The sequence below is a fragment of the Prauserella aidingensis genome (assembly GCF_024171865.1).
Classification (GTDB): Bacteria; Actinomycetota; Actinomycetes; order Mycobacteriales; family Pseudonocardiaceae; genus Prauserella; species Prauserella aidingensis.
Genome location: NZ_JAMTCN010000001.1, coordinates 1 through 57485 on the forward strand (window position 1 = coordinate 1; position 57485 = coordinate 57485).

Below are 57485 nucleotides of genomic sequence, written 5' to 3' on the forward strand. Positions count from 1 at the left end.
GCGGATGGCTGTGTTGGGGCGGCGTCGGGTGCGGCCGAGGTCTGTGGGTTGGCCGGTGGCGGGGTCGCAGAGGACGGTGCGCCAGGTGCTGTGGGTGTTGGTCATGATCTCGCGGGCGATGGCGGCGGGGATGGGGCCGTAGCCGTCGAGCTGGCAGCCGTGTTCGGAGATGGACAACGCGGTGTCGATGGGCAGGTGCAGATACACGGTGGCCGCGGCTTCGGGTATCTGCATGCCGGGGGTGTTGCCGAGGAGCAGGTCGGCGGTGATGTCGGCGCGGAGTTGGTCGAGGGTGCGGGTTTCGCCGTTGCGGCGTAGCGCTCGGGCCATGGCGTCCACCCGTGCGTAGCAGGCGGAGGCGACTTCCGCTGGTAGGTCGGCGGTGAGGCGGGATTGGACGTTCGGCCCGTGGTCCAACTCGAGCCGACGGCCGCGGCGGGCGATGCGGGCCCGGGCGGTTTGTCCGCCGGGGTCGACGTGTTCGACGAGGCGGGCGGCGTGCCGGGCGAGGTTGCGGGGTTGCCACGAGGTGGCCGGCGCGGTGGCGAGTTTGTCGGTCAGTAGTGCGTCGACCTGGCGGGCGTGCTGGTCGGACAGGGGTTCGGTGGCGGCCAGGACGCGGCGGGCTCCGTAGAGCTCGACCTGCCCGCGTTGCATGGCTGCCAGGACGTCGGGCATGCGCCGGGTCAGGTCGACGGCGTTGCGGATCCGCCGCTCGACCTCCACGGGCGAGACCCGCAGTTCGGGGGCCAGTTCGTCGGCGATCTCCCGCCATGCACGCTCACCGGCGCCGAGTGAGGCGAGCAGCACCATCTCCTCGGCATCGACCTGCGCGCGCCGTGCCCGCACCGACGCGGCCGCAGCAGCGATATCCCCAGAACCAGTCACGCCACCATACTAACGAACACATATTCGAATCACTATCGCTCAATGGTGTGCACCTTGTGGCGAGTGCCTTCCCGTCGACCTGCCACGGCCACCATCACGCCGCAGGCAGGGCGCAACCCAGAGCCCTACAGGAACACACGCGACCGACCTTGCGCCCTGAATGCGGCGTGATACCCACACACCGGTCGACGGGAGGGCGCGAGCGCGGTGCCCATCCCGGAGACCTGCCCAGCCGGCGAGGCGAAGAACCCCGGTAACCGCACCACGCCACGGCTCGCTGTCGCGACCCTGCCGTGGAGACGGAGAACCCGGCGCGAAGATCCCGCGATCCCTCGCTCGCGGCACCCGCAACACGGACGCAGTGCCCCGCCGTAGGTCGACGAATCTTGCGAAACAGGAAACCGTGACCCCCGAATTCCCGTCGCACGATGTCCCGTGAACCCCGTACCGTCCGTCCGGTGGCGAACCAGCGAATCGATCTCGTCGGCACGCGTGTCGGACTCCGTGAGTTCACGCGCGACGATCTCGACGGCGTGTACCGGATCGTCGGCGACGAACGCGTGACGTCCCACCTCGCCTTCGACGCGCGCACCCGAGACGAGGCCGGGTCCATGCTGGACGAGATCATGGAGCGTGCCCGGGCCGAACCGCGGTCGGAGTACCACCTCGCGGTCACCGCGAAGGGGGAGAGCACCTCGGACGAGGTCGTCGGCTTCGTCCGACTGGGCCTCACCGGCGTTCGGGCCGCGAAACTGGGCTACGCCGTCGCGGCCGACCACCACGGCCGGGGGTATGCGACCGACACCGTTCGCACCGTGTTGGGGCTGGCCTTCGGCCCACTGCAGCGACACCGGGTGTCCGCTGCCGTCGGGCCCGACAACGCGGCGAGTCGCGCCGTCGTCCAGCGCACCGGCTTCACCCGCGAAGGTGTATTGCGTGATCACGTCTTCACCAACGGAGCCTGGCGGGACTCGGTGCTCTACTCCCTGCTCGTCGACGAGTGGAACGCTCGCCGGGGGTGAACACGTGGTGTTCGACGCCTCCGTGTGCGACGCCGGGCGCCCGCATACGGTGACGTCCATGGCACGGGTGCGGCAGGTCAGCGGTGGTGGGAAGGCGGTCGAGGTGGAGCCGGAACGGCTCGCCGGCTGGTTCGACCGGTTCGCCGCGCGCAACGGTGGGGCCGCGTCGACGCGGGTGACGTCGACGCGGGTGGTCGTGACCGCCGGTGACGGCACGACGGCCGCCGTCGACGTGCCGTTCCCGCCGCTGGAGACCGGTCACGGCGACCGTGAGGGCCTCGCCCTGGGCGCGCTCGTCGACCACGCGGGCGTTCGCAGGCGGATCGGCCTGCTACTCGTGCGGCTCGGTGCGCACAGCGTCGGGATCGCCGAGGGGGCGGACGTCGTCGCCTCGCGGACCGACCGGCACCTGGTGCACGGGCGCAGCGCCGCGGGTGGCTGGTCGCAGCAACGCTTCGCCCGGCGCAGGGACGGCCAGGCCCGGCAGGCACTGCGCGCGGCGGCCGACGACGCGGCCGACGTCCTCGGCGCTGCGGCGTCCGAACTGGACGGTGTGGTGCTCGGCGGTGACCGGGCGGCCCTGGACGAGCTGCGCGACGACCCGCGCCTACGGCCGGTTTTCGCCATTGCCTCGTCCCGCGTGCTCGACGTGGCCGAGCCGCGCCGCGCCGTGCTGGACGAGGCGGCGCGGCGGGCGCGAGCCGTCGAGGTCGTCGTCCGGTGACGGCGGTCACCGGGGCCGAAACCCCGTTGCGGGCGCCCCGTACACTCGGATCCGTGGTCGTTCTGCTGGAGTAGCCCTCACGCCGTGCCCGTGCGCCTGCGCCCCGTGTGTGCGCCGCACGCGCAGCGGCCTGCACGGACGTCTCCACCTTCCGAACCGACGCCACGGAGTTTCCTGTGATCACGGCTACCGGCCTGCAACTGCGCGCGGGCTCGCGCATCCTGCTCGACGACACGACCCTGCGGATCCAGCCCGGCGACCGCATCGGCCTGGTCGGCCGCAACGGTGCGGGCAAGACCACCACGCTCAAGGTGCTCGCGGGCGAAGGGGAGCCGTACGCGGGCGAGGTCACGGTCGGCGGCGAGGTCGGCTACCTGCCGCAGGACCCGCGTGAGGGCGATCTGTCGGTGCTGGCGAAGAACCGCGTGCTGTCGGCCCGCGGGCTCGACAAGATCCTCCGCGACATGGAGAAGGCGCAGACGGCGATGGCCGAGCTCGTCGACGACGGCGAGCGGGACAAGGCCGTGCGCAAGTACGGCAGGCTCGAGGAACGGTTCTCCTCGCTCGGCGGCTACGCGGCCGAGAGCGAGGCCGCCCGCATCTGCGCCAACCTGGGCCTCGAGGAACGGATCCTCGACCAGCCGCTGCAGACCCTCTCCGGTGGACAGCGCAGGCGCGTGGAGCTCGCGCGGATCCTGTTCGCCGCCTCCGAATCCGGCGCCGGCGGCAAGTCCGGCACGATGCTGCTGCTCGACGAGCCGACCAACCACCTCGACGCCGACTCGATCAGCTGGCTGCGCGGCTTCCTCAAGGCCCACGAGGGCGGACTGGTCGTCATCAGCCACGACGTCGACCTGCTCGACGAGGTCGTCAACAAGGTGTGGTTCCTCGACGCCACCCGCGGCGAGCTCGACGCCTACAACATGAACTGGAAGCGCTACCAGGAGGCGCGCGCGACCGACGAGAAGCGCCGCCGTCGCGAACGCGCCAACGCCGAGAAGAAGGCGAGCGCGCTGCAGCAGCAGGCCGCCAAGCTCGGCGCGAAGGCGACCAAGGCCGTGGCCGCGAAGAACATGGCGCGACGCGCCGACGAGATGCTGTCGAACCTCGACGAGGAACGGCAGGCCGACAAGGTCGCGAAGATCAAGTTCCCGGCACCTGCCCCCTGTGGCAAGACCCCGCTCACCGCCGAGGGGCTGTCCAAGTCGTACGGTTCGCTCGAGATCTTCACCGGCGTCGACCTGGCGATCGACCGCGGCTCGAAGGTCGTCGTACTGGGCCTCAACGGCGCGGGCAAGACGACGCTGCTGCGCCTGCTCGGCGGCATGGAGAAGCCCGACACCGGCTCCATGGTCCCCGGCCACGGGCTGCGGCTCGGCTACTACGCGCAGGAGCACGAGACGCTGGACCACGACGCGTCGGTGTGGGAGAACATCCGCCACCTCGCCCCCGACACGGGGGCGCAGGAGTTGCGCACCCTGCTCGGGTCGTTCCTGTTCTCCGGTGAGCAGCTCGATCAGCCCGCGGGCACGCTGTCCGGCGGGGAGAAGACGCGGCTCGCGCTGGCCGGGCTCGTGTCCAGCGCGGCGAACGTGCTGCTGCTCGACGAGCCGACCAACAACCTCGACCCGGCGAGCCGCGAACAGGTCCTCGACGCGCTGCGCAGCTACACCGGGGCCGTCGTGCTCGTCACCCACGATCCGGGGGCGGTCGAAGCACTGGAACCGGAACGGGTGATCCTCCTGCCGGACGGCACGGAAGATCATTGGTCGGCCGATTATCTGGAACTGGTCCAACTCGCCTGACGACCGTCTTCCCGGAGCCGTTTCCGGTCCGTTTTCGTGGTCAGCGCTCCCTCGTTGACGGTCGGCCAAGAATTTCGGCCGATCATTAGTTGACGTGCACAAATACCGGATCGGCGCAACATTTCCGCGCTTCTACCGCGTTTTGGCGTTCTCGTCTGGCATTCCGGCCGCACGTGTTCGATCATTGCGACCACGGGGGTCGAATGTGGCCCAGAACACGAAGAGGCGGAAGGTGGATCGACGTGGTTGACCTCAAGAAGGGCGCGCGTATCACCGGAAACACGCGTGACAAGCTCGCCGCCGACCTGAAGAAGAAGTACGAGAAGGGTGCGAGCATCCGGTCGCTGGCCGAATCGACCGGCCGGTCCTACGGCTTCGTGCACCGCGTGCTGTCCGAATCGGGCGTGCAGCTTCGGGGTCGTGGCGGTGCCACGCGCGCCAAGAAGAAGTAGCGGACCCACCGCGGCCGCACAGCGGCCTCACGAGGTCGGCGCAGCAGGCCTCCGCGCCTCGTCGCCGTCGCCACGGTCGTCCCGTGCGGAGGTGGCGGCCGGACGCCCGCCCAGGTCGGCACGATCGGCGAGGCCGGGCCGGTGGGGACGGCGATGCTCGGGGAGTCGGTCGGCTTCGCGGAGTCGGTCGGCGTCGCGGAGGCACAGCATCGCGCCGAGCAGGACGGCAGGATACAGGAGGTAGCCGAAGCGCGTCGCCGGGGTGAGCAGCGTGAATGCGCCGAGCCCGACGGCGATGCGGAGCATGGCGTCCGCGCCGTCGACCGGCGGGCGGACCACCAGCCAGCACGTGATCGCCAGTGCTGCGAGGCCGAGCAGCACGAACGCGATCACCTTGCCCGCGGTGCCCGTGGCCGCGATGAGATGCCCCGGCAGCGGGCTGGCCGCCGGTGACGAGACAGCGCCGAGTCCGGTCGGGAACCACAGTACGTGCTCGGCCATGGCCTGTGCGTCGATGAGCAGGGCCGGGAGGTGCACCGCGGCGCAGGTGCCCGCGAACACGCCGCAGAACCGGGCCAGCGCGCCCGCGCCGAGGCGTGCGCACACGAGCGTGCCCCCGACGACCGCGGCGGGCAACACGATCAGCTTCGCGCTGGTGACCAGTGCCAGTACGAGCGCGGCCCACAGTGGACGGTCCACGGCGGCGAGGGTCGTCCCGAGGATCAGCAGGCCCGCGATCGCCAGGTCCGGACCCGCCGTGGCCCACGTCAGCGCCGTCAGGGGGAACACCGCGGCGAGCTGCGCCGCGCGGACGGGAATACGCGGACGGCCGAGCAGTCGCCACGCGCCCCAGGCGCACGCCACGGCGGTGAGCGCGAACAGCAGCCGGGCGTCGGTGAGCAGGTCGCCCGCTGGGCTGCCGCCGAACCATGCCCGGGGTAGGCCGAACAGCGGCATCACGGGGCCGTAGGGCGTGTAGTCGTCGACCACGGGCGGCCTGCCGAGTGCGGTGACGTCGACGTAGGGCGTGCCCGTCGCGGTCAGCAGCTCGGCCGACCGTTCGATCACCCACACCTCGGGCTGGGCCGACCAGCGCCCGGGATCGGGACTCCAGTCGCCGCCGGTGAGTCGTTGGGCGAGGAGCGTGCCCAGCGGGGCGAGCATGCCCAGGGCCCCGATGATGCCGACGCCGGTCCACCGGGACGCCCAGCGGCCGGTCGCGCGGGGGGAGAGGCGCAACCACAGCGTGTGGGCGAGGGCAAGGCCGTAGGCCGCGACGGCGAAGCCGGCCCACACCCGGAACCCGTAGTGCTTGTCGGTCAGGGCCAAGGCCAGCGCGTATCCGCTGCACAGTGCGTAGAGCACGAGGTCGAGCCGCAGTGGCCGACCGGACGGCCCCTCGTCCCAGCTCAAGCGTATCCAGTCTCCGGCGAGGCGCCTGCCCATGACGTGTCAGGTTAGGCGACGAGGTCACAGCGCAGGGGAGGCAGTCGGGAATCCGTGTCGCCGATCGGGAAGGATCATGTTCCCGGCAGTGTTGTGCAGGACATATGCCGACCATAGCTCGACCAATGTCGAGGGTTGGTGCGGATCGGAAGGGTGGACGGAGACGCGGTGATGGACGGCAGCTGGTCACTGATGAGCGGCGCGATGCGCGCGGCGGACGCCCCGAAAGGCCTGCGAGCGGGCACGGTGCGGCGGGTCGCGGCCTTCGCCCGGCCGCACTGGCGGCGACTGGCCGTCTTCCTCGCACTGACGGTCGTCGCCGCGGTCGTCGCCGTCTCGACGCCGCTGCTGGCCGGCCGGGTGGTCGACCAGATCGTCGGTGGCGGCACGACGAGTGCGGTCGTCTGGCTGGCACTCGCCATCGCGGGCCTCGCCGTCGCCGACGCCGCCGTCGGGCTCGCGGAACGGTGGCAGTCCGCCCACATCGGTGAAGGGCTGATCTTCGACCTGCGCCGTGCCGTGTTCGAACACGTTCAGCGCATGCCGATCGCGTTCTTCACGCGCACCCGCACCGGGGCACTGGTCAGCAGGCTCAACAACGACGTCATCGGCGCCCAGCGCACGTTCACCGCGACCCTGTCCGGACTGGTGACGAACGTGATCCAGCTGGTGCTGTCGGTCGCCGTGATGGTCACGCTCTCCTGGCAGGTGACCCTGCTGGCCCTCGTGTTGCTGCCCATCTTCGTGATCCCCGCCCGCCGGATCGCCCGGCGGATGGCGGACTTGCAGCGCGAGTCGGCGGAACAGAACGCCTCGATGACGACCCAGATGACCGAACGGTTCTCCGCACCCGGTGCGACCCTGGTCAAACTCTTCGGCAGACCCCGCGAGGAGGCCGGCGAGTTCGCCGAGCGCGCGGGGCGCGTGCGGGACCTCGGCGTGCGGACCGCGATGCTCACCCGCTGGTTCATGACGACCCTGACGCTCGTCTCGGCACTCGCGCTCGCCCTCGTGTACGGCCTGGGCGGCTGGCTCGCGCTCGACGGGCAGCTGGCCGCGGGTACGGTCGTGTCCCTCGCGCTGCTGCTCACCCGGCTGTACACGCCGCTGACCGCGTTGGCGAACGTGCGGGTGGACGTGATGACCGCGCTCGTGTCGTTCGAGCGCATCTTCGAGGTCCTCGACCTGGATCCGATGATCACCGAGAGCGAGCGGCCGCGGGAGTTGCCCGCCGGACCGGTGTCGGTCGAGTTCGACGCGGTGCGGTTCGCCTATCCGTCGCCGGACTCGTACTCGCTGGCCTCGCTCGAGGACGTCGCCGCGCTGGACCACCGGGGCGGCGAGGAGGTGCTGCACGGCGTGAGCTTCCGCGCCGAGGCGGGGGAGATGGTGGCGCTGGTCGGCCCCTCCGGCGCGGGCAAGTCGACGATCGCGAGTCTCGTACCGCGGCTCTACGACGTCGACGCCGGCGCGGTCCGATTGTCGGACGTCGACGTGCGTGACCTCGGTTTCGACGAGCTCAAGTCGACCGTCGGTGTCGTCACGCAGGACGGGCACCTGTTCCACGACACGATCCGTGCCAATTTGGCGTACGTGAGCCCGGGCGTCGCCGACGCGGACATCTGGCACGCCCTCGACCGCGCACGGCTGACCGACCTGGTGCGGTCGCTGCCCGACGGACTCGACACCGTCGTCGGGGAACGCGGCTACCGACTCTCCGGCGGTGAACGGCAGCGGCTGACGATCGCGCGGCTGCTGCTGGCCCAGCCGCACGTGGTCGTGCTCGACGAGGCGACCGCGCACCTGGACTCCGAATCCGAGGTGGCGGTGTCGGAGGCACTGGCCGAAGCCCTCGCCGGACGCACGTCGCTGGTGATCGCGCACCGCCTCTCGACGATCCGCGCGGCCGACCGCATCTGCGTCGTCGCGGAGGGACGCGTCGTCGAGCAGGGCACCCACGACGAGCTGCTGGCCGCGGAGGGCCGGTACGCCCAGCTGTACCGCACCCAGTTCCGCGACGCCTCCGACCCCGACGACGAACCGGCGGGCGGCGAACCCGCGGGCGACGAAGCGGCCGTGGCGTGACCGGCGCGGACGGCGTGGACCGCGGCGTGACGTCCGCGGAGTCTCCGGCGCTGACCGTGCGGCGCGGCCACGGCCCTGCCCGGGGTGTGGCGCTCGTCCTGCACGGAGGGGCCGAACACGGCACCGACCCCGTCCGGCCGTGGCGCGGCGCCTACCTCCGGATGGTGCCGTTCGCGCGTGCGCTGGCGGCGGTCTACGGCCGCTGCGGTGTCGACGTGTACCTGCTGCGGAACCGCGTCCGGGGGTGGAACGGGACGGCCCAGGATCCCGTGGTGGATGCGCGCCGGGCGCTGGACCGCATCCGGCGGGAGCGGCCCGGCGTCCCGGTCACGTTGACCGGCCATTCGATGGGCGGCAGGGTCGCGCTCCGCGTGGCCGACGACGCCGCTGTACGAGCCGTGTGCGCGCTCGCGCCCTGGACACCCGACGACGACCCGGTCGAGCCGGTGCGGGGCCGCCGTGTCCTCGTTGCGCACGGGACGGACGACGAGCGCACGGCCCCGGAGGCGTCGCACGCCTACGCCGAGCGTGCCGCGGCCGTGGCCGCGCACGCCGCGTGGGTCGGGCTCACCGGTGAGCGGCACGCCATGCTGCGCAGGCCGGGTGTGTGGCGGCGGCTCGTGCTCGACACGACGGCGCGTGGGCTGGACCTGCCGGTCGGGCCACGCGTGGCCGATCTCGACACGCAGCGGTGTGAGACTGCTCCCACATGCTTGTCGATCACGGTGTGACGTACTGTGACCTGCGGTCGAACCGCCCGTGGGCGGCAGCGAGCGGGCGGAACGGGCAACCGAATCGGGGACACGTGCGTCTCCGGCGGTGGGTGTGCGGTTTAGTGGGCCCGAGCGCCGTCGGTGTGACGGACGTGCCGCACGAGATGTGGCAGGCGAGACGCGACGGACGAGACGTGCCAGACGAGCAGTACCGAGACCGAGCGGTACCGAGGCGGACCGGGAGACGGCCATGACGCAGGGCGGGCAGTACGGCGGGGGATGGCCGGAAGGCCGGCCGCCGCACGGACACCGGCGACCGCCGCGCGGCCCTGCCGGTCCACCCGGAGGGCCCGGCGGTCCGGGGGCGCCGGGCGGACCGGCGCGGCCCGGTGGCGGGCCCCGGGACGGGCGTCCGGGGCCGCGTGGGCCGCGGGACCATCAGCGGGCCCAGATGATGCCGTTGCCGGGCAGCGACCAGGCCCGGCGCGTGCCGCCGCAGCAGGACACGCGGATCGCCCCGCCACCCGAGGAACCGCCGGCGGAGCGGCCTGCCGAGCCGCAGCGCCCGCAGGGCCGCCGGAAGCGCCGGTGGTCGTTCGGCAAGGTCGCCGGATCGCTGGCGATGGTGATCGTCCTGTTGCTGGCCGGGGTGTGGCTGTACCTGGAGTTCTCGATCAACCGCATCGACGCCATCCAGGACTACGAGGGCAGGCCCGCCGCCGGTGAGGGCACCAACTGGCTGATCGTCGGCTCGGACTCGCGGGAAGGTCTCGACCAGGACCAGAAGGATGCGCTGTCCACCGGTGACGCGGGTGGCAACCGCACCGACACGATGATGATCGCGCACCTGCCGGACAACGACACCAAGCCGACGTTGCTGAGCCTGCCGCGCGACTCGGTCGTCGAGATCCCCGGACACGGCAGTGGCAAGATCAACGCGGCGTTCTCGATCGGCGGAGCGCCGCTGCTGGCGAGGACCGTCGAACAGGCCACCGACCTGCGCATCGACCACTACGCCGAGATCGGGTTCGGCGGGTTCGCCGGCATGGTCGACGCGATGGGCGGCGTCGACATGAACATCGAGCAGAAGATGCACGACCCGAAGACGGGAATCACCATCCCGGCGGGTGAGCAGGAGCTCGACGGTGCACAGGCGCTCGGCTTCGTCCGGATGCGCTACAGCGCGGCGACGCCCCGCTCCGACCTGGACCGGGTGGTCAACCAGCGCCGCTTCATCGGCGAGATGGTGAGCCAGATGTCCAGTCCGGCCACACTGCTGAACCCGTTCGCCGTGGTGCCGTTGCTGGGCGAGGCGCCCGACGCACTCACGATGGACGACGACGACCACCTGCACCACCTCGTCGCACTGGCCTGGGCCATGCGCGGCATCTCCAGCGGCGGTGTGGTCAGCACGACGATGCCGACGGCGTCCGCGTCGGCCGAACAGTGGGACGAAGCGCGCTCGACCGCGTTGCTCGATGCGCTGCGCAACGACACCCCCGTGCCGGAGAACGCCATCGTGCAGTGACCCGACCCGGTGGCTCGCCGAACGCGGCGGGCCACCGGGGACCACGGGCAGCGCCGCCGTCCGGTTCGCGGCGGGGACGGACCTCGCTCAGCCGGCGTTGCGCAGGGCGTCCAGTGCCCGCTCGGCGTGCACCGCCATGCGCAGCTCACTCTTGACGACCCCGAGTACTCGGCGGTCGGTGCCGATCACGAACGTGTGCCGTTTGGTGGCGAGCGGTCCGAACGCGCGCCGTACCCCGAACTGCCGGGCGACCGCGCCGTCGGCGTCCGACAACAGTGGAAAACCCATGTCGTGCGTGGTGGCGAACGTCTGCTGCTTGTCCACCGGGTCCGGGCTGATGCCGACCCGGTGCGCTCCGAGCTCGGCGAACTCGGCCGCGTGGTCACGGAAGTGGCACGCCTCGGCGGTGCACCCGGGGGTCATCGCGGCGGGGTAGAAGAACAGCACGACCGGGCCGCTCTCGAGAAACCCGGTCAGGGACCGCGGGGTATCGCTCTGGTCGGGCAGGGTGAAGTCCGGGGCGTACTCGCCGTTGTTCATGCAGGGGAGTATCGCTGGTCGAGTACGGCCGCGATCTCGGGGCCCGAGGCGCTGCCGCCGTAATGGTCGCCGCGGCCCGCGAAGATACCGACGTCCCGGAGCCGCTGGGCGTGTGCGGCATCGCGGACGCCGTCCGCGCCCACCCGTTTGATGCCGAGCTCCCGGGCGCGTTCGAGCAGCGCGTACAGGTGCGCCCGCGCGTTGTCGGCCTCCGTGGTGCCCTCGGTGGCGAGGCCGTCCACCAGCGGACCGGACAGGATCGCGAACCCCACGGGCAGCCTGTGCGTGTGCACCAGTTCGAGGTCCGAGGCGCCGGACACGGCGAGCGTGATCTTCACGTCGAGATCGGACAGGACGGACAGCGTGTCCACCACTTCGCCACGCGGGTCGAAGAGCGCGAGGCTGTCGGTGCAGATCCGCAGCTTGTGGTGCGGCAGCCCGGTCCGCTCGAACTCGTCGCGGATGATCCGCACCAGGTTCGGGTCGACGGCCAGTCGGGTCGGCAGCCGCACGCACAGGTCGGGTGCGGTGGGGAAGTCGCGGTACCACGCCGCCGCGTCCGACATCGACTCGGTCAGCAGCAGGGTCCCGAGCCTCGGGGTCATGCCGGTGGTGTCGGCGAGCGGGAAGAAATCGGCACCGGTCAACGTGCCGTGCTCGGGGTGGTTCCAGCGCAGGACGGCGTTCACCACGGCGATCTCGTCGCTGCCGTCCAGTTTGACCGTGGGCTGGTACTCGACCTCGAACTCGCCGTTCTCGATCCCGCCGCCGATACCGGCCCCGATGCCGTAGCGCTTGCGGTCGCCCGAATCGAGCTCGGGCTCGAACAGCATCCACTGCGCACGCCCGGCCTCCTTGGCGCGGTGCAGCGTGATCTCCGCGGCTCGCTGGACGTCCTCGGTCGTGCCGGTGCCCGCGTCCTGGACGACGATGCCCGCGCTGATGCTCACCGCCACGCCCCGGTCGCCGATGTAGACCGGTTCGGCCAGCTCGGCCATGGCGGATTCGACCAGCTCGATCACCGCGGTGGCGGTGACGCCACCGCGCTGGAGCACGCCGAAGCCGTCGCCGGAGAGCCGGGCGACGACGGTGTCCGGTCCGCGGAAGACGTCCTCCAGCTTGCGCGCGGCGTAGCGCAGCACCTCGTCCGCGGCGCCGGGGCCGAGTCCGTCGTTGACGACCTTGAAGCCGTCGACGTCCAGGAAGACGATCGCGATGCGGTCGGAGTCCGGCGAGCCGAGCCACGTCTCGAGTGTCGTGTGGAAGCTGCGTGCGTTGGGCAGGCCGGTCAGCTGATCGTGGGTGTTCTGCTTGCGCAGCGCCTCGCGCAGCAACTGCAGTTCGTTGATGTTCTCGGCGAGCAACACCGGGTGCAGCCGCTCGCCCTCGCCGCTCGGCAGTGCCGTGACGGTCACGTTCGTCAGCGCGGAGCTCTCCTCGGCAGGCCCGAGGTTCACCTGCTCGCGCTGGCGGGGACGGCCGTCCTCGGCGAGGTCGGACAGTGCGGTGCGCAGGGCGGCCACGTCACGCTCGCCGGTGCCGAGGCCGGTCAACGTCAGGCCGACGAGCTCGTCGAGTGTCGTGTCGAGCAGGTCGAGCATGGCCGGGTTCGCGTCGAGGACGGCGCCGTCGGGATCGGCGAGCACGACACCGCACGGTGAGGCGGCGTAGAGGGCGGCGAACCGCTCCACCGCGGAGTCGTGCCGGGTGTGGCAGTGGGCCGTCGCGGCATCGGCGGCCTCCCGGACCGCCGACGCGACGGCGCGCTCGAGCTCGGCCGTGGGCACGTCGGACCCGGCCGCGTCGGCGATCTCGGCGGCCCATCGGCGGGCGATGTGGGACAACCCTGGTGCGTCACCAGGCTCGGGCACCGTGCACCTCTCTCGACGGATGGCACAGCCGTGCGGTTCAGCTGCCCCGACTGAGCTGGGGCACGGCTTCGACAAGTCGAAGGCCGGCTCGCCCGTCAGCCACCCAGTGGAGCTTCCGGAATACGGAGCACCGCAGAGTGTGCGTCGGCGGTCGAGTCGGCCGTCGGATATGCAACATCATCATGCCAACCACGCTCTGTCCACCGACTGTACGGGTGGTTCTACGGGGAGTAGGCGTCACGCTGTGTAGTTAGACCGGCTGGAGGTGCACGGGGAGGCCGTCGACCGGTACGGGCAGCGAGACGTAGTCCCATCGGGCCTCGTAGTCGCTCGGCACCGTGATCCGGTAGGCGCGGACGAGTTCGTGCAGCAGCGCCTTCGTCTCGTACATGCCGAAGTGCAGTCCGATGCACTTGTGCGCGCCGCCGCCGAAGGGCATCCACGCGAACCGGTGCGACTTGTCCTCGCGGCGGTCGGCGGCGAACCGCTCGGGGTCGAACCGGTGCGGATCGGTCCAGCACGTCGGGTCGAAGTGGTTCACCGCGGGTGCGACGCCGACCAGTGTGCCCTCCGGGATGTAGTGCCCGAGCACCTCGGTGTCCTTGACGGTGGCACGGGACAGGCTCGGGACCGGCGCCACGAGCCGCAGCGCCTCCTTGACGACGAGCTCCAGCGACGTCAGCGAGTCGAGGGCCGCCATGTCCGGTGGGTCGTCGCCGAGAGCGAGCGACTCGGCGCGGACGCGCTCCTGCCACTCGGGGTGCTTCGCGAGGTAGCACGCCGCGGCCGTCGAGGTGATCGTCGTCGTGTCGTGCGCCGCCATCATGAGGAACACCATGTGGTTGACGACGTCGGTGTCGGTGAACCGTTCGCCGTCCGGTGTCGTGGCGTGGCAGAGTGCGGAGAACAGGTCGTCACCGTCGCTCACGCGCTTGGCGGGAAGGTTGTCGGCGAAGTAGCGCTCGAGCCGCTTCCTGCCTTCGAGGCCGGCGCGCCATCGGCCGCCCGGGACCGGGTAGCGCACCAGCGCCGTGCCCGCACGCACGCACGCCACGAAGGCGCGGTTGGTCTCGCGGGCCTCGTCGTCGCTGCGCATGTCCATGAAGACGCGGGTCGCGACGTCCAGGGTGAGCTGCTTGAGCGCCCAGTACAGCCGCGGCGACGACGGCCACGCGCGGACCCCCTCGCGGAGGGCAGGCCCCATGCTCGCGACGTAGCCTGCGAGCCGGTCGCGGGTGAAGGCCTCCTGCATGATCCGCCGGTGCATGCGGTGCTCGTCGAAGTCGAGCAGCATGAGTCCACGGTGGAAGAACTTGTCGATGAAGAAGCGCCAACCCTCCTGGGAGAACGCCTTGTCGCGGTTGACGAGCGCGGCCTGTGTCGCGTCGGCGCCTGTGAGGGTGACGATCCGCCTGCCGAACGCGCCGGTCCACGACACGGGCCCGTAGCGTTCGAACCGGTGGAGTCCGAACCGGACGCCGAACCGCATCTGTGTGAGCGCGTTGCCCACGAGCGGCGGTCCCGCGTCGCCGAGCACGGGTGCGAGTCCGCTGCCCTCGGGTGGCTCGGCGAGCTCCCGTGCCGGCCACCGCTGCTGCAGCAGGCGGTCGTCGACGCGCCCGGGCAGCGGCCACGCGGTGAGCGGCGGCATGCGTTCCCGGAGGAGCGTGCTGACTCGGTCGATCGCGGCGCTGGTCGCGCCGCGGGCGGCGTTGACTGGCGTGACGGCCATGGCGGCACCATCTCCTCGTCGAGACCCGCATCCACGGTGCCGCACCTGTTGGCACTGCGACAAGGGCGTTCCCCCGGTCGCAGGGACAGCCCCCTGGGGCATGGTCGGTGGGGCGTGGCGGTGTCGGTCCGCCGCGGGGTCACTCGGCCGTGGCCGAGCCGATGCGGAAGTCGGCGAGCTTCACCCGGCGGGTCCGCCTGCGGTACTCCCGGGTACGTCCGGGCCAGTTCGACACGACACGGCCTCCCGCGGCCCGGTACCAGCTCCGGCAGCGGGTCCACACCGACCGCGCGAGCCTGCCCTGCACCATGGCGTCCCAGGCGCGCTCGGCCTCCGGCTTCACGTCGAGGTAGCGGCCGGGGCGCGCGCGGAGCCTGCTCACGGCGTCGCGGATGTAGCGCGCCTGGCTCTCCAGCATGTGGACGATCGAGCCGCCGCCGAGGTTCGTGTTCGGGCCGTACATGAGAAACATGTTGGGAAAGCCGGGCACCGTGATACCGAGGTGCGCGCGGGCGCCGTCGCTCCAGACGTCGGTGAGGGGGCGGTGGCCGAGCCCGTGGATCTTCATCGGGGCGAGCAGGTCCTGTGCGGCGAACCCGGTGCCGTAGATGAGGACGTCGGCCTCGTGGAGCGTGCCGTCGGCCGTGCGCACGCCCTCGGGCACGATCTCGGCGACCTCGTCGGTCACGAGGTCCACGGTCGAGTCCGTGAGCGCGGGCAGGTAGTCGTTGCTGAACAGGATCCGTTTGCAGCCGAGCGCGTAATCCGGTGTGAGCTGCTCGCGCAGCCGCGGGTCGGCGACCGTCTCCCGCAGATGTCTGGCCGCCTGCGCGGCGAACAGCGGGGTGAAGATGCGCCACCGTGACAGGCACTCCTGCGCGAACTCGGCGTAGAGCCAGAACCCGAGCCGGTCGAGCTTCTGCAGCGCGGGGACGGCCCGCAGCGGCAAGTGGTACCAGCGGTCGTAGGCGTGATCGCGTTTGGGCAGGATGTACTGCGCGGAACGCTGGAACACGGTCAGCCGTCCCACCTGCGGCCGGATCTCCGGCACGAACTGGATCGCACTCGCGCCGGTGCCGATCACGGCGACGCGCTTGCCGGTCAGGTCGCAGTCGTGGTCCCACTCGGCGGAATGGAACGCCGTTCCCCGGAACGTCTCCCTGCCGGGGATGTCCGGGTAGGACGGCCGGGACAGTTGGCCGACGGCCGGGATGAACGCGGTGGTCTCGTACTCCTCGCCGCCGGTGGTGCGCACCAGCCAGCGCGCGTTCGTCTCGTCGAACTCGGCCGAGGCGACCTCCCTGCCGAAGCGGATCCGGTCGGTCACGCCGTACTCGCGGGCCACCCGCTGCAAGTAGGCCAGGATGTCGGGCTGGCGGGCGTAGCGGCGCGGCCACCGGGTGACGCCGGCGAACGAGAACGAGTAGAGCGGCGAGGGCACGTCGCAGCCCGCGCCCGGGTAGCTGTTCTCCCGCCACACCCCGCCGACGTCGGCCGCCCGCTCCAACACGACGACGTCGTCGATGCCGTGGCGCCGCAGTTCGATCGCCATGGCGATGCCGCCGAAACCGGCTCCGACGATCAGCGCGGTGCTGCGCATGGTCGGGGCCGGCGCCGTTCCGGTGGGCGCTGTTCGGGTGGACATCGTCCGGGCGGGAGTGGTCATGGCTGCAGCGTAGGAAGCCGTCCCGGGCCCGCCCACCGCCGCGGCGGACACAATGTTGATATTTTCGGACACGTGGCCGCCTGGGATTTTCCTCGCGGCGTGGCGAGCGCCGCGCTGCTGGCCGGGTTTGCGGAGGAACTCGGCCAGTCGACCGGTGACGTCCTGACGGGGACGAACCTGGCCCCGGAGACGCTGCGCGACGCGCAGGCGAGCGTCACGGCGGAGCAGGAACTGGCCGTGGTGCGCAACCTGGTCCGCCGGCATCCGGACCGCGATCCCGGCGTGCTGGGAGTGCAGGTGGGCACGCGGTACCACGCGACGTCGTACGGCATCTGGGGCTACGCGGTGACGAGCTGCGCGACCGTGCGGGACGCGGTCGAGCTGGCCCTGCGGTATGTCGAGCTGACGTACGTCTTCTGCCTGCCGCAGCTGCACACCGCCGGGCCGCTCGCCGAGCTGCGCTGCCGCGACGACGACGTGCCCGCGGACGTGCGCGCCTTCCTGGTGGCGCGCGACGTGGCCGCGATCGTGACGCTCGTCCGCGAGCAGGCGGGGTCGGAGCTGCACCCGACGGCGTTGTCGCTGCGCGTGCCGGATCCCGGGGACAGGGCACCGTACCGCGCGGCGCTGGGGGTCGATCCGGAGTTCGGCGACCGCACCCGGATCACCTTCCCGCATGCGGTGCTGGACCGGCCGATGCCACAGGCCAGCGAACACACCCTGGCGTGGTGCGAGCGGCAGTGCCGCGAGGTGCTCGACGCGCAGCGCCGCGGCACCGGGGTGGTCACCCGGGTGCGCCGCGCGCTCGCCGACACCGGTCCCGGTGCGGGTATGACGCGGATCGCCGCCGCGCTGTCGATGACCGAGCGCACGCTGCGCCGCAGGCTCGCCGCGGAAGGCGTGAACTACCGCGACCTGGTCGACGAGGTGCGGCGCGGGCAGGCCGAGGAGCTGCTCGCTGACGAGACGCTGACGGTCGAGCAGATCGCGCACCGGCTCGGTTACAGCGAGCCGTCGAGCTTCCTCCACGCGTTCGCGCGGTGGCACGGCATGCCGCCACGCGAGTTCAGGCGCCGAACCGGATCCGCGCGTCCGACAGGTGCGCGCTGAACACCGGGGTGCGGCCCGCGAGGTAGCCGAGCGGGCCACGCGGGTTGACGTTCCAGGCCGCCGCGGCGGCGCCCGGTGCCGCCGTCGACCGTACGGCGCTGGTCAGCGGGCCGCCGGTCGACTCCTGGCGGATCGCGAACGACGCGGGCAGTCGGGCGGGCAGGCTCGGGCGCGGGGTGAAGGCGGCCGTGGCGATCCAGTCTCCGCCGCCCGGTGCGTCCTCACCGCCGGTGCTCGCGGTGGCGGTGAAGCTGCGGCCCCCGGTGAAGCGCAGGTCGGCGAGCTCCTTCGGGATCGCCCACAGCGCGCGGCCACCCGCCAGCGACGCGGGGCTGTCCACCCAGATCTCGGTGATGGTGGCGGTCGGGGTGAGGCCGCCGCGGACGACGACGGCGCTGAGCAGCTCGTGGTACGACAGCTGCCCGGACGGCAGGTAGTCGAACCACGCGGTGGCCACCAGTGCCGCGCCGCCGAGCGTGACGGGGCGTTCCGTGGCGGGCAGTCGCGGCAGGTCGGCGACCGGGACCGACCACAACGACAGGTAGGCGTTCGCCGTGAGGCGCCACGGTGGGGGCGGGTACTCGGCCGCGGCGTCCGGCGCCGTGTCCGGAGTGGCTGCCGGGGTGGGGGAGTGGGAGGGCTGCGGCGAGGTCATCAGCGGCTCCAGGGGAGGAAGTCGGGCAGGTCGTGTTCGGGGTCGAGGGTGAACTGCGGCGGGCGTTTCTGCAGGAACGACAGCACACCTTCGACGGCGTCGGGGTTGTCACCGATGCTTGCGATGAGTGTCGAATCGACCTCGTGCACCGGTGTCGGCGAGTCGAGGGCCGCCATGCGGTACAGCAGTTGCCGGGTCACCGCGACCGAGACGGGCGCGGTGTCGGCGACGAGGTCGGCCGCGAGCGCGTACGCGGCGTCGAGCAGGTCGGCGGGTTCGTGCACGCTGTGGACGAGGCCTGCGCGCTCGGCCTCCGCGGCGTCGAACAGCCTGCCGCTGATCATCCAGTCCGTGGCCCGGCCCATGCCGACCAGCCGCGGCAGGAACCACGCCGAGGCGCCCTCCGGGTAGATGCCGCGGCGGGTGAAGACGAAGCCGAAGCGGGAGTCGGTGGCGGCGAGCCGGTAGTCGGCCGACAACGTGATCGTGAGACCGCCGCCGATGGCGTTGCCGTGCAGCGCGGCGATCACCGGCTTGTTCATCGTGAAGATGCGTTTCGAGCAGCGCCCCGCGGGTTCCTGCCAGGCGGCGTCCGGCCCGGTGTCGGGGTCGAAGTCGAACCCGCCCTGGGAGAGGTCGGCGCCGACGGAGAAGTCCTTTCCCTCGCCGGTCAGGACGACGACGCGGACCTCGGGATCGCGGTCGGCGTGGTCGAACGCGGCGGCCAGCTCGTCGGCCATCCGGACCGTGTAGCCGTTGCGTGCCTCGGGGCGGTTCAGCGTGACCGTGGCGATCCTGTCCGCCACGCGGTAGCCGATCTCGGTGAAGTCGGTCGTCGTGTCACCCACGAGGTGTCTCCCGGTGTCGTCGTCGAAGCTCCGGCGGGCGTGGCGGCGTTCTCCCGCGGTGGTGAGCGGGCGCCGACGTGCCGAAACCTGCCTACGGGGCTTGCTGGCATCTTGTCAACAAGGTAAAACAATCACGCGTGCTTGATTCTGCGTGTGACACCGGCTTACGGTGCCGTGCGCGACGGCGCGGACGACGCGGCCCGCAGCCGGTGCGGGAACTGGGACAAGGAGGTACCCGGGTGGCCGATCTCGAGGCGATCCTCGACGACCTCGACGCGGAGAGCGCCGAACTCGACGAGCTGGTCGCACGATTGCCCGACACGGGCTGGCAACGGCCCACGCCCGCCGAAGGCTGGACGATCGCGCATCAGATCGCCCACCTGACGTGGACCGACGACAAGGCCCTGCTCGCCGCGCGCGAGCCCGACGACTTCGGCACCGAGCTCCTCCGCGCCCTCGACGGCGGCGAAGGCTACGTGGACGCCGGCGCGTGCGAGATCGCGGAGACCACGTCGTCCGCCGAGCTGCTGCGTCGGTGGCGCGCCGGCCGGACAGCGCTGCGAGCGGCTCTGGCCGCCGTGCCCGACGGGCAGAAGCTGCCCTGGTACGGGCCGCCGATGAGCACGGCGTCCATGGCGACCGCGCGGCTGATGGAGACGTGGGCACACGGTCAGGACGTCGCCGACGCGCTCGAGGTGGTGCGGCCGCCGACCGCCCGGCTGTGGCACGTCGCCCGCATCGGCGTCCGCACCCGCGACTTCGCCTTCCTCACCCGGGACCGGACCCCGCCCGACGCGCCGTTCCGCGTCGAGCTCACCGCACCCGGTGGCGAGCTGTGGACGTTCGGCCCCGACGATGCCGCCGACCGGGTCACCGGCAGCGCCCTCGACTTCTGCCTGCTCGCCACCCAGCGCCGCCACCGAGACGACACCGACCTGCGGGCGACACCCGGCGCCGAGGAGTGGCTCCGGATCGCCCAGGCGTTCGCCGGACCGCCCGGCGGCGGCCGGGCCCCGGGACAGTTCGCCACCGATCCACCGTCCGGCGCGGACGGCACGCCCGCCGCGGAGTCGAAGGAGTGACCGTGACCGACCCCCTGCGGACGCCGGAACGCCTCGCCCTGCGTGCCACCGTGCGCGAGTTCATGGACCGCGACGTGCTGCCGCACCTCGACGACTGGGAGGCCGAGGGCGAGCTGCCGCGGTGGCTGCACAAGAAGGCGGGCGAGGCCGGGCTGCTCGGTGCCGCACTGCCGGAAGAGGCGGGAGGCGGAGGCGGGGACTTCCTCGACGCACTCGTCGTGACCGAGGAGATCCACGACGCGGGCGGCTCCGGCGGTCTCGTGGCGTCGCTGCTCACGTGCGGCATCGCGGTGCCGCACATGGCGGCCGTGGGCGATGCGGCCCAGCTCGAGAAGTGGGTGAAACCGGCACTCGCGGGTGACAAGGTGTGTTCCCTGGCGATCACCGAACCCGACGGCGGCTCCGACGTGGCAGGCATCCGCACCACGGCACGGCGCGACGGCGACGAGTACGTCATCAACGGCGCCAAGACGTTCATCACGTCCGGCTGCCGCGCCGACTTCGTCACCACCGCCGTGCGCACCGGCGGCGAGGGTGCCCACGGGCTCTCGCTCGTCGTCGTGGAGAAGCCGACGCCGGGACTCACGGTCGGCCGCAAACTCGACAAGATGGGCTGGCGCTGCTCCGACACGGCCGAACTGTTCTACGACGACGTGCGGGTTCCCGCGGCGAACCTGATCGGCCCGGAAGGCAGTGGGTTCTTCCAGATCGCCACGCAGTTCGTGAGCGAACGGTTGTCCCTGGCGATCCAGGCGTACGCGACGGCGCAGCGCGCACTCGACGTCACCGCCGAGTGGTGCCGCACGCGCGAGACGTTCGGCCGTCCGCTGATCTCCCGCCAGCTGGTGCAGCACAAGCTCACCGACATGGCGCGGAAGGTCGACGTGGCACGCACCTACACCCGCGAGATCGCGAAACGGCACGCCGCGGGCGAGGACGTCGTCACCGAGGCGTGTTTCGCCAAGAACACCGCCGTCGAGACGGGTGAGTGGGTCGTGAACGAGGCGGTGCAGCTGCACGGCGGGCTCGGCTACATGAGCGAGTCCGAAGTGGAACGCCATTACCGCGACGTTCGCATCCTCGGCATCGGCGGCGGCACCACCGAGGTCCTCACCGGACTGGCGGCCAAGCGGCTCGGCTACACGAGCTGACCGCCCACTCCACCCAGCACGTCCCGTCCGCCGGGCCACGCCCGGCACGGCCCCGTCCCGCACGCAGGAAGGAAACCGCACATGGTGGGCTTCACCGAGTCCGAGGAACGGCAGGCGCTCCGGCAGGCCGTCTCGGAGTTGGCGCACAAGTACGGCCACGAGTACTACACGGAGAAGGCGCGCGGCGGCGGGAAGACCGGCGAGCTGTGGGACGAGGCGGGCGGCCTCGGCTACCTCGGCGTGGCCGTCCCCGAGGAGTACGGCGGTGGCGGCGGTGGCATCGGCGACCTCGCCGCGGTGTGCGAGGAGTTCTGCGCCGCGGGCACGCCGATGCTGCTGATGGTCGTGTCACCGGCGATCTGCGCGACGGTGATCGCCCGCTACGGCACCGACGACCAGCGTGCGCGGTGGCTGCCCGGATTCGCCGACGGCAGCGTCCGCATGGCGTTCGGCATCACCGAACCGGACGCGGGCTCGAACTCCCACCGCATCACGACGACGGCCGCACGTGACGGCGAGGACTGGATCCTCAACGGCCGCAAGGTGTTCGTGTCCGGTGTGGACGAAGCCGATGCGGTGCTGATCGTCGGCAGGACCACGGACGCCAGGACCGGCAAGCTCAAGCCGGCGCTGTTCGTTGTGCCCACCGACACGCCGGGATTCGAGTACAAGGAGATCCCGATGGATCTCGTGTCGGCGGACAAGCAGTTCGGACTGTTCCTCGACGACGTGCGGTTGCCCTCCGACGCGCTCGTCGGCTCGGAGGACGCGGCGCTGGCGCAGCTGTTCGCCGGGCTCAACCCGGAACGCATCATGAGCGCGGCGTTCTCCGTCGGCATCGCCCGGTACGCCCTCGACAAGGCCGCGGCCTACGCCAAGGACCGCAACGTCTGGGGCGCCCCGATCGGCTCGCACCAGGGCATCGCGCACCCGCTCGCCGAGGTCAAGATCGAGACCGAGCTGGCCAAACTCATGGGGCAGAAGGCCGCGGCGCTGTACGACGCGGGCGACGACCACGGCGCGGGTGAGGCGGCGAACATGGCCAAGTACGCCGCCGCCGAGGCCGCGACCCGCACCGTCGACCAGGCGGTCCAGACCCACGGCGGCAACGGCCTGGCCTCCGAGTACGGTCTCGGCACGCTGCTCGGTGCCGTGCGGGTGGGCAGGATCGCGCCGGTCAGCCGTGAGATGGTGCTCAACTTCGTCGCCCAGCACAGTCTGGGCCTGCCGAAGTCGTACTGATGCCGCGCTCGGCGGCGGGACACGAGGAGCGGATACCGATGAACGCGCCCACCGGCGACGTCCCGACCGGTGACACCCCGCCCGCCCCGGCGGGCGAGGAACCCGCCGGAGCGGGCGGGCGCAGGCCGCGGCAGGCCCGCAGTCGCACGACCCGCCGGAAACTGCTCGGCGCGGCGGTGGACGCGCTCGCCGACCGCGGCTGGCACGCCACGACGATGCTCGAGGTCGCCGCGCGGGCCGGGGTGTCCCGCGGCGCGGCGCAACATCACTTCCCGACGCGGGAGGCGCTCGTCGTGGCCGCCGTGGAACAGCTCGCCGAGGAACAGATCACCGAACTGCGCCGACGTGCCGACGCGTTGCCGTCCGGCCGCGGGCGCACGGCGGCGGTGGCCGAGATGCTGCTCGACCTCTACACCGGCGTGAAGTTCCGCGCCGCGCTGGACCTGTGGGTGGCCGCCTCGCACGACGAGGGGCTGCGGGACGTGCTGGTGCCGCTGCAGGCTCGCGTCGGCCGGGAAGCGCACCGCGTCGCCGTGGAACTGCTCGGTGCGGACGAGACCCGGCCCGGTGCGAGGGAGGCCGTGCAGGCCACGCTCGACCTGGCGCGCGGACTGGGGCTCGCCAACCTGCTCACCGATGACGGGCCGCGCCGCGCACAGATCGTCCGGCAGTGGGCCCACATGCTGGATGCGGCCGTCTGACCCGGCTCACGCCCGGATCAGCTCTCGTCGGTCGGGGTGCCGATGTCCTCGAACCACAGGGAGGGCCGCTCGCGGATGAACGTCTCCATGAGGGCGATGCAGTCCGGGTCGTCGAGGACCGTGACGTCGACGCCGTGCTCGGCGAGCCAGTCGTGACCGCCCGAGAACGTGGCCGCCTCGCCGATGACGAGCGCGCCGATGCCGAACTGGCGGACGAGACCGCTGCAGTACCAGCAGGGCGAGAGCGTGGTGACCATGATCGTGTCGCGGTAGTGGGGCCGCCTGCCCGCGTTCCGGAACGCCGCCGTCTCGGCGTGCATGATCGGGTCGTCGTCCTGGACCCTGCGGTTGCGGCCGCGGCCGAGCAGCGTGCCGTCGAGGGCGAACAGGGCGGCGCCGATCGGCACGCCGCCCTCGTCGGCGCCCGCGCGGGCCTCGGCCTTCGCCGGGGCGAGCAGCGTGTGCGGGTCGATGGGCGGGGTCATGGACTTCTCCTCGGTGTCGGTGGCGTGCGAGTGGTGCCGTGTCGGCGTCGTGCCCGGTGTCCATTCGGGACGGCGACGGTCGTCCGGTGATCGGATCGAGCCGCGCCGGGCCCTGGTGCATCAGGTGAGCGGTTGCTTAGTATGGGGTAGCGAGGACAACGTTGTCGCGGAGCCCGGAGGTGAGTCGTCGTGACGTGCGCGCGTGCGAGCGGCCACCGCGGTCAGGCCCCGTCCCCGGTCGTGGCGCCGAGCATGCGCAGGACGAGTTCGCCGTACTCGCGGGCGAGCTCCTCCGGGCCGAGGCGCGTCCGGTCGGTGTACCACCGCGCGACGTCCACACCCAGCGACAGCACCGCGCGTGCCGCCGTGTGCGGGTCGCCGACGGTGAACAGCCCGGCCGCGACGCCGCGTTCGACCACGTCGCGCACCAGTCGTTCGATGTCCCGGCGCAGGCTCGCCACGACGGCGTACTCCTGTTCCGGTAGCGCCTCCAGCTCGTACTGCACCACGCGCGCGATCGTGTGCCGCCGCGCGTGCCACGCCGTGAACCGCTCGACGAGATCGCGGATCGCCGCAGCCGGGTCCTCGGCCTCGGCGACGGCCTGCTGCGTCAACGACAGCACCTGCTCGTGGCCGCTCCGGCTGATCGCGAACAACAGCGCCGCCTTCGACGGGAAGTGGACGTACAGCGCCGCGGGGCTCATCCCCGCCGTCGCCGCGATGTCCCGCGTCGTGGTGGCGTGGTATCCGCGCTGTGCGAACGACTCGACACCGGCGAGCATCAGCCGGCGCGCCGCGTCCGGTTGCACTTCCGGCCACAGGTCGGCCGGCTGCGGGCCGGCGGACGGGATCCCAGACATGTCAGCAGTGTAAGCGAGCGCTCAGCGCGGATTGGAGTACGACGACATGACGAGCACCGCAGGGGCCGGCGATCTCACCGGAACCGTCGCCGTGGTGACGGGTGCGAGCAGGGGCATCGGCCTCGGCATCGCACAGGATCTGGTCGGCCGCGGCGCGAAGGTGTGCATCACCGCGCGCAAACCCGACCCGCTGGCCGAGGCGGTGACGCAGCTCGGCGGTGACGACGTCGCGCTCGGCGTGCCGGGCAGGGCCGACGACCCCGAGCACCGCCAGGACACGGTGGACCGGACCATGGAGAAGTTCGGCCGCATCGACTACCTGGTCAACAACACGGGCATCAACCCGCACTTCGGCTCGCTGCTGGACTGCGACGACGAGGCCGCGGCGAAGATCTTCCAGGTCAACGTCCTCTCCCCACTGGCGTGGACCCGCGCGGTGCGGGACGCATGGATGGGCGAACACGGCGGCTCGATCGTCAACGTCGCCTCGGTGGCGGGCATCCGCAACTCGCCGGGCATCGGCATGTACGGCGTGAGCAAGGCCGCGGTCATCCGCGCGACCTCCGAACTCGCCGGGGAACTGGGCCCCAAGATCCGCGTCAACTGCGTGGCCCCCGCGATCGTGAAGACCCAGTTCGCCACCCAGCTCTACGAGGGCAGGGAGGCCGAGGTCGCCTCGTCGTACCCGCTCAAGCGCCTCGGAGTGCCGTCCGACATCGCCGGCGCGGTGACGTTCCTGCTGTCCGACCAGGCCGCATGGCTGACCGGCCAGACGCTCGTGCTGGACGGCGGCGTCACGCTCGGCGGTGGCCTGTGAGCGTCGTGCTGGACGGCGCGGGCGTCGTGATCACCGGCGCAGGCCGGGGGATCGGCGCCGCGCTCGCCCGGAGTGTCGCCGCCGAGGGCGCACGCCTCGTGCTGGCCGACACCGACGGCCCGGCCGTCGAGGCGGTCGCGGCCGAACTCGGGGCCGTGCCGGTGCCGGGCGACGCGGCCACCGAGGACGGTGTGCACGCCCTGGTCGCGCGCGCTCGGGACGAACTCGGCGAGGTGGACCTCTACTGCGCGAACGCGGGTGTCGCCGAGCACGGCGGACCCGAGGCACCCGAAGAGGCGTGGGCGCGTTCGTGGGAGGTCAACGTGATGGCCCACGTGCGGGCGGCCAGGGAGCTCGTCCCGCACTGGTTGGAGCGGGGGAGCGGCCACCTGCTCGTGACCGCCTCCGCGGCGGGACTGCTCACGAACCTGGGCTCCGCGCCGTACTCGGTCACCAAACACGGCGCGGTCGGCTTCGCCGAATGGCTCGCGGCGACCTACCGGCACCGGGGCATCGGGGTGCAGGTCGTCTGTCCGCAGGGAGTGCGCACCGCGTTGCTCGACGACGCGGGCGCGGCAGGGCAGGCGCTGCTCGGCGCCGACGCGATCGAACCGGAGGACGTCGCCGCCGCCGCGCTCGACGGTCTCCGGGACGGCCGGTTCCTCATCCTGCCGCACCCCGAGGTCGCCGAGTACTACACGAAACGTGCCACCGAGACCGATCGCTGGCTCGGCGGCATGAACAAGCTGCAGCGGCGCCTCGAGGACGCCGTCGGCGGAGCCGCGACGTGACACGGTGCCCCGCCCGGGCACGGCCGCCGGGCGGGGCACCCGCCGGTGCCCCGCGACCGGGTCGTGCCCGGGGAGCTGCGGGGATTCCGGGCACCGCCTTCTAGGGTGGGCGCATGAGCCACGAACACGTCGTCGTCGTGACCACCACCGATTCGGAGGACGCGGCCCGCACTCTGGCCGCCGCGGCCGTCGAGGAGCGACTCGGCGCCTGCGCGCAGATCGTCGGCCCCATCACGAGCGTGTACCGCTGGGAGGGCGCCATCGAGACCGACACCGAATGGCGCGTCGAGGTCAAGACCGCCGCCGACCGCGCCGACAGCCTCGTCGCACTGCTCACCGAACGGCACACCTACGACGTGCCCGAGGTGATCGTCACGCCCGTCACCGGCGGACACGCGGACTACCTGTCCTGGCTGGTCGACGAGACCCGCTGACGAGCCCCACCCCGCCGACGACCGCCACCGCGGGTGGGAGGCGCCCCACCTCCCGCCCCACCTCCCACCCGCGGCGGTCACAGGGTCACGCGGGCAGGTCCACGAGCTCGCCCAGCGCCGCCCGGTGCCTGCCCGGAGCGCCGAACGCGACCTGACTCGCCTTGGCCCGCTTGAGGTACAGGTGCGCCGGGTGCTCCCACGTCATGCCGATGCCGCCGTGGAGCTGGACACACTCCTCGGCCGCGTGCACGGCCGTCTCCGCGCAGTACGACTGGGCCAGCGCCACCGCGACCGGAGCGTCGGCGTCGCCGCGTGCGAGGGTGTCCGCGGCGTACCGGGCGGCCGCCCGCGCGCCGACCAGTTCGAGCCACAGGTCGGACAGCCGGTGTTTGAGTGCCTGGAACGAGCCGACCGGCCTGCCGAACTGGTACCGGTTCTTCAGGTACTCCACCGTCTCGTCGAGACACCACTGCGCGAGGCCGAGCTGTTCCGACGCGAGCAGTCCGGCCCCGGTCAGCAGGGCGCCCTCCAGAGCGCCGGGGGCTCGGTCCGGACCGGCCAGCCGGGTGGCGGCGGCACCGCGGAACGACACGTCGGCGATGCGGCGGGTCAGGTCGAACGACACCGGTGCGGACACCTCGGCGGCGGACGCGTCGACGGCGTACAGCCCGGGGCCGTCCGGGCCCGTGGCCGGGACGACGAACACGTCCGCCACCGTGCCGTCGGCGACGGACGTGACCGTGCCGTCGAGCGTGCCGTCGGCCGTGGCCGTGACGTCGCGGGGGAACGCGGCGTCGGTCATGGTCGACAGCGGGACGGCGAGCGCGCCGACGGCCTCACCGCCGGCGAGCCTGCGCAACGGATCCGCGACCTCGGCCGCTGCCGTGTCGCAGCCGAGCAGCGCCGACGTGGCCAGCACGGCACTGCCGAGGAACGGCACCGGTGCGACCGCGCGGCCGAGTTCTTCGAGGACGAGGGCCACCTCACGGGCCGAGGCGCCCTGTCCGCCGAGCTCCTCCGGCACCGCGAGCCCGGCCGTGCCGAGGTCGCGGGCGAGGGTGCGCCACAGCTCCCGGTCGCAGGGCTCGTCGCTCTCCACTCGGGCCAGCAGGGTCTCGGGTGCGCACCGGTCGGTGAGCAGGTCGCGCACGCTGGCGCGCAGATCGGTCTCGACGTCCGAGTAGAGCAGGTCCGCGTTGGTCATCGGGGCAGGTCCTTCCAGGCGACGTCCTTGTCCGTGCGCGGTTCCGACGGCAGTCCCAGCACGCGCTCGGCGATGATGTTGCGGAGCACCTCGGAGGTGCCGCCCTCGATCGAATTGCCCTTGCTGCGCAGGTACCGGTAGCCGGCCTCACGTCCGGTGAAGTCGACGAGCTCCGGCCTGCGCATCGACCAGTCGTCGTAGCGCAGCGCGTCCTCGTCGAGGATCTCCAGCTCGAGCGCGGCGAGGCGTTGCGCCACGGTCGCGAACGCCAGCTTCATGCCCGACCCCTCCGGCCCGGGCTGGCCCACGGCCAGCTGCTGGCGCAGCCTGCTGCCCGCGAGCCGGAACGCCTCCGCCTCGGCCCACAGTTGCAGTAGCCGGTCGCGCAACTCCGGTGTGCGCAGTTCGGGCCGGTTGCGCCAGGTCTCGGCGACCTTGCCGACCATGCCGCCTTCCCGGGGCTGGGCGTTGCCGCCGATCGCGACGCGTTCGTTCATCAGCGTCGTCTGCGCGACCTGCCAGCCCGCGCCGACCTCGCCGAGCCGCTGGGCGTCCGGAATCCGCGCGTCGGTCAGGAACACCTCGTTGAACTCGGCCTCGCCGGTGATCTGCCGGAGTGGTCGCACCTCGACACCGGGCTGGGTCATGTCCAGCACGAAGTAGGTCATGCCCCGGTGTTTCGGCACGTCCGGATCGGTGCGCGTGACGAGGATGGCCCACTGGGCGGTGTGCGCACTGGAGGTCCACACCTTCTGCCCGTTGACGACCCAGCTGTCCCCGTCCCGGACGGCCCGCGTGGCCAGTGCGGCGAGGTCGGAGCCGGCACCCGGTTCGGAGAACAGCTGGCACCACACCTCCTCGCCGGTCCACAACGGACGGAGCAGGCGCTTCTTCAGCTCCTCGCTGCCGAACTTCAGGATCGTGGGCGCGGCCATGCCGAGTCCGATCCCGATGCGGCGCGGGTTGTTGTCCGGCGCACCGGCGGCGGCGAACTCGGCGTCCACGACGGACTGCAGCTCCCGGGGCGCGTCGAGCCCGCCGAGGCCGACGGGGAAGTGCACCCAGGCCAGGCCCGCGTCGAACCGGGCACGCAGGAAGTCGAGCCGGTCGGTCGTGTCCGGGTCGTGGGCGGCGAGGACGTCGGCGACGCGGGCGCGCAGGCCCTCGGCGTCGAGCCCCTTGTCGGACGTCGTCGTCATCACAGGTACCTCTTCAGTTCTCTGCGGGCGAGGGATCGTTTGTGCGCTTCGTCGGGGCCGTCGGCCAGCCGGAGCGTGCGGGCCGAGGCCCACAACCCGGCGAGCGGGAAGTCCTGGCTCACGCCGCCCGCTCCGTGCAACTGGATCGCCTTGTCCAGAATGGATTCGACGGCCCGTGGTGTGGCGATCTTGATGGCCTGGATCTCCGTGTGGGCACCCTTGTTGCCCGCCGTGTCCATGAGCCACGCCGTCTTCAGCACCAGCAGGCGCAGCGACTCGATGGTGACGCGGGACTCGGCGATCCACTCCTGCACGACACCCTGGTTCGCCAGCGGGGAGCCGAACGCCTCACGGCCGACCGCGCGGGTGCACATGAGTTCCACAGCGCGTTCGGCCATGCCGAGCAGCCGCATGCAGTGGTGGATGCGTCCCGGACCCAGGCGTGCTTGGGCGATGGCGAACCCGCCGCCCTCCTCGCCGATGAGGTTCTCCGCCGGCACGCGCACGTCCTCGAAGACCACCTCGGCGTGCCCGCCGCTGGCGCTGTCGTCGTAGCCGAACACCTGCATGCCGCGCTTGACGTGCACTCCCGGGGTGTCGCGCGGGACGAGGATCATGCTCTGCTGGCGGTGCGGCTCGGCGTCCGGATCGATCTTGCCCATCACGATGAAGACGCGGCAGTTCGGATTCATCGCCCCGGAGATGAACCACTTCCGTCCGTTGAGGACGTAGGTGTCGCCGTCCCGCTCGATGCGGGTGGCGATGTTGCGGGCGTCGGAGGAGGCCACGTCCGGTTCGGTCATCGCGAACGCCGACCGGATCGACCCGTCCAGCAACGGCTCCAGCCACGTGCGCTGCTGCTCGGCGGAGCCGAACATGTGCAGGACTTCCATGTTGCCGGTGTCGGGGGCCGCGCAGTTCAGCGCGGCCGGAGCCAGTTCGGGACTGCGGCCGGTGATCTCCGCGAGCGGCGCGTACTGCAGATTCGTCAGGCCGCCGCCGTCCGAACCGGGGAGGAAGAAGTTCCACAGGCCGCGGTTGCGTGCCTCGGCCTTAAGCTCCTCGACGACGGGTGGTACCGACCACGGATCGCTGCGCTCGGCGAGCTGCTCGTGGAACACCGGCTCGGCCGGGTACACGTGGGAGTCCATGAACTCCCGCAGCCGCCCGCTGAGCTCCTCGGTGGTGCTGTCGACGGCGAAGTCCATCAGTTCCCTTTCAGTGCGGAGTTGCCGAGCGCGACGAGCGGGGCGACACCGGCGCCGATGCGGTCGAATCCCTCGCCGACGGTCTGTCCGTGGCTGTAGCGGTAGTAGATGCCCTCGAGGATCACCGCGAGCTTGAACAGCGCGAATCCCAGGTACCAGCCCAGGTCGGAGACGTCGCGTCCGGACGCGCGTGCGTAGGCGTCGGCGATCTCGTCGGGCGACGGGTGCCCCGGTGCCGCACCGACATCGCTGACCGTGTCGAGGTCGAGCGTGTGCAGCTGCGAGTACGCCAGCAACAGCGCCAGGTCGGTGAGCGGGTCGCCGAGCGTCGACATCTCCCAGTCGAGCACCGCGTTGATGCGGTCGTCGGCTCCCACCAGCACGTTGTCCAGGCGGTAGTCGCCGTGCACGATCGACGGCGCGGGCGAGGTGGGAATCCGGGCCGCGAGGCGTTCGTGGAGCTCGTCAATGCCCGGCACGTCCCGGCTGCGCGACGCGGCCAGCTGTTTCGACCACCGCCGGAGCTGGCGTTCCAGGAACCCGTCGGGTTTGCCGAAATCGCCGAGGCCGACGGACTGCGGGTCGACGGCGTGCAGCTCCACGAGGGTGTCGACCAGCCGGTCGGTGATCGCCCGCGTGCGCTCCTCACCCCGTGGCCGCAGCTGCTCGGCGGTCCGCAACGGGGAGCCCTCGACGAAGTCCATGACGTAGAACTGTGCGCCGAGGACGTCGTCGTCGCTGCACAGCACGCGGGCTCGGGGGACCGGCACCGGGGTGCCGTGCAGCCCGCTGATGACCCGGTACTCGCGGGTCATGTCGTGCGCCGTCGGCAGCACGTGCCCGAGCGGCGGGCGCCGCAGCACCAGTCGCTGCGCGCCGTCGTCGACGATGTAGGTGAGATTCGACCGGCCGCCTTCGACCAGTCGGGCCGTCAGCGGACCGGTGACCGCACCGGGCAGCTCCCGGTCCAGGTACGTGCGCAGGCGCGCCAGGTCCACGCCGGGGGGATCTGCGTCGCTCACTCCGACCTCCTTGTCCTGAGCGGGTGTCGGTCCGGGGCGTCCGGTGGGCGCTCGCTCCGGACCGGTCACGGGACCAGCACGGTGACCATCTCGGCGATGCAGGCGGGCTTGGCCTCACCCTCGATCTCGAGGGTCCACCGGACGACCGCCTGCGTCCCTTGCTTGCCGGGGGCGGCCTCGGCAAGCTCGGCGCTCCCGCGGATCCGCTGGCCGACCTTCACCGGTTGCGGGAACCGCACCTTGTTCAGCCCGTAGTTGATCCCCATGCTCAGCCCGTCCACCCGGTAGACGTCCTTGGCCAGTCGTGGGATCAGCGACAGCGTGAGGAAACCGTGGGCGATCGGCGCGCCGAACGGGCCCGTCGCGGCACGGTCGGGGTCGACGTGGATCCACTGGTGGTCGAGCGTCGCGTCGGCGAACAGGTCGATCTGGTCCTGGGTGACGGTGTGCCACGCGCTGCTGCCGAGCTGCTCCCCGACGGCGGCGGTGAAGCTGTCCAGGTCGGGGAAGACGCGGGCAGGTTCGGACTCGGTCGTACTCACGCCTTCGGCCCTCCCGCGACGTAGATGACCTGACCGGACACGAATCCGGCACCGTCGCTGACGAGGAACGACACCGTGTGGGCGATGTCCTCCGGCTCGCCGACCCGGCGCACCGGGATCTCCTTCGCCGCCGCGTCCTTGAAGTCCTCGAACCCCATACCCACCCGCTCGGCGGTCGCCGCGGTCATGTCGGTCGCGATGAAACCGGGCGCGATGGCGTTGGCGGTGACGCCGAACTTGCCGAGTTCGACGGCCAGCGTCTTGGTGAAGCCCTGCAACCCGGCCTTCGCCGTCGAGTAGTTCGCCTGGCCGCGGTTGCCGAGCGCGGAGGTGCTCGACAGGCTGACGATCCGGCCCCAGCCCTGCTCGGTCATGTGCTTCTGCACCGCACGTGACATCAGGAACGCACCGCGCAGGTGGACGCCCATGACCGCATCCCAATCGGACTCGGACATCTTGAACAGCAGGTTGTCGCGCGTGATGCCGGCGTTGTTCACGAGCACGGTCGGCGGCCCGAGTGCGTCGGCCACCTCGCCGACCACGCGCTCCACCTCCTCGGCGTCGCTGATGTCCGCGGCCAGGCCGACCGCCGTACCGCCGGTCGCGGTGATCGCGTCAGCGCCCGCCTTGGCGCCCGCTTCGTCGAGATCGATCAGCCCGACGGCGAATCCGTCCTCGGCGAGTCGCCGGGCGACGGCGGCGCCGATACCGCGGCCCGCGCCGGTGACGACGGCGACGCGGGACGGTGACTCCGGAACAGGGTTGTCCACCGACACGAAGGTCCTCCTCATCGAGTAAGCGTGCGCTTAGGAAGCTACCAGTCCGAGCGCCCGCGTGGGAGAGGCCGGAGAACCCGAGGTCGGTCGGGTCGCGTGTCGGGGTACGGCGTCGGGGGTCGGTGTCGGCGGTTCGGGGCCCGTCGACACCGGGCCCGCGGCGGGCGGGGCGTGTCCGAGCGGTGTCAGCTCACGACGCGGGCGAGCACGGTGCGGAACGCCGGGACGTCCACAGTGGAGGGATCCTCGGCCAGCCACGCCCCTGCGGTGTGCACGAACTCCTCCGGAGTCAGCACGGCGACGTCGGTTCCGGCGGGGGTGAACGCGTCGGTGGGGGCGACCGTGATCGTGCCCGCACGGCTCGGGTACAGCACGAGGGCCCCGCGGACGTCGACGTCGGGAAGCAGCTCGTCGAACACGTCGAGTGCCTCGGCGAGGCGGCTCCCGCCGCCGCCGAACCGGCGACCGTTGCGCTGCAGCACGTCGTCGGCACTCGTGCTGTAGTGCCCGGGCAGCCACCGCTTCGACTCCACGAGCAGCAGCCGCCTGCCGCACAGCACGGCGTGGTCGATGTCGGCGAACACCGAACCGGGCCAGGACAGTCCGTGGAAGATCCGTGCGCCCGGCAGGCGGGTGAGGTAGCGGTCGAGCAGGTCCGCGGTGCGGCGTTCGGCGATCTGGTCGTCGTCGGTGCCGGGCCTGCCGAACACGACCTCCCGCACCTCGGCGCGTGCGGCCCGCAGCGCCACGTGGCGCCTGCGGACCCCCGCGACCACCGCGGCCGCCGCCGCGACGGCCGCGGCCAGCACGGCGACCAGCACGGGCGCAGGCGCCCCCGCGAGGACGACGAGGGCGGCGACCGCTGCGGTGACCGCCGGGACGAGCACCGGAACCGCGTGCCCCGGTGCGCGGCCGGGGGACAGGTGAGTCCGCGGTTCCGCGGCCGCGCACTCCCACCAGGGGATCGTCACGGGGTCGAGGCGCACGCGCGGTGGCCGGAACGACGGATCGTCCCCGAAGACCCGGCCGCGCGGCCTGCGCGGCGGCGGGACCGCACCGGGATCGGGAACCGGCAGCGGCTCGTCGGCCGGGCCTGCGGTGTCGTCGTCCGTACCGTCGTAGACCGCGCGCCGTTCGGGATCGGTGAGCGTGTCGTAGGCCTCGCGCAGCAGCGCGAACCGGTGCGCGTCGCCGCCCGCGTCGGGATGCCACGAGCGCGCACGAGCACGGAACGCCGATTTGATCTGCGAGGTCGTCGCGTCGTCGGGGACACCGAGCAGGTCGTAGAAGTCGACCTCGTCGGCCGCGTCGTCGCCGGTCACAGCGCCGGGCGACGGGCCGCGCCGGTCGTCGTCGCGCACGCGCGCTGCACCTCCTCCGTCGCCTGCTCGGGTGCCGTGCCCGATCGCGGTCGGGCACGGCAGGGGTCGGCGCCATACTGTAGGCCGTCGGACGCGGTGCGTGACGCCGTCCCCGCGTGCGGTCGGGTCACGACGGAGTCCCCGGGCGTCGGCACCGTAATCTGGACCGCATGGACGAGACCGGCGCGGGCTCCGAGCCCGTCGTGGTGCTGGACGGCGGACTGGCGACGGAACTCGAGGCGCGCGGCAACGACCTGTCGAGCTCGCTGTGGTCGGCGCGGCTGCTGGCCGACGCCCCGGAGGAGATCGTCGCCGCACACGAGGCGTTCTTCCGCGCCGGAGCGGACGTGGCGATCACGGCGAGCTACCAGGCCAGCGCGGCCGGGTTCGCCGAGCACGGCCTGTCGGAGGACGAGACGCGGCGACTGCTGCGGCGCAGTGTCGACCTCGCGAGGCAAGCCGCTGAGCGGGCGGGCGGCGGCCTGGTGGCGGCGTCCGTCGGCCCCTACGGTGCCTATCTGGCCGACGGATCGGAATACCGCGGTCGCTACGGGCTGACCGTGCGCGAGCTGACGGCGTTCCACCGGCCCCGGCTGGAGACGCTGGCCGAGGCGGGCCCGGACCTGATCGCGCTGGAGACCGTGCCGGACGTCGACGAGGCCGTCGCGTTGCTGGCCGCGCTCGACGCGGTGGACGTGCCCGCATGGCTGTCCTACACCGTGGCCGACGGCCGTACGCGGGCCGGGCAGTCGTTCGAGGACGCGTTCGCGGTCGCGGCCGGTGACGACCGCGTGGTAGGCGTGGGGGTGAACTGCTGTGCGCCCGATGAGGTGATATCCGCCGTCGACGCGGTGCAGGTGGGATCGCCGGAAAGCCCGCCGTGGCGTATCCGAACAGTGGTCACGGCTGGGATGCCACAGCGCGTCAATGGACCGGGCGAGCGACTTTCTCCCCCGCGCAGGTGAGCGACTGGATTCGCGCCGGTGCGCGGTTCGTCGGCGGGTGTTGCCGGGTGTGTCCTGCACAAACGGCGGAGATCGCGAAAACGGTTCGGAATTACGGAACCTCACCCGATCGGGGTCATTAGTCGATCTCGAAAGGCGCCCCGCTCGGGCGCGTGTGAGCCTCTTTTTCCGGGTAGTCCGCAACCACCCGGAAAGGATGGTACCGGCGATGAATATTGGTGATTCATTCCGCAACGTCTTGGACACGGTGATCAATTTCCTGCCCAATCTCGCCGTGTTCTTGGTCATTCTCGTCGTCGGCTGGATCGTGGCGAAGGCGCTGCGCAAGGTCGTCGACATGGTGCTCGAGCGGCTGCATTTCGATCGCGCGGTGGAACGTGGTGGTATCAAGCGGGCGCTCGAACGCTCGAAGTACGACGCCAGTGATCTGATCGCGGCGATCGTCTACTACGCCGTCCTACTGATCACGCTGCAGATGGGCTTCGCGGTCTTCGGCCCGAACCCGGTGAGCACGCTGCTCGCCGACGTCGTGGCCTGGCTGCCGATGGCCGTGGTCGCGATCGTCATCGTCGTGGTGGCGGCCGCGATCGGCAATGCCGTGAAGGACATCGTGAGCGCCACGCTCGGTGCGTTCAGCTGGGGCAACGTCGTGGCCCGGGTGGCGCAGGTCTTCATCGTGGCGCTCGGTGTGATCGCCGCGCTGAACCAGATGGGCGTGGCCACCACGGTGACGACGCCGGTGCTGGTCACCGTGCTCGCCACGGTCGGCGGCGTGATCGTCGTGGGTGTCGGCGGCGGCATGGTGCGCCCGATGCAGCAGCGGTGGGAGCGCTGGCTCGGCCGGGCCGAGGAGGAGCTGCCCGCGGCGACCGGTTCGGACGAAGCGTACCAGCGTGGTCGTGAGGACACGATGCGCGCCCAGTCCGGCGCTCCCGCGAGCACGCAGCAGGAGCCCGCGACGGGTCCGATCCCGACGGCGCCGGGTGCCTCGGGCATGCAGTCCGAGCAGCCCCGGCCCGACACGGGCGACTACCCCAGGTGAACGCCGACGAGTAGTTCCCTCGCCACGGCGGGCACGTATCCGACAGCTGTCGGATACGTGCCCGCCGTCGTGTGTGCGCTCGCCGAGGACAGGGCTCAGGAGAAGAGTGCGGGGTCCAGCTCGGCACCCGCCGCGGCGCCCGCTGTCGCGAGCAGGCAGACGGCGGCCAGGCGGAGGACGACCCAGTCGGTCGTCGCGCCCTCCGCCGACGGTGGTGTCCAGCCTGCGTCCCGGGCGGCGTCGCGCACCCCGCGGGCGTAATAGGCGAGCTGCGCCTGGGAGACGCCGCCCGCGCCGAGGGTCAGGATGTCGCGGATCGCCGCCGCGTGCTGATCGACGGCCGCCAGCCTGCCCACCGGCAGGAGAGCGGGTGCGGCGCCGATCCGGCCGAGCCGGTCGGTGAGTGCGGCGAGTTCCCGCCCGGCGGCAGACTCCCGCCACGTGTTCATCAACCAACCCATGGCCCCATAGTCTATCCACCCGTTCGGGTGGATCTTCAGGTGCTTCGTGACTCGCGGTTGTCGACGGTGTGGGCGGGCGTTCGGCGTCGCCCCTGGTGTCGTGTGGGATCGCATGTGATGTTCGGCCTGCCTGGACGGTTGTGGAGTGCACGGCGTCACGGACATCTACGCTGTCCGGACCATGCAGTCCTGCCCGCTCGCCGGAACCCGAGGAGCCGCCGTTGAGTGACGACGAAGGCCGTCTGATCGCGGAGCGTTATCGCCTGCGTTCGCGCATCGGTACCGGAGCGATGGGCGTGGTCTGGCGTGCGGTCGACGAGGTGCTCGACCGCACGGTGGCGGTCAAACAGCTGCTGTTGCCGCCCGGCCTGAACCAGCGCGAAGCGGAGACCGCGCGGCAGCGTGCGTTCCGCGAGGGACGCATGGCGGCCCGGCTGCAGCACCCCAACGCGATCACCGTCTACAACGTCGCCGAGGACGAGGGCCAGCCCGTACTCGTGATGGAGTTCCTTCCGTCCCGGAGCATGGCGGATCTGCTGGGCGAGGGACGCGTGCTGCCGCCCGCCGAGGTGGCACGACTCGGTGCGCAGGTCGCCTCGGCGCTGGGCGCGGCCCACGCCGCCGGTGTCGTGCACCGGGACGTCAAGCCGGGCAACGTGCTCATCGCGGAGGACGGAACGGCGAAGATCACCGACTTCGGCATCTCGCGGGCCGCCGGGGACGTCACGCTGACCAGCACCGGCCTGTTCGCGGGCACACCCGCGTACCTGTCGCCGGAGGCGGCGCGCGGGTCCGACCCGGGCCCCGAGTCCGACGTGTTCTCCCTCGGAGCGACGCTGTACTCGATGGTCGAGGGCGGTTCGCCGTTCGGCACGCTCGACAACGAGATCGCATTGCTGCACAAGGTGGCCACATCCGCGGCCACGCCGCCGCGGCAGGCCGGCCCGCTCGCCGGCCCGTTGCAGGCGATGCTGCACCAGGAGCCCGCGCAGCGCCCGTCGATGGCGCAGGCCGAGGAGGCACTGCGGGCCGTAGCCGCCGGGGCTGCGCCGCAGCTCGAACCCGCGACGGTGCCCGCAGCCGCTCCGGTCACCGCACCGATGCCCGCCGTGGCGGCGACGCCTGCGGCGGGAGCGGCGTCCGGGCAGCGGCCTGCGACCAGGGTGGGGTTACCCGCGGTCGAGGCGCAGCAGCCGACGGACCGCCGGAAGCGGATCGCGGTCGTCGCGGCCGCGGTGGTGGCCGCCGTCGCCGTGGGAGTCCTCGTGTCCGAGATCCTGGTGCGGACCGTCGGCGCCTCCGGCTCGGAGGCCGGGGCGGCCCCGGCCTCCACGTCCGGCTCGGCCCCGTCGTCCTCGCGGGAACCGGAGACGAGCACACCGCCGCAGCCGTCGCGCGCGGAGTTGGAGGCGGCGGTGGCCCACTACTACGCGCTGGTCCCGGACGACGCCGACACCGCGTGGAGCTCGCTCGGCCCTACGCTGCAGGCCCAGGGCCGGGAGCAGTACGAGAAGTTCTGGGACGGCATCGAGAAGGTCCGGGTCAGCGGCGGGCCCCGCGCCGTCGACGACGAGACCGTCAAGGTTCGCCTCGACTTCACGACCACCGACGGTGAACGCACCCGTGAGATGCACCGTCTGGCCATGACCGTGTCGGCATCGGGTGACCCGTTGATCGACTCCGACGAGGTCGTCGGCACCCGCGAGCTCGGCGGCAAGGGCGAGGACGAGAAGAAGGACGACAAGGGCGACAAGGACGACGAGAAGAAGAAGGAGGACAAGGACGAGAAGAACGAGGGTGAGGGCGAGAAGGACGAGAAGAAGGGCGACGGGGACGACGACGAGGAGTAGGGCGACGCGGGGTGCCCGGAGGGCGCCGACCACGGCCCGAGGCGACGTTCCGTCGACCCGCCGGGCCGGCCCGGCTGCGCTCGGGTGAGGTCCCTGCGACCGATGTCACGCACTGCGGTAATTTTGCGATGATTGCCGTAGCTGAACGCCTCAGAGGAATACCTTGGCCCAGGACGACGACTCCGTGACGCCCGACCCTGCGACGCCAGGCTCCGGTGACGTACCGGATCCGACCGCGGGAACCACGTCGGCGTCCGGCGGGCCCACCGGAACCGACGAGGCCTCCACGCCCGACTCCGGCGATATCGCACAGACCGATATCGCACAGGCGGAGGGCGCCACGCGGCGCAGTGATGCTGTGGAGTCCGCCGAGTCTCACGAGGCCGTGGAGTCCGAGGCCCCGAACTCCGAGGCCGTGTACTCCGACGATGCGAAATCCGACGATGCGAAATCCGAGGATGCGGGGTCCGGGGATACCGAGTCCGAGGATGCCGCGTCGGTGGGCGCTGGGGAGGACGTCGGCGAGCTCGACTTCGAGCCGGACACGGGCGAGGTGACGCCGGCGGCGCCCACCGGTACGAGCGCGTCCGCGCCGCAGCCCGACGGCGACCCGTCGGAGACGGCCGGTGCGGACCAGCCGGCGTGGCCGTCGGAGACCGATGCGGCCGCCCTCGGCGCGGACCACGGCGCGGCCGCCACCACCGAGGCGGATGGGACCGGCGCCGCCGCGGAGCAGGGCAGCGCCGCCGCGGACGACACAGCCGTCCTCGAGCCCGTCGACGGGACCGAATCCCGCGACAGCGAATCCCCCGACACCGCGACCCAGGACACCGGATCTCCCGACACCGAATCGGACGAGTCCCGGAAGTCCGCCGGCGCCGGGCTGCTGGCCGCGGACGTGCCGTGGCGCCGGGTCGGCGTGATCGCGGCGGCCGTCGTGGGGGTCCTCGTCGTGCTGTACGGCCTCGACCTGCTGATCAACCAGGGAGACGTGGCACGCGGCCGCACCGTCGCGGGGGTCGACGTCGCCGGGCAGAGCCGTGAGGACGCCGAACGGACGCTGCGCCGCGAACTCGACGAGTCCTCGCCGGTCACCCTCACCGGGGGTGGCGAGCACACGCTCGCTCCCGAATCGGCAGGCCTGGCCGTGGACTGGCAGGCGACCCTCGACGCCGCGACCGACCAGCCGCTGAACCCGTTCGCGCGTGTGGCGTCGCTGTTCACGACCGAGGACATCGGACTCGTCTCGACCGCGGACTCGGCACAACTCGACGCCGAACTCGAGCGGCTCCGCGACGACATCGACCGGGAGGCCTCGGAAGGCACCATCCGGTTCGACGGCACGACGCCGGTGCCGGTCGACCCGGTGAAGGGCCGGGAGCTCGACGTGGCCGGGGCGAAGTCGGCGATCCTGGCCCGCTGGGCCACCCCGGACGGGGTGGAACTGCCCGTGCGCATTCTGGAGGTGCGGTCGACGCCCGACACCGTCCGCGACGCGGTGGCCGACCTGGCCGAACCGGCCGTCTCCGCGCCGGTGACGATCCGCGGGGAAGGGGCGGAAGCCACCGTGCGGCCGCGCGGCATCGCACGGTCGCTGACGTTCGACGTCCGCGACGACGGCACGTTGACCGCCGGGATCGACGAGGAGGTGCTGCGCGAGGTCGCGGGGCCGCAGCTGGCCTCGACCGAGGACCCGGGCCGCGACGCCCGCTTCACGTTCGAGGGCGGCAGCCCGACGATCCGGCCGTCCACGGACGGCTACGGCGTGGACTGGGCCACGGTCGCGAAGAAGCTCCCCGGTGTGCTCACCGGCGACGGCGAGCGCTCGGTGACAGCACCCTACGGCGAGCAGCCCGCCGAGCTGACCACGAAGGAAGCGCAGGCCCTCGGCATCGAGGAGGTCGTCGGCGAGTTCACCACCAGCGGCTTCGCCTACGACTCGGGGCTGAACATCAAGCAGGTCGCGCGCGAGGTCAACGGCGCGATCGTCGAACCGGGGGAGACGTTCAGCCTGAACGAGTACACCGGGCCACGAGGGGTCGAGCAGGGCTACGTGTCCGCCGGCATCATCTCGGGCGGTCAGGCCTCGCGGGCCGTCGGCGGCGGCATCTCGCAGTTCGCGACGACGCTCTACAACGCGTACTACTTCGCGGGCCTGAAAGACGTGGACCACCAGGAGCACAGCTACTACATCAGCCGTTATCCGGTGGGGCGCGAGGCCACGGTGTTCCAGAACCCGGACGGGTCGAGTGTCATCGACCTGAAGTTCAAGAACGACTCGCCGAACGGCATCGTCATCCAGACGATCTGGACCCCGAGCGACATCACGGTGAAGCTGTGGGGCACCAAGCGCTACGAGATCGAATCGGTCAACGGCGGCAGGTACAACTACACCGCGCCACCGACCGAGGTCCTGCCGGCGAGCGAGTCCTGCGTGCCGAGCAGCGGTTCCAGCGGCTTCAGCACCAACGACACACGCGTGTTCAAGGACCCGGAGACCGGTGAGGTGATCCGCCGCGAGAAGCGTGACGTCGTCTACCGGGGCCAGACCGCGGTCGTGTGCCTGGAACCGGAGCCCGAACCCGAGCCGCCGGACGGTGGCGGCGACGGTGACTCCGGTGACGGCAACGGCGACGGCGGAAACGGGGGCGACGGCGAGGCGCCGGGCAACGGCGAATCCGGCGGCGGCAACGGTGACGGCAACGGCGGCGGCAATGGCGAGAACGGCGCCGGCAACGGGGACAGCGGAAGCAACGGCGGCGGTAACGCCGCCGGCCGAGGGCCGGCCGGCGGCGCGGGCGGACCCGCCGGCGCCCGCTGACCCGTCCGTGCGTCCCGCCCGGTGACGCACGGACGGGTCAGCGCACGATCACGGTCCGGTCGCCCTGTGCCCGGAGCTCACCGATGACCGATGCTCCCGGGATCTCGCCCGCGACGACCAGGCCTCCCGAGGTCTGTGCGTCGGCCAGCAGCAGCGCCGTGTCGCCGTCCACCGCCGAGACGTCGACGTGCGGGCGCACCCAGTCGAGGTTGCGCGCGCTGCCACCGGGGACGAACCCGTCGGCCAGCGCCTGCCGTGCACCGTCCACGTAGGGCACCGCCGCGGCGTCGATCACCGCGGTGACACCGCTCGCCCGCGCCAGCTTGTGCACGTGCCCGAGCAGTCCGAATCCCGTCACGTCGGTGGCACACGTGATGCCCGCGGCGACGGCGGCGCGGGAGGCGGCGTCGTTGCGCGTGGTCATGACGTCGATCGCCGCCGCGTGGCGCTGTCCGGTCGCCTTGTGGTGGGCGTTGAGCACGCCCAGGCCGAGCGGCTTCGTCAGGGACAACGGCGTGCCGGGCGAGCCCGTGTCGTTGCGGAGCAGCCGGTCCGGGTGGGCCAGGCCCGTGACGGCGAGACCGTACTTCGGCTCGGGGTCGTCGACGCTGTGGCCGCCCGCGAGGTGGCAGCCCGCGGCGGCGCAGACGTCCGCCCCGCCGCGCAGGACCTCGGTCGCCAGATCCGGCGGCAGTTGGTCCCGGGGCCAGCACAGCAGGTTCAGCGCGAGGAGCGGCGCGGCGCCCATGGCGTAGATGTCGGAGAGGGCGTTGGTGGCCGCGATCCGGCCCCAGTCGTAGGCGTCGTCGACCACGGGGGTGAAGAAGTCGGTCGTGGCGACGACGGCCTGGTCGCCGGTGATCCGCACGGCGGCCGCGTCGTCGCCGGTCTCGAGGCCGACGAGCAGGTCGCCCGGCGCGCCCGGTGGCGTGACGGCGCCGAGGCCGCGCACCATCTCCTCGAGTTCGCCGGCGGGGATCTTGCAGGCACAGCCGCCGCCGTGGGCGTACTGGGTCAGTCGGGGGGTCATAACCCGATCCTGCCTGTGCGGGCCGTGATCGGCCTTGCGAGGATGACGGCATGTCGGCGATCGCGGCATTGCTGCAGGGAGGCGCTTCCGGCCTGGTGACCGGCCCGGTCTTCAACACCGTGGAACGGCAGACACTGTCGTTGGCGGGTTCGATTCCCGTTCGCCTCCGCGAGGACCGGTGCGGGGGTGCGTCGTGACCGACCCACGGCGGCGCATCCCCCGCACCGACGCCCTCCTCGCCGAACCACGACTCGCGAAGGCCGCCGACGAGCTCGGCCGCGACCGGGTGAAGACGGCGATCGTGGCCGCACAGGATCGCGCGCGGGCCGGGGAGATCGCGCCCGAGGACGTGGCCGACGAGGCGCTGGCCGCGGCCGACGCCCCGCCACCACAGCCGACGAGCCTGTCCCCGGTCGTGAACGCGACCGGCGTCGTCGTGCACACCAACCTGGGCAGGGCGCCGTTGTCGGCGGCGGCACTCGACGCGGTACGGACGGCGGTCGGATACACCGACGTCGAATTCGACCTCGCAGGCGGCCATCGCGCACGCAGGGGTACGGGAGCGCTCGCGGCGCTCGCCGAGGCGGTACCGGACGCGGGCGGCGTGCACGTGGTCAACAACAACGCCGCGGCGTTGCTGCTGTGCGCGCTGACACTGGCGCCCGGCAAGGAGATCGTGGTCAGCCGCGGCGAGCTGGTCGAGATCGGTGACGGCTTCCGGATCCCCGAGTTGCTGACCTCGGCGGGCGCGCGGCTGCGGGAGGTCGGCACGACCAACCGGACCAGCGCGGCCGACTACGCCGCGGCGATCGGACCCGACACGGGGTGCGTGCTCAAGGTGCATCCGTCGAACTTCCGCGTCACGGGCTTCACCGCGGAGGCCTCGATCGCCGAGCTGACCGGGCTCGGCGTGCCCGTCGTCGTGGACATCGGGTCCGGCCTGCTGCGCCCTCATGCGCTGGTGCCGGAGGAGCCGGACGCGACGACGGCGCTGCGGGCGGGTGCCGCGCTGGTCACCGCGAGCGGGGACAAGTTGCTGGGCGGTCCGCAGGCCGGTCTGTTGCTGGGGGAGACCGGGCTGGTCGAACGGCTGCGACGGCACCCGGCCGCCCGGGCGCTGCGGGTGGACAAGCTGACGTTGGCCGCGCTGGAGGCGACGTTGCGTGGTGGGACTCCGCCGGTGGCGGCCGCGTTGGACGCCGACGTCGGCGAGCTGTGGGTGCGGGCGGAACGGCTCGCGGCGGAGCTGACGTCGCGCGGCGTGGAGGCCGCGGCCGTCGACTCCGTCGCGGCGGTCGGCGGCGGCGGTGCCCCGGGGGTGGAGCTGCCGAGCGTGGCCGTGAGCCTGCCGGAGTGCTGCGCCGAACCTCTGCGCACGGGCAGACCGGCGGTCGTCGGCAGGCTCGACCGCGGCAGGTGTCTGCTGGACCTGCGGACGGTGCCGGAGGACGCCGACGCCGAACTGGTCGAGGCGGTGGTGCGATGCACGTCGTAGCCACCGCGGGGCACGTGGATCACGGCAAGTCCACGCTGGTCCGCGCGCTGACCGACATGGAGCCCGACCGGCTCGCCGAGGAGCAGCGGCGCGGGCTGACCGTGGACCTCGGATTTGCCTGGACCAGGCTCGGGGCTGTCGACGGGGAGGGCGACGGCGACGCCGAGACCGGCGGTCTCGACGACGTCGTGGCGTTCGTCGACGTGCCGGGTCACGAGAGGTTCGTGCCGAACATGCTCGCGGGCGCGGGGCCGGTCACGGCGGCCATGATCGTCGTCGCGGCCGACGAGGGGTGGCAGGCGCAGTCGGCGGAGCACCTCGCCGCGCTCGACGCCTTCGGCGTGTCGCGCGGCCTCCTGGTGGTCACGAAGGCGGACCGGGCGGACCCGGCCGAGGTGATCGCCGACGCCCGATCCCGGGTCGCGGCCACGACTCTCGGGGACGTACCCGCGGTCGCGGTGAGCGGACGTACCGGCGCCGGACTCGACGAGCTGCGGCGCGCCCTCTCCCGGCTGGTGCGCGGGCTGCCCGAACCGGATCCGGTCGCGGACGTGCGGCTGTGGGCCGACCGGGTGTTCACGATCCGAGGGGCGGGCACCGTCGTCACGGGGACGTTGGGCGCGGGGCGGGTCGCCGTCGGCGACGAACTCGAGTTGTCGGGGTCGGGCGGACGGGTCACCGTGCGCGGGGTGCAGGCCCTGGGCCGCGACCGTGGGGAGGTGTCGGCGGTCGCGCGGGTGGCCGTGAACCTGCGAGGTGTCGGGCGTTCCGGGGTTCACCGCGGCGAGGCGCTGCTCACCCCGGGGGCCTGGCGGCCCACCTCGGAGGTCGACGTGCGGCTGCGCGGCGACAAGGCAGGCGAACTGCACCGCGACCTCGTGCTGCACGTCGGTGCCGCGGCCGTCCCGTGCCGGGTGCGCCCGCTGGGGGACGACACCGTGCGACTGGCGCTGGCGCAGCCGTTGCCGCTCCGGCACGGCGACACCGGGCTCGTGCGCGATCCCGGGGAGCACCGGGTGCCCGCGGGAGTGGAGGTCCTCGACCCGGACCCGCCCGCCCTGCGCCGGCGCGGGGCGGCGCGGGAACGGGCGCGGGAACTCGACGGGACCGATCCGGCCGTGGCCTACGTGCGCCGCTGCGGTGTGGTGGCGCCGGCCGAGTTGCGTGCTCGCGGGTTCCACCCGGACGTGCCGGAGCTGGCCGGACTGCACGTCGACGCGGACCTGCTGGCCGAGCTGCCCGGGCGCGCGGCCGAGCGCGTGGCAGCCCACGCGGAGGCCGAGCCGCTCGCCGCGGGGATGCCCGTCGAGGCGCTGCGCCGCGACCTGGGTGTGCCGGCCGTGCTGATCTCCCGCATCGTCGACCGTGCAGGGTTGGAGTTGAGCGACGGCCTGGTACGCAGGCCGGGCGCCATGGTGCTCCCGCAGGCGGTCGAGCGGGCGGTGCAGCGACTGGAACGACGTCTCGCGGCGAACCCCTTCCAGGCTCCGGAGGCCGACGATCTGGCGGAGCTGGGGTTGGGGCAGCGCGAACTCGCCGCGGCGGAACGGGCGGGCAGGCTCGTCCGGCTCACCGACACCGTGGTGCTGGCGGCCGGGGCGCCGGACCTGGCGGCGCAGCGGTTGGCGCGGCTCGAGACGCCGTTCACCGTCAGCCAGGCCCGCCGGGTGTGGGACACGACCCGCCGGGTCGCCGTGCCCCTGCTCGAGCGGCTCGATGCCGACGGGGTGACCCGGAAACGCGACGACGGTACCCGCGAGCTGGGCTGAGTGACGGCCGCGTGTCCGTCACCGCACGCCGCGGGGACGGAACTGGATGCTGATGCGCGGCCCGACGGCCTTGGACGTCTTGGGCACGGCGTGCTCCCATGTTCGTTGGCACGAGCCGCCCATGACGACGAGGTCGCCGTGCCCCAGGCCGTAACGCCGGGTCGTGCCCCCGCCGCGAGGCCGCAGCAGCAGGGGCCGGGCGGCACCGACCGACACGATGGCGACCATCGTGTCCTCCGATCGGCCGCGGCCGATCGTGTCGCCGTGCCAGGCCACGCTGTCGGAGCCGTCGCGGTAGTAGCACAGTCCCGCTGTGCGGAACGGCTCGCCGAGTTCGGCACCGTACCGCGCCGACAGTGCCTCGCGGGCCTGTGCGAGCACGGGGTCGGGCAACGGGTCGTCCTCGTCGTAGAAGCTCAGCAGCCGCGGTACGTCGACGGTCCGGTCGTACATCCGCCTGCGTTCGGCGTGCCACGGAACCCGCGTCGCGAGCGCGTGGAAGAGGGTGTCGGCGCCGGACAGCCACGCGGGGAGGACGTCGATCCACGCGCCCCGGCCGAGGTCGGTACGCCGGACGGACTCCAGCGAGCGGACCGACGGTGTGCTCGCGGCCGCGTGCGGTGCGCCGTCGGAGTCCAGGTGGCCGGAGTCCGCTTCACCGGCGGCCGGGTCGGTGGCGAGCGCGTCGAAGAGTGATCCCTGAAGTGCCAGGTCCATGCCCCGAACTCTACGCGTCATCGAACTGATGTTCTACCCGTGGCGGAGTGTCGAATGGATCAGTTCCGCTTCGGCGGCCCCATCGGCCGGGCCGGGCCCCTACAATCGAGCCATGCATCGACCTCGACCGGTCACCGAGGTCCCCGACGTGGTCGGCCTCGGCGCCGAGGACGCGTGTGACATCGTGCGGCGCGCGGGTCTGGTCCCCGTCGGACCGGACGGCGCCCCCGCACCGGCGACGGGTGTCGTGTCCGCGCAGCGGCCGATCGGGGCGGCCGGGGCCGAGGAGGGTGCGAAGGTCGCCCTCTGGACTCACCCCGGCAAGGATGCGGCCGAAGCGCTCGTGGGTCCGAGTCCGCGGGAGTCGGCGGATCTCGATCCGGTCTGAGCGCGCATCCGGCGTGAGTGGGGATCTCGGGTGAGCGGGTGGCCGGTGTGAGCGAGCGTCGGCGCAGTGCGGGGATCCTGCTGTTCCGCCGCGGGCAGGGCGAGCTCGAGGTGTTGATCGGGCGCATGGGCGGGCCGTTCTGGGCGCGGCGCGACGAGGGGGCATGGACCATCCCCAAGGGCGAGTACGGCGAGGACGAGCAGCCGCTGGCCGCCGCCTACCGCGAGTTCGAGGAGGAACTGGGAGCGCCGGCACCCGACGGCGGAGTGGTTCCACTCGGCGAGGTGCGCCAGTCCGGCGGCAAGGTCGTCACCGCCTGGGCGCTCGAGGGTGATCTCGACCCGGCGCGCGTCACGCCCGGCACGTTCGAACTGGAGTGGCCACGGGGATCCGGCCGCATGCAGGTGTTTCCGGAGCTCGACCGCGTCGAGTGGTGCGGCGTCGACGCCGCCCGCCCGCGACTGGTGACGGCACAACGAGTCCTGCTGGACCGGCTCGTCGCCGAACTCGCACGCTGACCTCGGGTGGTCCGCTCCGGTCCGGTTCGGACAGTGCAGTGGTCGGCGCGGAACATGGTTTCGCCGTCGCCTGTTCGGGTAACTGGAAGGCATGACCATGGCGCCGGAAGTGAGTGAAGCGGCGGCCGGTGCGTCCGGGCCGGTCCGGTTGGCCGACGAGGCCGCGGCGCGCACGCTCCACGGACAGGGGTGGCGGATCCGGGTGCTGTCGTCGTACTCGGTGTCGGTGGGGCAGGGGAGCGCGGAGTTGCACAGCCTCGCGGATGTCGCGGAGTTCGTCTGCGCGCAGTGCCGGGAGTGGTGTGAGGCGACGCTCGTGGCGATCCGGCGCCGCCATCTCGTGTGCCCGGGTTGCTTCGGTGCGCAGCCCCAGGCCGCGGTGCCGCCGGCAGTGGTGCCCCGGGCCGCACAGCCCCAGCTCTCCCAGCCCCAGATCTCGCAGTCTCAGGCTGCGGCGCACGGGGAGGCCGTGCCGGAACCCGCCACCTCGTTCGCAGGTGTGCGGCGCGCGCCGTGGAGTGTCCACGCCGCCCGACCCTGCCGTCGACAACATGCGTAGTGGCAACCCTGCTGTCACGCACGGAGCTGTCACGGACGGACGGCCGCCGTCGCGGCGGCACGGCGGCCACCCGATGGCAGATGTATAACGACCTATACGGCATGGCAGTTGACGCGCCGTTCTCCGGCAATCGTCACCTCGTCCAGGGGTTACCGATCCGCACGGACGCCGAGAAATTCGGTGGGCGTCGTGGCCGGTCGGTTGCCATGATCGGCGCAAGTCATCGCCGACCGTGCTGTTCGTCCCCGGATCGAACAACAACTCCTTCTCGGCCGCACCGTTGCTGCGCGCGCTGACACTGCTGGGCGTTCGCGCGTTGGCCGTCGACCTGCCCGGGCACGGTTCGGGGCGTCGTGGCCGGAGGCGTATCAGGCCCCGCAGGATCGCGCGGCGCTGGCCACGGCGCCGTCGAAGGCGGCCGGGGTGACGGTGGCCGACGGCGTCGACCATCTTGCGGACACGGCCCGGCGGGCGCGTGAGCACGGGCTGGTCGTCGTGGTGGGCCACAGTCGGGGCGGACTGCCGCTGACCGGGTTGATGAGCACCGAGCCGGACCTGGTCGACAGGGCCGTGTACCTGTCGGCGTGGTGCCCTGTCGCGGCCACCGTCGCCGAGTACATGGCCATGCCCGAGTACGCCGACAGTGCCCTGAACGGGCTGCCGAACGTCCTGGCCGCCGACCCCGCGCAGCTCGGTGCGCTCCGGATGAACTGGCGGACGGCCGATCGTGACGTGCTCACGGCGCTGAAGGAGGCGATGCTCGCCGACGCCACCGATGACGAGTTCCTCGCCTACCTGGCGTTGCTGGACCCGGACGAGATCCTCGATCCGGGCGAGCGTGCCGACCTCGACCGGTGGGCGGGTGTCGCCCGCAGCTACATCCGGCTCGCGGGGGACACCTCGATGCCCCTCGCGATGCAGGACCGGCTGATCGCCGACGCCGACGCACGGACCCCCGGGAATCCGTTCGACGTGCACACGTTGCCCGGCAGTCACGCGGGATTCCTCGTGCGCCCCGCAGCGACCGCCGAGGCCGCGCGGCTCCTCGCCCGGATCGTCGACGGCGGTTCGTGATGACGTCCCGCGGCCCCGTGGCCGGGCTCCACAGTGGAACCGGAGGAAGGGCGCAGGGAGCGCCGCACCCGTCAGCCCGGGGGCCACTCCATGCCCCGACCGCCGAGGACATGGCAGTGGGCGTGGAACACGGTCTGTTGACCGTCCTTGCCGGTGTTGAACACCAGCCGGTATCCGGAGGCGTCGATCCCTTCGGCCGCGGCGACCCTCCCGGCGACGGTGAGCACCTCACCCGCCAGCGCCGGGTCGGCGGCCGCCATCGAGGCGGCGTCGACGTGGTGAGCCTTCGGGATGACCAGCACGTGCGTGGGCGCCTGCGGGTTGATGTCGCGGAACGCCAGCACGGAGTCGGTCTCGTGGACGACCGTCGCGGGCACGGAGCGTTCGACGATGGTGCAGAACAGGCAGTCGGAACTCACAGGCCGCACTGTAGAGCGCGGGCCGAGCGGTGCGACAACGCGGGGGACGTCCGGTCAGCCGGTCACCGGATGGTCGACCGGATCGCCGGGGCGCACCGTGCCGCCCGTGACGACCTCGGCGTACATGCCCATCTCGTTGTGCCCGAACTCCTGGTGGAGGCGTCGCGGCAGGTCGATGTCGCGGTCGGCGGTCTCCGGGTTGACCTGCGTTGCCGCACAGCGCTTCGTCGCGAGCACACCCCGCAGGCGCAGGCCGCCGATGGTGATCTCCTCGTCGACGAGGTCGCGCTCACTGAACGCGGGCAGCCCGTCGTAGTAGATGTTCGCGCGGAACCGTCGAGGGTCGAGTTCCGTGCCGAGCCGCTCGCCGAGGGCACGCACCGAGGCGAGGTTCACCAGCGACACGGCGTTCATCATCGCGTCCGACACCACGGAGACGTCCGTGAACCGCCTGCCGTCGACGCGCGCCAACACGGGCGGAGTGGACAGACCGAGTGCCTCGGCGAAGAATGTGGTCACGGCCGCGGCGCCGTCGTCGGTGGTGAGGGCCGCCTCGAGCACGGTGCGGCCGTCCCGCTCCGCGCGCAGCACACCGGTCTCCGGGTCGAAGTGGGTGCGGTATCCGGCGAGCGACGCGTCGCGGGCGAGCATGAAGAACTGGGTCTTCGGCAGGGGCTCGGCCAGGCCGGGGGTGTACGTGCCGTCGGGCCGGGCGAGGGCGAAGGCCCGGTCGTAGGGCACGCCGCACCCGGGCTCGAGGGCGACGGACGACAGTTCCTGCGGGCTCAGCCCCTTGACGGGGTGGACGTACAGTCCGCGGATCTCGCCGGCCATGTCGCCTGCCCTTCTCGCGGCGGGTTCGGAATGTGCAGGGGCAATCTAACCGTTCCCCGGACAGCGGTCCGCGCCCGGGAACCGCACGCCGGGGAACGGGCGTCACGGAAGGGGAGGCAGTGACAGCATCCACGGCTCCGGCCATCGAGACGTCCGGCCTGGTCAAGACGTTCGGCAAGACCCGCGCGGTCGACGGCATCGACCTGACGGTGCCGGAAGCGGCCGTGTACGGGATTCTCGGGCCCAACGGCGCGGGCAAGACGACGTTCGTGCGCATGCTCGCGACCCTGCTGCGGCCCGACGCCGGCACCGCCACGGTGTTCGGACGCGACATCGTCGCCGACGCGTCGGTCGTGCGCACGCAGGTGAGCCTCACCGGCCAGTACGCATCCATCGACGAGGACCTGACCGGCACGGAGAACCTGGTGCTCCTCGGCAGGTTGCTGGGACACGACAAGACCGCGGCGAAGCGGCGTGCGGGGGAGCTGCTCGACGCGTTCGGGCTGGGCGACGCCGCCGACCGGCAGGTGAAGAACTACTCCGGCGGCATGCGGCGGCGGATCGACATCGCCGCGAGCATCATCTCCACGCCACGGCTGCTGTTCCTCGACGAGCCGACCACCGGGCTGGACCCGCGCAGCCGCAACCAGGTGTGGGACATCGTGCGGATCATCGTCGAGCAGGGCACGACCGTGCTGCTCACGACGCAGTACCTCGACGAGGCGGACCATCTCGCGAGCCGCCTCGCGGTGATCGACCACGGCACGGTCATCGCCGAGGGCACGCCCGGCGAGCTCAAGTCGTCCGTCGGGGCGGGCTCGGTGCACGTGCGGCTGCGCCACGGCGAGCAGCGGGCCCAGGCCGAACGGGTGCTGGCTGCGGAACTGGGCACGGAGGTGCACTTCGACGCCGACCCCGTGGCGCTGACGGCGCGCATCGCGGGTGGCGAATCCGGGCGTGGTGCCGCCGAGCACGCGTCGCGCGCGCTGGCGCGGCTGGCGCAGGACGGCATCACGGTCGACGACTTCTCCCTCGGCCAGCCGAGCCTCGACGAGGTGTTCCTGGCCCTGACCGACCGGAAGGAGACGCGGGCATGACGAGCACGTCGAGCGCCGAGCACGCCGAGACCGACGGCTACACGCCCGTCGCGGACGACCTGGGCGCGGTGCTGGCCACGGGCGCACCACCGGCACCGCCGAGCGCGTGGTCGGCGTCGGTGACGTTCGCGTGGCGCGCGATGCTGAAGATCAAGCACGTGCCGGAGCAACTGTTCGACGTCACCGCGTTTCCGGTGATCATGACCCTGATGTTCACCTACCTGTTCGGTGGTGCGCTGGCGGGATCACCCGAGGAGTACCTGCAGTACCTGCTGCCGGGCGTGCTGGTGATGAGCGTCGCCATGATCACGATGTACACCGGCGTCGGCCTGAACGCCGACATCCAGAAGGGCGTGTTCGACCGCTTCCGCACGCTGCCGATCTGGCGGCCGTCCGCACTGGTGGGTGCGGTGATCGGCGACGTGTGCCGGTACTCGCTGGCGTCGGTCGTGATCATCGTGCTGGGGTTGGTCCTCGGCTACCGGCCGGGCGGTGGCGTCGTCGGTGTGCTGGCGGGCGTCGGGTTGCTGCTGGTGTTCTCGTTCGCGTTCTCGTGGATCTGGACCCTGCTCGGCCTGCTGCTGCGGTCGGAACGTTCGGTGATGGGCGTCAGCGCGATGGTGCTGTTCCCGTTGTCGTTCCTCAGCAACGTGTTCGTCGACCCGCGGACCATGCCGTCCTGGCTGCAGGGGTTCGTGGACGTCAACCCGATCGCGCACCTGGTCGCGGCGGTGCGGGGCGCGCTGAGCGGGCAGTGGGACGGCTCGGCGACGCTGTGGATGTTCGTCTCGGCGGGGATCATCCTGGCGATCTTCGGCCCGCTGACGATGCGGCGATACAACCGCAAGTGACGTCGCCGCGGGTGTCGGGCAGGCCGCGGCGGCGGAGTGTTCAGGTACGGGCCGTTTCCTGAACGGTGAGCAACGCCCCGTCGGGCAGCGCCCCGTCGAGATGCGGCCCACCGAGGACGGCCGTGACGATGCGCTCGGCCACGAGAGAGCCGTCGACGCGGTGCCGCTCGACGAACCGGTGCACCTGGTCGGTGACGGCGGTGATCCGGTCGAGCTCGATCACGAGACCCGGACTGCTGCCGCCCGCCCGGTCCAGCGCCTGCCGCAGGGCGGGCAACGCGAGAACGTCGCCTTCCGTCGTGACGAGGGTGAACTCGTCGTGGTGGGCGGTGAGAAAGGCATCCAGGCGGTCGCGCTCGCCGTCGCGGAGCCATGCCGCGAGGTGGTCGTGGTGCCGGGTCAGGAAGTGTTCGATGTCGGTCACGTCCGGATCGTCGCAGCAATCCCTTGTTCCGGCGGTTCCGCCTCACTATGGTCGCACCATTGGTGTGGACCCGGCTCACGGTCCGGAAGTGGGGCGTGAGCCGGGTCTGCACAAGCACCGCGGTTCGACAGGTACCGCGGTTCGACAGGTATTGCGGTTCGACAGACACGACCTCCACAGACACGACCTCTCCATAGACACGACGAGGTGTCGAAGGGTGTGTTCCGCATGGACAATCTGGCCGTTCTGAGTCTCGTCGCGCTGGCGCCGCTGGCCGTCGTCGGGATCCTGCTGGTCGGTTTCCGGTGGCCGGCGAAATACGCCATGCCCATCGGGTTCGTCACCGTCGTGGCGATCGCCGCGTGGGTGTGGGAAGTCGAAGTGGCGGTCATCGCCGCGGCCAGCGTCGAAGGCCTGATCCTCGCACTCGGGATCCTGGCCATCGTGTTCGGCGCTCTGCTCCTGCTGGGCACACTGAGCAAGAGCGGCGGCCTGGCCACCATCAGGTCGACGTTCACCGACATCAGCCCGGACCGCCGCGTCCAGGCCATCATCATCGGCTGGTTGTTCGGGTCGTTCATCGAAGGCGCATCCGGGTTCGGCACCCCGGCCGCCGTCGTCGCGCCGTTGCTGCTGGCTCTCGGGTTCCCTGCGATGGCCGCCGTCATGGTCGGCCTGGTCATCCAGTCGACGCCCGTGACGTTCGGCGCCGCGGGCACGCCGGTGGTCACCGGGATCGGCGACGGCCTCGGCGGCAGCACGGCCGTCGACGAACGACTGCGGCTGCTCGGGGTGGAGATGCCCGAGTACGTCGCACGCATCGGCGTCGACGCGGCCCTCATGCACGCCATCATCGGAACACTGATCCCGCTCTTCCTGGCATGCATGGTGACCGGGTTCTTCGGCGAGCGCCGACGGTTCGGCGACGGCCTCGGAGTCTGGAAGTTCGCGTTGTTCTCGGCGTTCGCGATGACCGTGCCCTACGTCGTGTACGCCATCGTGCTCGGCCCGGAGTTCCCGGCCCTGCTGGGCGGACTCACGGGCCTGGCGATCGTGGTGACCGCCGCCCGGCGCGGGATCTTCATGCCGGGGCAGGCGTGGGAGTTCCCCGACCGCGAGCGCTGGAACCCGCGCTGGATGGGCACGTTGGAGCCGGAGACCGACGTCGCGGCCCGGCGCATCCACCCGCTGCTGGCCTGGACCCCCTACGTGTTGCTGGCCGCGCTGCTGGTGGTGACCCGCACGGTGACCCCCGTCCAGGAGTTCCTCACGGGCGCGTCGCTCGACTTCGAGAACATCTTCGGCACGGAGATCAGCGAGAGCATCGAACCGCTGTACCTCCCGGGCTTCCTGCTGATCGTCGTGTGCGTGGCGACCTACGGCCTGCACCGGATGAACGCCGGGGAGATCGCCGGGTCGTGGCGGATCGCGGGCAAGCAGATCTTCGGTGTCGCCGTCGCGCTGCTGTTCGCGGTGCCGTTGGTGCGGGTGTTCATCAACTCCGAGATCAACCTGTCGGGTTACGAGGGCATGCCCCTGACCATCGCCGAGGGCGTCGCGTCGATCACCGGCGGGAACTGGCCGCTGCTGGCACCGGCGATCGGCGCGCTGGGCGCGTTCGTGGCCGGCTCGAACACCATCAGCAACATGATGTTCTCGCTGTTCCAGTTCTCGACGGCGGAACAGGTCGGCATCCCGCCGGAGGGCGTCGTCGCGTCGCAGGCCGTCGGCGGCGCAGCGGGCAACATGATCACGGTGCACAACGTCGTCGCCGCGTCCGCCACGGTCGGTCTGCTCGGCCGGGAAGGCGACGTGATCCGGAAAAACCTGCTGCCGCTGGGCTACTACGTCGTGTTCGCGGGCGGACTCGGATACGTGTTCGCCTACGGCCTGGGGCTGAACGCGGGCACGGTGCTGATCGCCCTGCTGGTCGGCGGACTCGCCGTGACCGCGTGGCTGCTGCGCAGGCAGCGGTGAAGGCGGAACTCACGCTCCCGGGTGCAGCGCCCGCGTGTCCGGGTGCAGAACACGCGAGCGGTCAGGCGCTGCGGAAGAACCGGTCGAGCACGCGGGTGCCGAACTTGAGCGCGTCCACGGGCACGCGCTCGTCGACGCCGTGGAACAGCGCCGAGAAGTCCAGGTCGGCGGGCAGCTGCAGGGGAGCGAACCCGAAGTTCCGGATCCCGAGCCGCTGGAACGCCTTGGCGTCGGTGCCCGCCGACAGCATGTACGGCAGGGTGCGCGAACCGGGGTCCTCGGCGGTGACGGCGGCGCTCATGGCGTCGACGAGCGCACCGTCGAACGTCGTCTCGACGGGCGGCAACTCCATCCACTCGCGCTCGACGTCGGGGCCGAGCAGCTCGTCGAGCTCCCGGTCGAAGGCCTCCAGCCTGCCGGGCAGGATGCGGCAGTCGACGGATGCCTCGGCGACCGACGGGATCACGTTGGCCTTGTAACCGGCCGTGAGCATCGTCGGGTTGGCCGTGTCACGCAGCGTCGCGCCGATCATGCGGGAGATGTTGCCGAGCTTGGCGACGCTGCCCTCGAGATCGTCCTCCGGGAACTCCCAGCCGGTGATCTCGGTGACCCCGTCCAGGAACTCCCGCACCGAGTCGGACACGACCAGCGGGAAGCGGTGGTTGCCGAGCTTCGCGACGGCCTCGGACAGTTTCGTGACGGCGTTGTCGCGGTGGATCATCGACCCGTGACCCGCCGTGCCGCGCACGCGCAGGGTCATCCAGCGGATGCCCCGCTGGGCCGTCTCCACCAGGTAGGCCCGGACGTCGTCCTTCAGCGTGATGGAGAACCCGCCGACCTCGCTGATCGCCTCGGTGGCGCCCTCGAAGAGTTCGGGCCGGTTCGACACCAACCACTGCGCGCCGTACTTGCCGCCGGCCTCCTCGTCGGCGAGGAAGGCGAAGATCATGTCGCGGGGCGGCACGATGCCCTCACGCTTGTAGTGCCGTGCCAGGGCGAGCGTCATGCCCACCATGTCCTTCATGTCGACCGCACCGCGGCCCCAGACGTAGCCGTCCTGCACCGCGCCGGAGAACGGGTGCACGGACCACTCGGCGGGGTCGGCGGGCACGACGTCCAGGTGGCCGTGCACGAGCAGCGCGCCCCGGGAGGGGTCGGCGCCGGGCAGGCGCGCGACGACGTTGTGCCGATTCGTGCCGCCCGACTCGACGTAGCTGATCTCATAGCCGACCTCGGTGAGCTTCTCGGCGACGTACTCGGCCGCCGCGCGTTCGCCGACGACCGTGTCCGGGTCGCCCGTGTTGGTGGTGTCGATGCGGATGAGCTCGCTGGTGAGAGTCACGGCCTCGTCGGCGGCCGCCTCGATGGGGTTCTCGGTCACGGGCCCTTCCTATCACTGAGGCCGTTGGTGCAGGTGAGACACATGGGGTCGGGAAGGCGGACCCCCTGTGCACGAGGGTCGCCGTGTCCGCTACTCTATTCGCCAGCAAGTCCGAGTGGCGGAATGGCAGACGCGCTAGCTTGAGGTGCTAGTGCCCGTAAAGGGCGTGGGGGTTCAAGTCCCCCCTCGGACACAGTGCGAGAAGCGACGTGAGAGCCGCACCGCGCGAGCGATGCGATCCTCCTGACATCGGGAACGGGCCGGACCTGAGGGTTCGGCCCGTTTTTCGTGTTCGGTGGGTATATGGGTGGTCGGGGCTCGCGGGGCTCGCGGGGCTCGCGGGGCTCGCGGGGCTCGCGGGGCTCGTGGGACTACTGAGACTCCTGGTGTATGCGTGACCGATGTGACGGCCCCGGGCGGCGTGGCGTCGACAGGCCTGGGCGGAAGGCCGCGCGGCCACGGCGATGCAGGGAAAGGCGGCGCAATTCGCGGACATCGGCTCTGCAGTCGGTGGCACACGAGTTCTGCTGACGGGACATCGCGTTCGGGGAATACGATTCGTCGATCGAGACCGTTCGTTCTCGTGCCGGTCCCCGGATTCGCGCCGAGATGCTCGGCTCCGATGTGGAAGGTCGGCCTGCGGGCGCCGTGCGACGCCGTCACCGCAGGCGGACGCCCACCGGCCGCGGCGTCGATTCTGCGGGTTCCGGTGCCGCGTCGAGGTCGAGGTGGGCAGACCCGTGGCAGCGGTCGCGGCCTGCCGGGTGCGTCGCCGCTCGGGCAGTGCCTGCGACGGCGTCCCGCGGGTCGTCGGCAGCGGGGTGACGGTGCAGGGTGGCGGTGCGGGGTGCCGGTGCGGAACACGCGGTGTGCCCGGCGATCGCGCGGCTCGGCGCGATCGCCGTCCCCCTGCGCGTGCGGAGCGCGATGCGTCCGCTACTCTGTCCGTCGGCAAGTCCGAGTGGCGGAATGGCAGACGCGCTAGCTTGAGGTGCTAGTGCCCGTAACGGGCGTGGGGGTTCAAGTCCCCCCTCGGACACGATCGAGCAACCCATCCGGGGTTTCCGGATGGGTTGCTTTTTTGCCGTGCCGAGGAGTTTCGGGGCCGGCGGCCACGTCCCGCGTGCGCGCGGTGGCGGCGGCCTCGTCCGAATCGGGCGGTCACCGTTTTGTCCGTGCGAGTCACGCGGAATAGACTTCGTCCGATACGAGCGCACCACGCTCCACGGTCGAGACCGAGGAGGACCGATGACCGACAACGCCGGCTCGGGGCCGGGCACACAGACCGAGGAAACCCGGCGTGGTGGGTTCACCAGCCGGCGGGTCTTCATCCTCGCCGCCATCGGGTCCGCGGTCGGGCTCGGCAACATCTGGCGCTTCCCGTACGTCGCCTACGAGAACGGCGGGGGCGCGTTCATCCTGCCGTATCTCGTCGCACTGCTGACCGCGGGAATCCCGTTCCTGCTGCTCGACTACGGACTGGGCCACCGGTTCCGCGGGTCCGCACCGCTGTCGTTCGCCCGTGCCCGCAGGGGTATCGAGGCGCTGGGCTGGTGGCAGGTTCTGCTCTGCTTCTGCATCGCCGTCTACTACGCGGCCGTGCTCGCCTGGGCCGTGCGGTACACGTTCTTCTCGGTGAACGAGGCCTGGGGCGACGATCCGGAGACGTTCTTCTTCGACGACTTCCTCGGCGCGGGCGATCCGGGCGTGACCATGGAGTTCGCGCCCGGCGTGCTGGTGCCGCTGCTCGTGGTCTGGGGCGCGCTGATCGTGATCATGGCCCTGGGGGTGCAGCGGGGCATCGGCTCCGTGGCGATGGTCTTCATCCCGATCCTGGTGCTGGCGTTCCTCGC

Annotated in this window: 52 protein-coding genes, 3 tRNA genes and 1 pseudogene (1 of these 56 running past the window's edge); 32 read left to right on the plus strand and 24 right to left on the minus strand. The window is 71.8% G+C overall.

Annotated elements, in window-relative coordinates; genetic code table 11:
* On the minus strand, positions 1-888 hold an 888-nt coding region (locus tag LY13_RS00005), incomplete at its 3' end, for a DUF222 domain-containing protein (RefSeq protein ID WP_253826022.1).
* 458 nt (positions 889-1346) lie between these two features.
* Between LY13_RS00005 and LY13_RS00010 the strand changes: the two genes are divergently transcribed.
* The 4 genes from LY13_RS00010 to LY13_RS00025 all read left to right on the plus strand — a co-directional run bounded on the left by LY13_RS00010 (position 1347) and on the right by LY13_RS00025 (position 4891).
* Positions 1347-1910 carry a GNAT family N-acetyltransferase gene (locus LY13_RS00010; RefSeq protein WP_253826023.1) on the plus strand — a complete coding sequence of 188 codons (564 nt, stop codon included), beginning with the start codon at positions 1347-1349 and terminating at the stop codon, positions 1908-1910.
* A gap of 58 nt (positions 1911-1968) precedes the next feature.
* Positions 1969-2634 carry an acVLRF1 family peptidyl-tRNA hydrolase gene (locus LY13_RS00015; protein WP_253826024.1) on the plus strand — a complete coding sequence of 222 codons (666 nt, stop codon included), beginning with the start codon at positions 1969-1971 and terminating at the stop codon, positions 2632-2634.
* Positions 2635-2810: 176 nt separating this feature from the next.
* Positions 2811-4439, plus strand: a complete 1629-nt coding sequence (locus LY13_RS00020) for an ABC-F family ATP-binding cassette domain-containing protein (RefSeq protein WP_253826025.1) — start codon at positions 2811-2813, stop codon at positions 4437-4439.
* Between the two features lie 242 nt (positions 4440-4681).
* Positions 4682-4891: a helix-turn-helix domain-containing protein gene (locus LY13_RS00025; RefSeq protein ID WP_183651500.1), complete on the plus strand. Its 210-nt coding sequence runs from the start codon at positions 4682-4684 to the stop codon at positions 4889-4891.
* A gap of 27 nt (positions 4892-4918) precedes the next feature.
* Here LY13_RS00025 and LY13_RS00030 read toward each other — a convergent pair whose 3' ends face one another.
* Positions 4919-6304, minus strand: a complete 1386-nt coding sequence (locus LY13_RS00030; protein WP_253826026.1) for a glycosyltransferase family 87 protein — start codon at positions 6302-6304, stop codon at positions 4919-4921.
* A 204-nt stretch (positions 6305-6508) separates the two neighbouring features.
* Between LY13_RS00030 and LY13_RS00035 the strand changes: the two genes are divergently transcribed.
* The 3 genes from LY13_RS00035 to LY13_RS00045 all read left to right on the plus strand — a co-directional run bounded on the left by LY13_RS00035 (position 6509) and on the right by LY13_RS00045 (position 10663).
* Positions 6509-8422, plus strand: a complete 1914-nt coding sequence (locus LY13_RS00035; RefSeq protein ID WP_253826364.1) for an ABC transporter ATP-binding protein — start codon at positions 6509-6511, stop codon at positions 8420-8422.
* Positions 8419-9153, plus strand: a complete 735-nt coding sequence (locus LY13_RS00040) for an alpha/beta hydrolase (RefSeq protein WP_372493703.1) — start codon at positions 8419-8421, stop codon at positions 9151-9153. The genes LY13_RS00035 and LY13_RS00040 overlap by 4 nt, the downstream gene beginning before the upstream one ends.
* Positions 9154-9586: 433 nt before the next feature.
* Positions 9587-10663: an LCP family protein gene (locus LY13_RS00045; RefSeq protein ID WP_253826027.1), complete on the plus strand. Its 1077-nt coding sequence runs from the start codon at positions 9587-9589 to the stop codon at positions 10661-10663.
* 87 nt (positions 10664-10750) lie between these two features.
* On the opposite strand, the gene LY13_RS00050 is transcribed toward LY13_RS00045, so the two are convergent.
* From LY13_RS00050 to LY13_RS00065, 4 genes are all read right to left on the minus strand, one after another.
* On the minus strand, positions 10751-11203 hold the full coding sequence (locus LY13_RS00050; protein ID WP_253826028.1) for a peroxiredoxin: 453 nt from the start codon (positions 11201-11203) through the stop codon (positions 10751-10753).
* The gene (locus tag LY13_RS00055; protein ID WP_253826029.1) at positions 11200-13074 is read right to left on the minus strand and encodes a diguanylate cyclase domain-containing protein; all 1875 of its coding nucleotides are present in this window, start codon (positions 13072-13074) and stop codon (positions 11200-11202) included. Before LY13_RS00055 ends, LY13_RS00050 begins: the two co-directional genes overlap by 4 nt.
* Positions 13075-13324: 250 nt before the next feature.
* Positions 13325-14725, minus strand: coding sequence for a cytochrome P450 (locus LY13_RS00060; protein ID WP_253826366.1), 1401 nt, complete (start codon positions 14723-14725; stop codon positions 13325-13327).
* A 220-nt stretch (positions 14726-14945) separates the two neighbouring features.
* The gene (locus LY13_RS00065; protein WP_253826367.1) at positions 14946-16406 is read right to left on the minus strand and encodes a flavin-containing monooxygenase; all 1461 of its coding nucleotides are present in this window, start codon (positions 16404-16406) and stop codon (positions 14946-14948) included.
* A gap of 138 nt (positions 16407-16544) precedes the next feature.
* On the opposite strand from LY13_RS00065, the gene LY13_RS00070 reads away from it, so the two are divergent.
* A complete protein-coding gene (locus LY13_RS00070; protein WP_253826030.1) occupies positions 16545-17582 on the plus strand; it encodes an AraC family transcriptional regulator in 1038 nt (345 codons plus the stop codon).
* Here the strand turns inward: LY13_RS00070 and LY13_RS00075 are convergent.
* Positions 17539-18237, minus strand: a complete 699-nt coding sequence (locus LY13_RS00075; protein WP_253826031.1) for an acetoacetate decarboxylase family protein — start codon at positions 18235-18237, stop codon at positions 17539-17541. The two genes, LY13_RS00070 and LY13_RS00075, sit on opposite strands and share 44 nt — an antisense overlap.
* Entirely contained in the window at positions 18237-19085 is an 849-nt protein-coding gene (locus LY13_RS00080) for an enoyl-CoA hydratase-related protein (protein ID WP_253826032.1), read from the minus strand. The genes LY13_RS00075 and LY13_RS00080 overlap by 1 nt, the downstream gene beginning before the upstream one ends.
* A gap of 239 nt (positions 19086-19324) precedes the next feature.
* On the opposite strand from LY13_RS00080, the gene LY13_RS00085 reads away from it, so the two are divergent.
* From LY13_RS00085 to LY13_RS00100, 4 genes are all read left to right on the plus strand, one after another.
* Complete coding sequence (locus tag LY13_RS00085; RefSeq protein WP_253826033.1) at positions 19325-20167, plus strand: TIGR03084 family metal-binding protein; 843 nt, start codon at positions 19325-19327, stop codon at positions 20165-20167.
* A gap of 2 nt (positions 20168-20169) precedes the next feature.
* Positions 20170-21318 carry an acyl-CoA dehydrogenase family protein gene (locus LY13_RS00090; RefSeq protein WP_253826034.1) on the plus strand — a complete coding sequence of 383 codons (1149 nt, stop codon included), beginning with the start codon at positions 20170-20172 and terminating at the stop codon, positions 21316-21318.
* Positions 21319-21402: 84 nt separating this feature from the next.
* Positions 21403-22560, plus strand: a complete 1158-nt coding sequence (locus LY13_RS00095; protein WP_253826368.1) for an acyl-CoA dehydrogenase family protein — start codon at positions 21403-21405, stop codon at positions 22558-22560.
* 38 nt (positions 22561-22598) lie between these two features.
* Positions 22599-23261 carry a TetR/AcrR family transcriptional regulator gene (locus LY13_RS00100; protein ID WP_253826035.1) on the plus strand — a complete coding sequence of 221 codons (663 nt, stop codon included), beginning with the start codon at positions 22599-22601 and terminating at the stop codon, positions 23259-23261.
* 17 nt (positions 23262-23278) lie between these two features.
* On the opposite strand, the gene LY13_RS00105 is transcribed toward LY13_RS00100, so the two are convergent.
* Positions 23279-23746: a nucleoside deaminase gene (locus LY13_RS00105; protein ID WP_253826036.1), complete on the minus strand. Its 468-nt coding sequence runs from the start codon at positions 23744-23746 to the stop codon at positions 23279-23281.
* A 221-nt stretch (positions 23747-23967) separates the two neighbouring features.
* Complete coding sequence (locus LY13_RS00110) at positions 23968-24606, minus strand: TetR/AcrR family transcriptional regulator (RefSeq protein WP_253826037.1); 639 nt, start codon at positions 24604-24606, stop codon at positions 23968-23970.
* Between the two features lie 46 nt (positions 24607-24652).
* On the opposite strand from LY13_RS00110, the gene LY13_RS00115 reads away from it, so the two are divergent.
* The 3 genes from LY13_RS00115 (at position 24653) to cutA (ending at position 26648) form a co-directional block, all read left to right on the plus strand.
* On the plus strand, positions 24653-25423 hold the full coding sequence (locus LY13_RS00115; RefSeq protein ID WP_253826038.1) for an SDR family oxidoreductase: 771 nt from the start codon (positions 24653-24655) through the stop codon (positions 25421-25423).
* Positions 25420-26214, plus strand: coding sequence for an SDR family oxidoreductase (locus LY13_RS00120; protein ID WP_253826039.1), 795 nt, complete (start codon positions 25420-25422; stop codon positions 26212-26214). Before LY13_RS00115 ends, LY13_RS00120 begins: the two co-directional genes overlap by 4 nt.
* A 113-nt stretch (positions 26215-26327) precedes the next feature.
* Positions 26328-26648 (plus strand): divalent-cation tolerance protein CutA, encoded by a 321-nt coding sequence (gene cutA / locus LY13_RS00125; protein WP_253826040.1) that lies wholly within the window; start codon positions 26328-26330, stop codon positions 26646-26648.
* 85 nt (positions 26649-26733) lie between these two features.
* Here the strand turns inward: cutA and LY13_RS00130 are convergent, their stop codons facing one another.
* The 7 genes from LY13_RS00130 to LY13_RS00160 form a co-directional block, all read right to left on the minus strand.
* On the minus strand, positions 26734-27852 hold the full coding sequence (locus tag LY13_RS00130; protein WP_253826041.1) for an acyl-CoA dehydrogenase family protein: 1119 nt from the start codon (positions 27850-27852) through the stop codon (positions 26734-26736).
* On the minus strand, positions 27849-29051 hold the full coding sequence (locus tag LY13_RS00135) for an acyl-CoA dehydrogenase family protein (RefSeq protein WP_253826042.1): 1203 nt from the start codon (positions 29049-29051) through the stop codon (positions 27849-27851). The genes LY13_RS00130 and LY13_RS00135 overlap by 4 nt, the downstream gene beginning before the upstream one ends.
* The gene (locus tag LY13_RS00140) at positions 29051-30259 is read right to left on the minus strand and encodes an acyl-CoA dehydrogenase family protein (protein ID WP_253826043.1); all 1209 of its coding nucleotides are present in this window, start codon (positions 30257-30259) and stop codon (positions 29051-29053) included. Before LY13_RS00140 ends, LY13_RS00135 begins: the two co-directional genes overlap by 1 nt.
* Complete coding sequence (locus LY13_RS00145; protein WP_253826044.1) at positions 30259-31281, minus strand: phosphotransferase family protein; 1023 nt, start codon at positions 31279-31281, stop codon at positions 30259-30261. The genes LY13_RS00140 and LY13_RS00145 overlap by 1 nt, the downstream gene beginning before the upstream one ends.
* A 65-nt stretch (positions 31282-31346) precedes the next feature.
* Complete coding sequence (locus LY13_RS00150; RefSeq protein ID WP_253826045.1) at positions 31347-31823, minus strand: MaoC family dehydratase; 477 nt, start codon at positions 31821-31823, stop codon at positions 31347-31349.
* The gene (gene fabG / locus LY13_RS00155) at positions 31820-32614 is read right to left on the minus strand and encodes a 3-oxoacyl-ACP reductase FabG (RefSeq protein ID WP_253826046.1); all 795 of its coding nucleotides are present in this window, start codon (positions 32612-32614) and stop codon (positions 31820-31822) included. The genes LY13_RS00150 and fabG overlap by 4 nt, the downstream gene beginning before the upstream one ends.
* 170 nt (positions 32615-32784) lie before the next feature.
* A complete protein-coding gene (locus tag LY13_RS00160; RefSeq protein ID WP_308216236.1) occupies positions 32785-33960 on the minus strand; it encodes a J domain-containing protein in 1176 nt (391 codons plus the stop codon).
* A 170-nt stretch (positions 33961-34130) separates the two neighbouring features.
* On the opposite strand from LY13_RS00160, the pseudogene mmuM reads away from it, so the two are divergent.
* A pseudogene (gene mmuM / locus LY13_RS00165) lies at positions 34131-35047 on the plus strand (homocysteine S-methyltransferase).
* An 86-nt stretch (positions 35048-35133) separates the two neighbouring features.
* On the plus strand, positions 35134-35967 hold the full coding sequence (locus LY13_RS00170) for a mechanosensitive ion channel family protein (RefSeq protein WP_253826047.1): 834 nt from the start codon (positions 35134-35136) through the stop codon (positions 35965-35967).
* Positions 35968-36062: 95 nt separating this feature from the next.
* Here the strand turns inward: LY13_RS00170 and LY13_RS00175 are convergent, their stop codons facing one another.
* Positions 36063-36428, minus strand: a complete 366-nt coding sequence (locus tag LY13_RS00175) for a DUF6401 family natural product biosynthesis protein (RefSeq protein WP_253826048.1) — start codon at positions 36426-36428, stop codon at positions 36063-36065.
* A gap of 221 nt (positions 36429-36649) precedes the next feature.
* On the opposite strand from LY13_RS00175, the gene LY13_RS00180 reads away from it, so the two are divergent.
* Both LY13_RS00180 and LY13_RS00185 read left to right on the plus strand, forming a co-directional pair.
* Entirely contained in the window at positions 36650-38278 is a 1629-nt protein-coding gene (locus tag LY13_RS00180; protein WP_253826049.1) for a serine/threonine-protein kinase, read from the plus strand.
* A gap of 163 nt (positions 38279-38441) precedes the next feature.
* On the plus strand, positions 38442-41099 hold the full coding sequence (locus tag LY13_RS00185) for a VanW family protein (RefSeq protein ID WP_253826050.1): 2658 nt from the start codon (positions 38442-38444) through the stop codon (positions 41097-41099).
* Between the two features lie 37 nt (positions 41100-41136).
* Here LY13_RS00185 and selD read toward each other — a convergent pair whose 3' ends face one another.
* Positions 41137-42129, minus strand: coding sequence for a selenide, water dikinase SelD (gene selD / locus LY13_RS00190; RefSeq protein ID WP_253826051.1), 993 nt, complete (start codon positions 42127-42129; stop codon positions 41137-41139).
* 77 nt (positions 42130-42206) lie between these two features.
* Here selD and LY13_RS00195 point away from each other — a divergent pair.
* From LY13_RS00195 to selB, 3 genes are all read left to right on the plus strand, one after another.
* Positions 42207-42298: transfer RNA gene (locus LY13_RS00195), tRNA-Sec, on the plus strand.
* A 24-nt stretch (positions 42299-42322) separates the two neighbouring features.
* Positions 42323-43624: an L-seryl-tRNA(Sec) selenium transferase gene (gene selA, locus LY13_RS00200; RefSeq protein ID WP_253826052.1), complete on the plus strand. Its 1302-nt coding sequence runs from the start codon at positions 42323-42325 to the stop codon at positions 43622-43624.
* Positions 43612-45393, plus strand: coding sequence for a selenocysteine-specific translation elongation factor (gene selB / locus LY13_RS00205; RefSeq protein ID WP_253826053.1), 1782 nt, complete (start codon positions 43612-43614; stop codon positions 45391-45393). The genes selA and selB overlap by 13 nt, the downstream gene beginning before the upstream one ends.
* Positions 45394-45411: 18 nt before the next feature.
* Here the strand turns inward: selB and LY13_RS00210 are convergent, their stop codons facing one another.
* A complete protein-coding gene (locus tag LY13_RS00210; RefSeq protein WP_253826054.1) occupies positions 45412-46110 on the minus strand; it encodes an alpha-ketoglutarate-dependent dioxygenase AlkB in 699 nt (232 codons plus the stop codon).
* A gap of 112 nt (positions 46111-46222) precedes the next feature.
* On the opposite strand from LY13_RS00210, the gene LY13_RS00215 reads away from it, so the two are divergent.
* The 4 genes from LY13_RS00215 (at position 46223) to LY13_RS00230 (ending at position 48649) form a co-directional block, all read left to right on the plus strand.
* Entirely contained in the window at positions 46223-46498 is a 276-nt protein-coding gene (locus LY13_RS00215; RefSeq protein WP_183651585.1) for a PASTA domain-containing protein, read from the plus strand.
* A 47-nt stretch (positions 46499-46545) separates the two neighbouring features.
* Positions 46546-47016, plus strand: a complete 471-nt coding sequence (locus LY13_RS00220; protein ID WP_253826055.1) for an NUDIX hydrolase — start codon at positions 46546-46548, stop codon at positions 47014-47016.
* A gap of 91 nt (positions 47017-47107) precedes the next feature.
* Entirely contained in the window at positions 47108-47575 is a 468-nt protein-coding gene (locus tag LY13_RS00225) for a hypothetical protein (RefSeq protein ID WP_253826056.1), read from the plus strand.
* 423 nt (positions 47576-47998) lie between these two features.
* Positions 47999-48649 carry an alpha/beta fold hydrolase gene (locus tag LY13_RS00230; RefSeq protein ID WP_253826057.1) on the plus strand — a complete coding sequence of 217 codons (651 nt, stop codon included), beginning with the start codon at positions 47999-48001 and terminating at the stop codon, positions 48647-48649.
* A 71-nt stretch (positions 48650-48720) separates the two neighbouring features.
* Here the strand turns inward: LY13_RS00230 and LY13_RS00235 are convergent, their stop codons facing one another.
* On the minus strand, positions 48721-49068 hold the full coding sequence (locus LY13_RS00235; RefSeq protein WP_253826058.1) for a histidine triad nucleotide-binding protein: 348 nt from the start codon (positions 49066-49068) through the stop codon (positions 48721-48723).
* Positions 49069-49122: 54 nt separating this feature from the next.
* Complete coding sequence (locus LY13_RS00240; protein ID WP_253826059.1) at positions 49123-49902, minus strand: MOSC domain-containing protein; 780 nt, start codon at positions 49900-49902, stop codon at positions 49123-49125.
* Positions 49903-50021: 119 nt separating this feature from the next.
* Between LY13_RS00240 and LY13_RS00245 the strand changes: the two genes are divergently transcribed.
* Together LY13_RS00245 and LY13_RS00250 are read left to right on the plus strand one after the other, a co-directional pair.
* On the plus strand, positions 50022-50999 hold the full coding sequence (locus LY13_RS00245; protein WP_253826060.1) for an ATP-binding cassette domain-containing protein: 978 nt from the start codon (positions 50022-50024) through the stop codon (positions 50997-50999).
* Positions 50996-51850 carry an ABC transporter permease gene (locus tag LY13_RS00250; RefSeq protein WP_253826061.1) on the plus strand — a complete coding sequence of 285 codons (855 nt, stop codon included), beginning with the start codon at positions 50996-50998 and terminating at the stop codon, positions 51848-51850. Before LY13_RS00245 ends, LY13_RS00250 begins: the two co-directional genes overlap by 4 nt.
* Positions 51851-51890: 40 nt before the next feature.
* Here LY13_RS00250 and LY13_RS00255 read toward each other — a convergent pair whose 3' ends face one another.
* Positions 51891-52274 (minus strand): hypothetical protein, encoded by a 384-nt coding sequence (locus LY13_RS00255; protein ID WP_253826062.1) that lies wholly within the window; start codon positions 52272-52274, stop codon positions 51891-51893.
* A 228-nt stretch (positions 52275-52502) separates the two neighbouring features.
* On the opposite strand from LY13_RS00255, the gene LY13_RS00260 reads away from it, so the two are divergent.
* Positions 52503-54251: an L-lactate permease gene (locus LY13_RS00260; RefSeq protein ID WP_253826063.1), complete on the plus strand. Its 1749-nt coding sequence runs from the start codon at positions 52503-52505 to the stop codon at positions 54249-54251.
* A 61-nt stretch (positions 54252-54312) separates the two neighbouring features.
* Here LY13_RS00260 and LY13_RS00265 read toward each other — a convergent pair whose 3' ends face one another.
* A complete protein-coding gene (locus LY13_RS00265) occupies positions 54313-55632 on the minus strand; it encodes a M20/M25/M40 family metallo-hydrolase (RefSeq protein WP_253826064.1) in 1320 nt (439 codons plus the stop codon).
* 109 nt (positions 55633-55741) lie between these two features.
* Between LY13_RS00265 and LY13_RS00270 the strand changes: the two genes are divergently transcribed.
* The 3 genes from LY13_RS00270 to LY13_RS00280 form a co-directional block, all read left to right on the plus strand.
* A tRNA-Leu gene (locus LY13_RS00270) sits at positions 55742-55825 on the plus strand.
* Positions 55826-56587: 762 nt separating this feature from the next.
* Positions 56588-56671, plus strand: a tRNA-Leu gene (locus LY13_RS00275).
* Between the two features lie 209 nt (positions 56672-56880).
* On the plus strand, positions 56881-57485 hold the beginning of the coding sequence (locus LY13_RS00280; RefSeq protein ID WP_253826065.1) for a sodium-dependent transporter. It continues 943 nt past the right edge of the window; the window shows 605 of its 1548 coding nt (coding positions 1-605); it begins with the start codon at positions 56881-56883; the stop codon falls past the right edge of the window.

Coding starts and splice junctions, on each gene's coding strand:
- LY13_RS00015 (WP_253826024.1), top strand. CDS start 1,969: ATGGCACGGGTGCGGCAGGTCAGCGGTGGTGGGAAGGCGGTCGAGGTG.
- LY13_RS00035 (WP_253826364.1), top strand. CDS start 6,509: ATGGACGGCAGCTGGTCACTGATGAGCGGCGCGATGCGCGCGGCGGAC.
- LY13_RS00045 (WP_253826027.1), top strand. CDS start 9,587: ATGATGCCGTTGCCGGGCAGCGACCAGGCCCGGCGCGTGCCGCCGCAG.
- LY13_RS00050 (WP_253826028.1), bottom strand. CDS start 11,203: ATGAACAACGGCGAGTACGCCCCGGACTTCACCCTGCCCGACCAGAGC.
- LY13_RS00060 (WP_253826366.1), bottom strand. CDS start 14,725: ATGCCGCCGCTCACCGCGTGGCCGCTGCCCGGGCGCGTCGACGACCGC.
- LY13_RS00065 (WP_253826367.1), bottom strand. CDS start 16,406: ATGCGCAGCACCGCGCTGATCGTCGGAGCCGGTTTCGGCGGCATCGCC.
- LY13_RS00075 (WP_253826031.1), bottom strand. CDS start 18,237: ATGACCTCGCCGCAGCCCTCCCACTCCCCCACCCCGGCAGCCACTCCG.
- LY13_RS00100 (WP_253826035.1), top strand. CDS start 22,599: ATGAACGCGCCCACCGGCGACGTCCCGACCGGTGACACCCCGCCCGCC.
- LY13_RS00105 (WP_253826036.1), bottom strand. CDS start 23,746: ATGACCCCGCCCATCGACCCGCACACGCTGCTCGCCCCGGCGAAGGCC.
- LY13_RS00110 (WP_253826037.1), bottom strand. CDS start 24,606: ATGTCTGGGATCCCGTCCGCCGGCCCGCAGCCGGCCGACCTGTGGCCG.
- LY13_RS00115 (WP_253826038.1), top strand. CDS start 24,653: ATGACGAGCACCGCAGGGGCCGGCGATCTCACCGGAACCGTCGCCGTG.
- cutA (WP_253826040.1), top strand. CDS start 26,328: ATGAGCCACGAACACGTCGTCGTCGTGACCACCACCGATTCGGAGGAC.
- LY13_RS00130 (WP_253826041.1), bottom strand. CDS start 27,852: ATGACCAACGCGGACCTGCTCTACTCGGACGTCGAGACCGATCTGCGC.
- LY13_RS00135 (WP_253826042.1), bottom strand. CDS start 29,051: ATGACGACGACGTCCGACAAGGGGCTCGACGCCGAGGGCCTGCGCGCC.
- LY13_RS00140 (WP_253826043.1), bottom strand. CDS start 30,259: ATGGACTTCGCCGTCGACAGCACCACCGAGGAGCTCAGCGGGCGGCTG.
- fabG (WP_253826046.1), bottom strand. CDS start 32,614: ATGAGGAGGACCTTCGTGTCGGTGGACAACCCTGTTCCGGAGTCACCG.
- LY13_RS00170 (WP_253826047.1), top strand. CDS start 35,134: ATGAATATTGGTGATTCATTCCGCAACGTCTTGGACACGGTGATCAAT.
- LY13_RS00175 (WP_253826048.1), bottom strand. CDS start 36,428: ATGGGTTGGTTGATGAACACGTGGCGGGAGTCTGCCGCCGGGCGGGAA.
- selD (WP_253826051.1), bottom strand. CDS start 42,129: ATGACCCCCCGACTGACCCAGTACGCCCACGGCGGCGGCTGTGCCTGC.
- selB (WP_253826053.1), top strand. CDS start 43,612: ATGCACGTCGTAGCCACCGCGGGGCACGTGGATCACGGCAAGTCCACG.
- LY13_RS00210 (WP_253826054.1), bottom strand. CDS start 46,110: ATGGACCTGGCACTTCAGGGATCACTCTTCGACGCGCTCGCCACCGAC.
- LY13_RS00215 (WP_183651585.1), top strand. CDS start 46,223: ATGCATCGACCTCGACCGGTCACCGAGGTCCCCGACGTGGTCGGCCTC.
- LY13_RS00225 (WP_253826056.1), top strand. CDS start 47,108: ATGACCATGGCGCCGGAAGTGAGTGAAGCGGCGGCCGGTGCGTCCGGG.
- LY13_RS00240 (WP_253826059.1), bottom strand. CDS start 49,902: ATGGCCGGCGAGATCCGCGGACTGTACGTCCACCCCGTCAAGGGGCTG.
- LY13_RS00250 (WP_253826061.1), top strand. CDS start 50,996: ATGACGAGCACGTCGAGCGCCGAGCACGCCGAGACCGACGGCTACACG.
- LY13_RS00260 (WP_253826063.1), top strand. CDS start 52,503: ATGGACAATCTGGCCGTTCTGAGTCTCGTCGCGCTGGCGCCGCTGGCC.